The following is a 57671-nucleotide window of genomic DNA, read 5'->3' as shown; positions in this document are numbered from 1 at the left end:
TCACCGTACCGCGCCGTCGACCCCGTACGACCGAGGGTTTTCCCTTCTCCAACTCACCTAGGGGGTTCCCTCATTGGGTGGGTCCTTATCCGGCTCCTACCTTGTGGATGTGCCGCTCGCCGGGCATCGGGGCAGCACCACCGCCCCGTGCATCACCACCCCCCACACCCGCGCGTCCCCCCACCGGCAATCCCCACAAGAGGAGAACCCATGTTCGGGCTCGCCCGTGCCAAGAAGGCCGCCGCTGTTCTGGTGGCCACCGCTGCCGCCGCCTCGACCGCGCTGATCGCCGCCCCCGGGGCGATCGCAGCACCCCAGCCCATCGTGGGCGGTACGACGACCACCGCGGCCGCGTACCCCTACGTCATGCAGATCACGGACGCCTCGCAGAACCAGTTCTGCGGTGGCACCCTCGTCTCGGCCACCAAGGTCGTGACCGCGGCCCACTGTATGGTCGGCGAGACCACGAGCAGTGTGCGGGTCGTCGGCGGCCGTACCTACCTCAACGGCACCAACGGGACCGTCAGCAAGGTCTCCAAGATCTGGATCAACCCGAGCTACACCGACGCCACCAACGGCGACGACGTGGCCGTGCTGACCCTCGCGACCTCGATGCCGTACGCCACGGCGTCGTACGTCACCTCGTCCCAGACCGGCGTGTACGCGGCCGGCGCGACGGCCCGCATCATCGGCTGGGGCACCACCTCCGAGAACGGCAGCTCCTCCAACCAGCTGCGCACGGCGACGGTCCCGACCGTCTCCGACGCCAGCTGCACCAGCTCGTACGGCTCCAGCTACATCAAGAGCGACATGGTCTGCGCCGGCTACACCGCCGGCGGCGTTGACACCTGCCAGGGCGACAGCGGCGGCCCGCTGATCATCGGCGGCGTCCTGGCAGGTATTACTTCCTGGGGTGAGGGCTGTGCCGAGGCCGGCTACCCCGGGGTCTACACCCGGCTGACCACCTTCTCCAGCCTGGTGGCGACGCAGGTCGCGTCGTAACCAGCGGCGAAGCAGCCGGCACAGTCTCCCGAGTACCCCTCGGGTGAATGCCAGGGGGCGTTGCGGACCGGCCACGAGCGGTCCGCAGCGCCCCCTATCCACGTTCCCGTACGACGGTCCCGAGCCGGATGTCGTACGCCGCTCCCTCGTGCAGCACCGCGAGCATCCGCTCCCCCTCCTCGACGACCGACTTCCACTGGCCCTTGGTGAACCCGCCGAACGGCTCGACGGTGAGCGTGCTGTCCTCGACGCGCCACAGGCCGGCCAGTAAACCGTCGACGAGCAGGACGCGGTGCGCCTGATTGCCCGTCCAGCTACGGCCCTTGAGGTCGGCGGGGACGACCCGGGCGCGGTCGGCGTGCGAGAGGAGCAGGTTGTCGAACTCGGGCAGGAAACGCGGCGGCGCCGGGGTGTCCGGGTCGGGGCGGGGCGCGTCGGGGAGGTCGAAGAGTTCGGTGCCGTGCTCGTCCCGGAAGGTGAGCAGACGCGGCCGGAGGCGTTCGAAGGCGTCGCGCAGCCGGGTCAGTCCGGCCCAGGTCTGCATGTCCTTCACGGAGGCCGGGCCGAAGGCGGCGAGGTAGCGCAGGACGGTCGTGTCGAGGAGCGCGGCAGGGTCCTGGTCCGGCTTCGCCGCCCGGCCCAGCCAGTGCTCGGCGGTGGTGAGGGCGACCTGCCCGCTGCGGCCCCACAGTCCGCGCGGGGTGACCTGGACGAGCGGGAGCCGGCAGCGGGCGGCGACGGACAGGGACTGCGGGTCGGCGTCCGGCCACTCGACGAGAAGCGCCTCGCGCAACTGCTTCATGGTGCGCGGCTCGGCCTCGACGAGCTCCCGGGCGAGGGCGGCGAGCCGGTCGAGGTCGACGCCCACAAGTCCCTTGCGGAAGTAGGTGAGTTCGCGGTCCCGGGCGGGCTGGACGAGCGGGCGCAGGGTGAGGCAGTCGTCGGCGGTGTGGGTGTGGATGGTCGAGCGCATGGTGACGATACGGACGGCCTCCCGGTCGGCCATGAGCCGGGACAGGTCCTCGGGGGCGAAGCCGTCGAGGCGGGCGGCGAGGGCGTAGTACGGGGGCTTCACGTTCTGCGCCTGGAGCCCGAGGAGGTGCGCGAGGGCCTCCTGCGCGGACATCGGCGACCGGGTCAGCAGCGACTGCCGGGCCAGGGTGGCCCGGTTGAGGGCAAAGGGGCCGAGGACGGGGGCCGCGGCGGTGGAGGCCGACGCGGGGTTCCCCGCCGGGCCGGAGGTCGAGGTCGTCTTCGTCATGTTCCGCACGCTAGCCGCACTTGCGGACAGTTCCGGTCCGCAACCCCGCCCGGGATCCGGACCGGAGCCGATCGATCTTCAGCCGGTGTCAGCCCTCGCGTTCCGCGCCGACGAGGACGAAGGCCATCGTGACCGGTTGCCCGCTGAGGTTGCGCCAGCCGTGCCGGGTGCCGTTCTGGATCACGACGTCCCCTGCCGAGAGCCGGGTGCGCCGGCCGTCGTCGAGTTCGAGGACGATCTCGCCCCGCAGCACGATGCCGTAGTCCACGGTCGGCGTCGTGTGCATGCCGTCGGGTTCCATCAGGTCCGCGATGCCGGGCGAGTCGGCCCGCTGCTCGAGGTCGAAGGCGACGGGGTCGAACGCCGGGTCGGCCATCGCGGAGTCCGGCGGGAAGGTCAGGACGACGAACCGGGTGCCGCCGGGTGCCGGAAGCAGGCTGGTGAGCTTCGCCGTGGGGTCCTCGCCGGTCGGGTCGATCCGCTCGCCGGGTTCGGTGGCCCACGGCACCCGGGACACCCAGCCCGGCAGACTGGTGAACTCCCGGCTGCGCGGGACGGGGCCGTCGCTGACGACGACGGACCTGCCGTGCTCGTCATGGCCGGTGACAACTCTGCGCATGGGTCTCTCCGTGGTGTGACGATCGGCGCGGGCCGAGGATGCCGGTCGGGTCATCAGGCAGGCAGGTCGCTGCCGGGCCCGGGCCGCGCCCCCAGCGCGGTCGTCCAGGCGTCCAGGGCGTCGGCGACCGTGGGGGCGGGCGCCCGGAGCAGGGCCGACGCCACCGTCCGTACGAACAGCCGGTGCCGTTCGTCGGTGAGGTACTCGACCGGGGACTTGCCGTCGACGCGCGCGAGCAGCAGCGCCGGCAGGAGTGCCGCGGCCCGTGCTTCGAGGGCCGGCCGGGGCTCCCAGTCGACGCACCGGAGGTAGGCCTCGGCCAGCACCCCGGCGGACCGCAGGAGACCGTCGCGGCGCCCGGACACCACCAGGCTCTTGAGGAGCAGATGGGTCGCACAGAAGGCGAGGTCGAAGGCCGGGTCTCCGTACCAGGCGCACTCGGCGTCCAGCAGGACGGGACCGGACGGTCCGACCAGGATGTTCTTGGGGCTGACGTCACCGTGCACCAGGGCGAGGTGGGTGGTGGCCGTACGTTCGGCGAGGCCCTGGAGGGTGTCGCTCAGCGTGGGGTGCGCGACGGCGGTGGCCAGCAGGTACGGCTCGACGCGCAGCGCGTGGAAGTTGTCGTCGGTGGCGAACTCGACGGCAAGGGCGGCGTCACCCGCGCTCGCCGCGTGGAGGCTGCCGAGCAGCTCCCCCACGGCCGCCGCGGTCTCCACCCGCACCTCGCCGCCCAGCAGTTGGGCCTTCCACATGGGGTACCGCTCCGGCGGCAGGTACGCCATCGCGAAGAGGCCGGCCTCGGGGTCGTGGGCCAGCAGCCCGGGCACATTGTCCGGACGGTGCCGGGACGCGAACCGCATCCACGCCCATTCGTACGCGTTGCGCGAGACCGGTGCCTGCCAGTCGGCGGCGACCTTCAGTTTGGCGAGGGCACGTTTGACGCAGAGGGACCGTCCCGGCAGGTCCACTCGCCACAGGTCGGACGAGACACCGCCGGCCAGCGGCGTCCACCGCGCGGACTCGCCGGGTGCGGCGAGCTGGTGCGCGGTCAGGAAGTCAGTGAGGGCGGGTTCCGGCCGCGGTATCGCCTGCGTCGCGGAGGGCCGGTTCATCGCGCGGCTCCCGGTCCGGCGGGCAGATCGCGGGGCGTGTTGCAGGCGTGGGCCGGTGCCTCGCCCGCCAGGATCCGTACGACCTCCTCGGCGGCGCGGCGGCGCAGCTCGGTGACCGAGGCGTCGGAGGAGAAGGCGATGTGCGGGGTGAGGAGGGCACCCGGCTGGTCCAGCAGCGCTGCGGGTACGTGCGGCTCGCTCTCCAGGACGTCGAAGGCGGCGCCGTCCAGCTGCCCGCTGTCGAGCGCCTTGATCACCGCGTCGGTGTCCACCAGGCCGCCCCGGCTGACGTTGACGAGGAGACCGCCCGGTGGCATCAGCGCCAACTGCTCGGCTCCGATGATGTGGTGGGTGTCGGGCGTGAGCGGCACATGGAGGATCACCACGTCGCTGCGGCGCAGCAGCTCCTCCAGGCCGACCGGCTCCACCCCGGGGGCGTCCTTCGGCGGATACGGATCGTGGGCCAGGATCCGGCAGCCGAACGCGCCGAGCTTGCGCGCGGTGGCCCGCCCGATGCGTCCGTAGCCGACGACACCGCAGGTCAGCGTAGACAGCCGGCGCAGTCGGGCGCCGGCCGGGTTCCAGCGGCCCGCGCGGACCTCCCGGTCGGACACCGCCAGGCCCCGCGTCCAGGCCAGCACCATGCCGACGGCGTGATCGGAGACCTCCTCGACGCAGTAGTCCGGCACGTTCGTCACCCACACACCGCGCTCGGTGGCGGCGTCCACGGCGATGTTGTCGAGGCCGACCCCGAGCCGGGCCACGATCCGCAGCTCCGGCGAGGTGCCGATCGCCGTGGCGGAGACGGGTGCCCAGCAGGTCAGGATGGCGTCGGGCCGGTGCTCGGCCACCAGTTCCTCGATCTCCTCGGCGGAGACGGGATCGGCGGGGCCGGTCACCAGGGTGTGGCCGGCCTCCTCGACGACAGCTCGCTCGACGGAGTCGTCGGGCCAGGCGTAGTCCGTGAGCAGCACGGTGCCGGGGCGGTTCGGTGGTTTCATGGCGGGTCGTCCTCGCAGAATCGTGCGGCCGCGGCGGACCGGCGGGCGTAGCGGCCCGGTCGTGTCCGGTCAGCGGGTCGGATCGCCACCCGGGGTGGGTGGAGGGTGCTGGGCTCGGGGTCGGTGTCGTCGGCGCCCGCCGACTTGTGGTCGGCGCGGGTGCCGCGGTACGCCCCCTGGACCGGGTCACGAGACGCCGGGGCACGTCGAATCACTTTGTCACAGCCACGTGATGCTAACGATAGCACTGAGGGTCTTCATCGCGTCAAGAGTGGGACGCCCACCTGCGGGGGCAAAGAAATCCCGCGTTCACATCTTGACGCGCCGAAGACTTCCCCCTCATGGTTTCAGCCAGCGCCGACGGTGCGGCCGACAAATGCCGCACCGGGTCCGGCTGTCGAAGACGCCATGGCCACGGACGTCCCAACGGGCGATACACGGCTGAATTCCGTGTGCGGTGTCCGACCGCGCGGCAGCCGATCGCTCCTCATTCCGGAGTCGACGACGGGTATCACCGCCGTCCACTCGTCCGCGTTCCGATCGTCCGCGTTCTCCTCACCCGCGTTCTACTCATCCGCGTTCCGCTCGTCCGTGTTCCGCTCACCGATTTCCCGTCATCTCCCGGACGAATCCCTACGGCCGCATGCGGCCGAACACACCCTCGTACGGCAGATGGATCCGCCGCGGCCAGCCGCAGCCCATTCCTCCTCAGGAGCCGCCATGTCCCACACAGCGCAGGCAGACACCAGCACGGTGCCCGCGAGCGACACCCAGGAAAGGAACCGCACATCCATTTCCCGCCCGATGATCGGGGTGGGCTTTCTGCTGGTGGTCCTCTCCTACATGGTCAACGCGATGGACCGCCAGGTCTTTCCCCCGCTGCTGCCCAACATCCGTGCCGAGTACGGGTTCTCCCTGGAACAGGGCGGACTGCTGGCGACCAACTTCACCCTGGGCATGGCGCTGGCCGGCCTGCCCGCCGGCTACCTTCTGGACCGCTTCCGCCGCAAGACCGTGCTGCTGGTCAGCATCGTGATCTACTCCCTGGGCACGATGGCCACGCCGCTGGCGACCGGCTTCGCCGACATGACGCTGTACCGGGTCGTGTCCGGCTTCGGCGAGGGCATGCAGTCCGCCGCCATCTTCGCGGCGATCGGCGCCTTCTTCGCCCATCGGCGGGGCCTCGCCTTCGGCATCATCGGTGTGGGCTACTCCGTCGGCGTGTTCATCGCCCCGCTCATCGGCGTACGGCTGATGAGCGCGCACGGCACCTGGCACTCGCCCTTCTATCTGTTCGGCACGGCCGGGCTGCTGATCGCCGCCGCCGCCCTGTTCCTGGTGAAGACCGGCCTGACCGAACACTCCGTCGAGAAGTCCGCCTCCACCAGCACCTTCGAGCACATGCCGGCCTCCGCCTACAACCGCAACACCATCGCCCTGGCCGTCCACTCGGTCGTCAGCGGTGTGGCCATCTACGGGTTCCTCGGCCTCTACCCGACATACCTCATCACCTCGCTGCACTACACCGCCGAGCAGGCGGCGCTGGCCATGAGCCTCCTCGGCTTCGGCGGTATGTCGGCCGTGCTCGGCGGCTGGCTGGGCGACCGGGTGAACCAGCGCGGTCTGCTGATCGGGAGCATGCTGGCCGTCTCCGCCATCAGTGTGTGCATCTACCAGACGCAGGCCGGGGTCGGAACGCAGTGCGTGTTCGCGTTCCTCATGGGCGCCTTCGGGCTGGGCTTCGTCTATCCCAACACCAACAGCGCGATGCAGCGGTCGGTCCGCCCCGAGCAGATCGGGCGGGCCTCCGGACTCTTCGTCACCAGCTACTACGGGACGGCGGCGTTCTCGGGACTGCTCTTCGCCGCCCTGGTGGACGCCTTCGGCTGGAGCAGGGCGGGCCTGCTCCAGGTCACGGCCCTGCCGCTGCTGGGTGTACTGGCCCTGCTCTTCGTCCGCCCGGCACGGTTCAACAACGCGGTCCGCTGACCACTTCACCGACGGAACCTCACACGTCATAGGGGCCCTGGCCACCGCGTTCGTGCGGCGGCCAGGGCCCCTATGAGGTACGTGTCGTGTCGCGGCTCGGCGGGGAGGTCCGGGGCTCAGGAGCCCTCCGCGACCACCGGATTGCGCAGCACTCCGATGCCCTCGATCTCCACCTCGACCTCGTCGCCGGGGCGGATCGGTCCGACGCCGGCGGGCGTTCCGGTCATGATCGCGTCTCCGGGCAGCAGCGTCAGATAGCGGCTGAGGTAGCTGACGAGTTCGGGAACCGTGAGCAGCAGGTCGGCGGTGCTCGCCGACTGCACGACGGTGCCGTTCACCCGGGTCGTGAGGGAGAGCGCCGAGGGGTCGAGTCCGGTCACGACGGCCGGTCCGAGGGGAGCGAAGGTGTCCTGGCCCTTGCCGATGAGAAGGGTGCCGAAGGCGCTTTCCTTGCGCTGGACGATCCGATCGCTGACGTCGTTCCCGCATGTATAGCCGAGGATGTACTCATGGGCCTCGGAGGGCTTCACATGACGGGCCTCCTTTCCGATGACGACGACCAACTCGCCCTCGAAATGGATCAGTTCACCGTCGGATGGATAGACGATGGCGTCCTTTGGTCCAATCACCGCGGTACTCGGTTTCATGAAACAGACGGGGACCTCCGGAACCTCACGGTCCGTCTCGTCAATGTGTGAGGCGTAGTTGTAGGCGAATCCGAAGATGCGGGGCCGCTCCAGCGGCGCGAGAAGGACGACGCCGCCGCCCTCGTCGACTTTCCCCGAGGGAGACAGTCCGGTGAACGGGTCCCCCTCGAACCTCGCGATCCTGAAGCCACGGGATTCGCCACCGACTTCGCCACCGACTTCGTCGCCGACTTCACCCCCGGATTCGATTTCTCCGTAGTAACACCTACCACCCACGGAATACCTGACGATCCGCACGGACACCTCCGCAACTGGGCAGCCTCGGGCGACTGCACGGCCCATCCAACAGTGCTAACGTTAGCATAAATGCGGTGATCAACCCGGTGCCGCAGCCCGGCCGACCACTGAGCGCGACGAGAGCGCTATCGTTGGCACACGGAAAGTGACGGCACGGGATCAGTCAGCTCAAGGGGGCCTTACGTGATCACGACCAGGGACATCGCCGAGCGCCTCGGAATCTCCGTGTCGACGGTCGGCCGGGCGCTCTCCGACGATGCCCGCATCAGCGAGGAGACCAAGTTCCGGGTCCGCCAGGCCGCTTCCGAGATGGGGTACGTCGGCAACCGGGCGGCCCGGATGATGCGTGGCGCGTCCAGCAATGTGGTCGCGCTGGTGATCCCGGACATCCGTAACAGCTTCTACTCGACGATCGCGCACGAGCTGTCCAAGAACATGGAGGCCGAGGGCTTCCAGCTGATGCTCTCGGAGACCGACGACGACCGGATGGTGGAGCTGCGCCATCTGCGCGAGCTGTCCGCCAACCGCGTGGCCGGCGTGATCATCGTGCCCACCGCGCGTCCGCACGGGGAGTCGGTCAAGCTGCTCCAGGCCGTGCCGCATCTGCAGTTGCTGCGCCGCCATCCGTCGCTCGGCTCCCAGTGGTTCGGGGTGGACGACCACGAGGCGCTGCGCCGGGGCACGGCCCACCTCGTGGCGCAGGGCCACACGCGCATCGCGTACCTGGGCGGTCCCACCGAGCTGCCCACGGGCGCGGAGCGTCTGCGCGGTTTCCACACCGCTCTGAGCGAAGGGGGGTTGCCGGACGAGGCGGGGTGGACCGACCTGGGGCCGCCGGCGTCCGTGGACCACGGCCGCCAGGCGGTACGGCGACTGCTGAAGGGTCCGGATGCCCCGACCGCACTCGTACTGGGATCGATCCAGCTCACGCTGGGGGCGCTGGCGGAGTTGTCCGCGCAGGGCGTGAAGGTGCCCGGCGAGTTGTCCGTGGTCGGCTTCGGGGACGAACCAGGCTTCTCCTGGTGGGGCCCCGGCCTCACCACGGTGGGCCTGCCGATCCAGGAGATGGCCACGGGCTGTGCGCTGTGGCTACTGCGCCGCCTGAAAACCAAGCCGACCAACGACACGCCGTACACGTCGGTGTCCCCGGGATCACTGCTCGTACGGGGCAGCACGGCGCCACCGGCAGGAAAGGTCGGGGCTGAGGCTGGGGCGGTCTGACTCCTCCGGCGCACTGATCGCGTGCCGCGGCGCGAGGCCTCCGGCCGCCTCATCCGGCTCGCCGGTGACTCGATGCAGTACGGCACGACCGGCAGGAAAGGCTGCGCCTGGCTCCGCCCGACTCCCCGGCCCGCCGGTCGCGCGCGGCAGCACGACGCCTCCGGCCGCCAGAGCTGCGGCCGGAGCAGGCCGTTTCCCCCGGTTCGCCGGTCGCGCGGGCCAGGAGGGCGCCACCGGCCGCAAGGGCTGGGGCTGAGGCTGGGGCTGTCTGACTCCTCCGGCGCACTGGCCGCACACGGCGACACGACTCCTCCGGCGCACTGGCCGCACACGGCGACACGACGCCTCCGGCCCGCCACGGGTGCGGCCGGTGCCGGCCGACTCCCCCGGCCCGCCGGTCGCGCGGGTCAGGAGGGCGCCACCGGCCTTGCCACACCGCTGAGCCAGGGCCGAACCGAGCCGCCTGAGCCAGCGCCGCCCGACCCGGGCCGCGCGAGCCAGGCCCGCCCCAACCGCGTCCCCCATGCCAGGCCACGCCAGAGACAGGCCCACCCGAACCCCCGTCCCCCAAGGCAGGCCCGCCAGAGCCAGGCTCACCCGTTACGCCGGGGATACGGCCCGGCGGACCCGCGCCGCCTGTGCTGTCCGTCCAGAAGCGCGCGGGTCCGCCGGAGTTTGCTGCGAGGCATCCGAGCTGTGCGAACGATAGCATTAGCGCGTCGACCGAACCAATAGGGGTCGGTCGACTGCACCAGCGGCACATCCTGGCGCCTGGTGCCCCTTGACAGAGACACCACCACTCCGCACGATTGCGCTATCGATAGCACAGACCGAACAATCATGACTCGACTCCGAAAGGTCGCCCCGCAATGACAGACTCGCGGATCGCCAAGCTCTACGGCCGCAGGGTGTGGGACTCGCGCGGTCGGCCGACCGTCGAGGTCGAGGTCCGTCTCGCGGACGGTGCGACCGGTCGGGCCATCGCCCCGGCGGGTGCCTCGACCGGCGAGGGCGAGGCGCTCGACCTGCGGGACGGCGGCAACCGCTTCGGCGGGCTCGACGTCCGGCGTGCGGTGGGCTCGGTGAACCACGAGATCGCACCCGCCCTCCTGAACCGCGACGCGGCCGACCAGGAGACCATTGACCGGCTCCTGGTGGACCTCGACGGCACCCCCGACCGCGGCCGCCTCGGCGGCAACGCGCTCGTGGCGACGTCCATGGCGGTCCTGCACGCCGCCGCCGCGTCGGCCGGCGTACCCCTGTGGCAGCATCTGGCCGGCGGACGGCCGGTCCGTATCCCCCTCCCCGAGATCCAGATCTTCGGCGGCGGCGCCCACGCGGACCGCCGGGTCGACGTCCAGGACTTCATGGTGATGTGCCCGGCGGCACGCAGCTTCTCCGAGGCCCTGGACTGGACCGCGGAGATCTACCGGGCCGCCGGAAGCCTGATGCGTACGGCGGGCAAGGCCCAGGGCGTGGCCGACGAGGGCGGCTTCTGGCCGGCGTTCGACTCCAACGAGGAGGCGCTGGAGACGCTGACCCTGGCGATCGAGAGCGCGGGGTTCGCCCTGTCGACGCAGGTCGGTATCTCGCTGGACGTCGCCGCCTCGCAGTTCGGCGGCGGCGGCCGCTACACGCTGGCCCTGGACGACCGCACGCTGGACACCGCCGCGCTGATCGACATGCTGGGCGGCTGGATCGAGCAGTATCCGATCCTGTCCGTCGAGGACCCGGTCGGCGAGGACGACCACGACGGGATGCTGGAGTTCACCCGGCGCTACGGCGACCGCTGCCAGGTGATCGGCGACGACTACCTGGTCACGAACGCCAAGCGGGTCGAAGCGGCGGCGGTCGGCGGCGCGGCGAACGCCGTCCTCGTCAAGCCGAACCAGGCCGGCACGGTCACGGAGGCGTTCCAGGCGCTGCGGGCCGGCAAGGAAGCCGGCTTCGGCACGATCGTCTCGGCGCGTTCCGGCGAGACCGAGGACATCACCATCGCCCATCTGAGCGTCGGCTGGGACGCCGGCCAGCTGAAGGTGGGCTCGTTCACCCGCTCCGAGCGCATGGCCAAATGGAACGAGGTCCTGCGTATCGAGGAGTCCCTCGGGGATTCCGCGAAATTCAGCGGCTGGTCGGCCTTCACATTCGCCGGGGCGGGACCCTCGACGACCGAGCCGTAAAACGGCCGCGAACCATCCATATATTCGCGAACTGTTCCGTACTAAAGTCATCGAATTCCTGAGCCGATCCGAGCCCGGAGACCCGCATGCTGCCACCCGTCAATCTGCGCCCGAGTTTCAACATCACCCGCTCCAGTCATGTGCGTCTCACGGTCGCGGATCTGGCGGAGAGCCGGAACTTCTATGTGAACGTGCTGGGTCTGGTCGTCAGTGACGAGGACGAGCGCACCTGTTATCTCCGGGGCCTCGCCGAGGCCTGCCACCACAGCCTCGTCCTGGAGCTGGACGAGGAGGGCGCGGGCAGGTGCGCGCGGATCGGCTTCCGGGTGTTCTTCGACGAGGATCTGGACCTCGCGTACGACTGGTTCCGTGCGTGGGGGCTGCCCGCCGAGTGGGTCGACGTCCCGTACCAGGGCCGTACCCTGCACGTCAGCGACCCCATCGGCACACCGCTCGAGCTGTGCGCGCACATGGAGACCCGGCCGCGGCTGCACATCGACTTCGAGCGGCACAAGGGTGCCCACGCGCAGCGCCTGGACCACTTCCAGACCTTCGCGCCCGACACGTACGAGCTGTGCGCCTTCTACGGCGAGCTGGGCTTTCGCAACTCGGAGTACCTGGAGCACGGCGACAAGCTCCTGGGCGCGTTCATGTACCGCAAGGGCACCTGCCTGGACCTGGCGATCGTCGAGAACACCGGCCCCGCCCTGCATCACTTCGCCTACACCGTCTCCGAGAGCCACGACATCTTCACCGCCTGCGACTGGGCGGGCATCCAGGGCTACGGCGACGGTGTGGAGCGGGGTCCCGGACGGCACGGTCCGGGCGGGATGCTCTTCGCCTACCTCCGCGATCCCGACGGGCACCGGGTGGAGGTCTTCAACAGCCACTACCAGACGATCGACACCGAGATCGAGCCCGTGCGCTGGGACGCCGCCTCGCTGAGCACCAACGCCCGCTGGGGTCTCCCGGCCCTGGAGAAGTGGTACTTCGAGGCGTCGCCCTTCGTCGACGTGCCGCAGATCCCGCCGGCCGAGCCGCCGAAGCCGATGTCGCTGGAACGGTTCCTGCTCGAACAGTCCGCCCGCTGACCCACGTACTCCCGGGAGTCAAAATGGCACGAGTCCCCTATCTGCGCCGCGAAGACGCGGACGAGTCGCACAAGGCCCTGTACGACCGGCTGGAAGCCGAGCGCAAGGTGCCGACGGCCAATATCTTCCTCGCCCTGACCAACGCGCCGGCCCAGCTGGACGCCTTCCTGACCTACGCCAACTCGCTGCGCGCCGCCGATCTCAGCCCCAGGCTGCGGGAGCTGGCGATCCTGACCGTGGGACACGCGACCCGGTCGGCGTACGAGGTCGCGCACCACCAGTCGCACGGCCTCAAGGCCGGGCTCAGCGAGGAACAGCTCGCGGCGGTCGCCGAGTTCGAGTCGTCCGATCTGTTCGACGGGACGGAGAAGGCGGTGATGCGTCTCGCCAGGGAGTCCACTCTCGCGGTGGACGTCTCGAAGGAGACCTGGCGTGCCGCCGCCGCTCATCTGACGGACAAACAGATGGTCGAACTGTCGTTGTCCATCGCCTGGTACAACTCCGGCGTCCGCATCATGGGGCTGCTCGGCATCGACCTCGAAGACAATTACCCGCATCCTTTCCCGAATTCATAGGGAATTCTCAAAACCTCCGTCCCGGCCGCTGGGGCGGAGCAGTTCCAAGGAGTATTTCGATGGCGAAAATGCTCGCTGCACGACTGCACGCACTCGGTGAGCCGATGTCCGTGGACACGATCGACGTGCCCACCCCACGGCCGACCGATGTGCTGGTGCGGGTCAAGGCGTGCGGGATCGTGCCGAACATGGCCAATGTGATCAACAACTGGCCGACCTGGTTCCCGCACCAGCCGTTGCCGAAGTTCCCCGCCATCTTCGGCCTCGACGCCGCGGGTGTGGTCGAGCAGGTCGGCGAGGCGGTACTGCACACCAAGCCGGGCGACCGGGTGTATGTCAACCCCCTGCGTTCCTGCGGCAGTTGTCAGGTGTGCCGGGGCGGCGAACTGAGCCGCTGCCGCTACTTCACCCTGAACGGCTACTTCAGCACCTCCCGGGACGGCCAGCGGATCTTCGACCTGTACCCGTACGGCGGCTTCGCGGAGTTCATGACCGCCCCGCAGTACTCGATCGTCAACCTCCCGGACAACATGACGTTCGAGCAGGCCGGCAAGCTGGGCTACATCGGCACGTCCTACGGCGCCCTCAAGAACGCCGCCGCGGGCCCCGGCCAGGTCGCGCTCATCGACGGGATCACCGGCACCCTCGGTGTCGCCTCGACCGTGCTCGCGCTGGCCTCCGGCGCCTCCCGGATCCTCGGCACCGGCCGCAACGAGGAACTCCTCAAGCGCGTCAAGGAACTCGCTCCGGATCGCGTCGAGGTCTTCCGGCTGGGCGAGGGCTCCACCGGTGAGTGGGCGAAGTCCCGCACCGGCGGCGAGGGTGCGGACTATGTGATCAGCGCCCTGGGTGCCAAGGCGCCGGTGGAGACGATGCTCGACTCGATGCAGGGCGTCCGGCGGGGCGGCAGGGTGGTCAACGTCGGTGGCGTGGCGGACCGGCTGCCTGTGGACGTGAAGTGGCTCATGGACGAGCAGGTCCAGCTGATCGGCTCCAACTGGTTCAGCACCGCGCAGGGGCAGGAACTCGCCGACATGGTGGCCACGGGCACCCTGGACCTGTCCTATCTGCAGGCCAAGCCGTTCCCGCTCGCCAGGGTCAACGAAGCGATCTCCGGGCTCACGGACCGCGACGGCGGATTCAGCAACTACGTGGTCATTCCCTGACCCCACCCCCTACGCACCCCCTGCACACCCCACTACTCACCCCGCGGCGTACCTGTCCTGCCCTGACGGCGCCGCGGGGTGTCGTGCTAGTTCCAGGACGGAGGAGCCGGTGGAACTGCGCTGGTTGGCAACGTTCGTCACCGTCGCGGAGGAACTGCACTTCGCGCGCGCGGCGGACCGGCTGCATCTGGCCCCTTCGGCACTCAGCGCGCAGGTCAGGGCGCTGGAATCGCATCTGGGGGTCCGTCTGATCGACCGCGGGCGGCGCACCCGCCCGGCGCTCACCAACGCCGGACGGCTGTTCCTCGAGGAGGCACGGCTGACCCTCGCCCAGGTCGCCCGGGCGGAGGCGGTGGGCCGGCGTGCCGGGCGCGGTGAACTGGGGCACGCCGAGATCGCGTACGTGGCCTCCGCGGCCTTCTCCGGTGTGCTGACCGACGTCCTCACCCGGTGCTCGGCCCTGGACACCCATCTCACCGTCCAGGTACGCGAGTTGGAGACCCCGGCCCAGCTGGAGGCCCTGTCCTGCGGGGACATCGACGTCGGTTTCCTGCGGTGGCGGCCGGAATACCCGGCCGGCGTCACGGCCACCTGTCTGCTCACCGAGGGGGTCGTCCTGGCGCTGCCCGACGGCGCCCCGCTGGCGGCGTACGAGACGGTGCCGGCGGCGGAACTGCGTCACGAGCGGTTCGTGGCCCCGCACTTCGACGAGGAGTACGGCTGCCGCGACCAGATCCTGGAGGTGGCGCGGCAGGGCGGCTTCAGCCCCCAGTGCGCGCCTCCCGTGCGGGACTTCATCGCCGCTCTCACCCTGGTGGGCGGCGGTCTCGGCGTGGCCCTGGTGCCGGACTCACTGCGCCGCGTACGGATACCGGGTGTCGCCTACCGTCCGCTGGCCGACGTGGCGCTGACCACCCGGCTGGTGGGCGCGTACCGCGCGGGCGAGACCTCACCGGCGGTGCGCTGTGTGATCCGCCGGCTGCGGGAGGCCGCCGCGGCGACGACCGCCCACGGCTGAGGTGCCGTCCCGGCGACAGGACCGACGTACGACCGTGTCCGCATCCGTACGACCGTGTCCGCGTCGCCGGTCGGGCAACGCGGACACGGTAGGGCTTCAGGTCGCCGCGGTGATCAGCGGAACGCCGCCTGGCCGGTGAGGGCCTGGCCGACGACCAGGGTGTGCATCTCGCTGGTGCCCTCGTACGTGAGGACGGACTCCAGATTGTTGGCGTGGCGCAGCGGTGAGTACTCCAGGGAGATGCCGTTCGCGCCGAGGACGGTGCGGCACTCCCGGGCGATGGCGATCGCCTCCCGGACGTTGTTGAGCTTGCCGACGCTGATCTGCTCGGGCCTGATGCGGTGCCGGTCTTTGAGCCGGCCCAGGTGGACGGCGAGCAGGGCGGCGTTGCCCAGGGACACGCTCATGTCGGCGAGCTTCTTCTGGGTGAGCTGGAAGGCGCTGATCGGCTTGTCGAACTGGATGCGGGAGTCGGCGTACTCGATGGCCGACTGGATCGAGTCGCGGGCCGCGCCGACCGCCCCGAACAGGATGCCGAAGCGGGCTTCGTTCAGGCAGGACAGCGGGCCGCGCAGGCCCTCGGCGAGGGGGAGCCGCGCCGCGTCGGGCAGCCGTACGTCGTCGAAGGAGAGCTCCGAGGTGATCGAGGCGCGCAGCGACATCTTCTGCTTGATGTCGCGGGTGGTGAATCCGGGCGTGCCGCGCGGGACGAGGAAGCCGCGGACGCCTTCCTCGGTCTGTGCCCAGACGGTGGCCACGTCGGCGATGCCACCGTTGGTGATCCACATTTTGGAGCCATTGAGAACCCAGTCGGCGCCGTCACGGACAGCCCTGGTGCGCATCCCGGCGGGGTTGCTGCCGAAGTCGGGCTCGGTCAGGCCGAAGCAGCCGATGGCCTCACCGGCCGCGAGCCGGGGCAGCCACTCCTGCTTCTGCTCCTCCGAGCCCCACTTCCAGATGGAGAACATCGACAGCGAGCCCTGCACGGAGACGAAGCTGCGGAAGCCGGAGTCCGCCGCCTCCAGTTCCAGACAGGCCAGCCCGTAGCTGACGGCGTTGGTGCCAGCACAGCCGTACCCTTCGAGGTGCATGCCGAGCACCCCCAACTTACCGAGTTCCGGGGCGAGTTCACGGGCGAAGTGGGCGTTCTCGAACCACTCGCCGATGTGCGGGCGGACCCGGTCGGCGAGGAACTTGGCGACGGTGGCCTGGATCTCGCGTTCCTCGTCGGTGAGGGTGGAGGAGAAGTCGAGCAGATCGAGAGGGTCCTTCATGGGCTTGCGATTCATCGTGGGCTCCTGGTGGTTCTGGTCGTTGCGGTGGTCGCGGGTGTGGTGCTCAGGTGTGGTGGTCGTCGCGGACGCGGTCGAGGATCTCCGCGGTGTGCCCGCCCAGGCGTGGTGGCGGCAGCCGGTACTGCGCGGGGGTGGCGCTCAGCGTGATCGGGCTCGCGACCTGACGGGAGGGCCTGCCCTCGGCTCCGGCTGCGTCGGAGGGTGTGGCGGGCATGTCGACGATGCCGGGGAAACCGAGCTTGTGTGCGAAACCGAACGCCTCGTCGAGGCTGTTGACCGGTCCTGCGGGCACCCCCGCGGCCAGCAGGACCTCCGCCCAGTGGTCGGCGCCGGCGGCGCCCAGCCGTTCGGTCAGGATGTCCCGCAGGTCGGCGCGGTGGGCGACCCGGTCGCTGTTGGTGCGGAAGCGGTCGTCGGTGGCGAGGGCGGGGGCCCCGAGGGCCTCGGCGAGCGCCGCGAACTGCCGGTCGTTGCCCACCGCGATCGCGATCGGCCGATCGGCGGCCGGGAAGGTCTCGTACGGGGCGATGCTCGGGTGCGCGTTTCCCATCCGGCCCGGGACCACACCGGCGACGGCGTACGCGGAGGCCTGGTTGACCATGGCCGAGAGCAGTGAACCGAGCAGGTTCACCTCCACGTGCTGTCCCTCCCCGGTGGCGTCCCGGTGCCGGAGGGCCGCGAGGATCCCGAGCGAGGCGTGCAGGCCGGTGATCACATCGACCAGGGCCACGCCCGCCTTCACCGGCTCCCCCGACGCGTCGCCGGTCACGCTCATCAGCCCGCCGACGGCCTGGACGAGCAGGTCGTACCCGGGGATCGCCGCGCCCGCGCCGCTGCCGAAGCCGCTGATCGAGCAGTACACCAACTCCGGTTGCAGGGCGTGGAGTTCACGCGGGCCGAGCCCCAGGCGTTCCATCGTGCCGGGGCGGAAGTTCTCCACCAGGACATCGGACTCGGCGACCAGCGCGCGGGCCTGTCGCAGGCCGGTTTCCGTGGTGAGGTCCAGTACGACGGACCTCTTGTTGCGGTTGACGCTCAGGAAGTACGTCGACGTCCCGTCGTGATCCGCCGGGGGGTGCCAGGCCCGGGTGTCGTCGCCGGTGCCCGGCCGTTCGACCTTCACCACGTCGGCGCCGAGGTCGGCGAGGAGCATGGTGGCGTAGGGCCCCGCCAGTACCCGGGAGAAGTCGGCGATCCGCAGACCGTCCAGCGCGCCGGGCCGCACTCCTCCGGGAACGCTCTCCTGTGTCACCACCAGCGACCCGAACTCTCGGCGCGGTAGGCGAGTTCGACGAGGGGCATGCCCCGGCCGGGAGGGGTGACGGACCGTACGACGGTCACCCGCGCCCCCACCGCGACCGCCACCGGTGCCGTGCCGGTGACTTGGCAGAGCACGTAGAAGCCCTCGTCCATCGCGACGAACCAGGTGTTGTGCGGGACGTGGCCGTGGCGGCGCACGACGACACCGGAACCCTCGCTGCGCTCCCGGGTGAAGGCCGTGGACCCGCAGGCACGGCAGAAAGAGCGGCGGAAGGCCGGGGAGCCGCACCAGCGGCAGCGCTGGAAGAAGAGTTCGCGGCTGAGCGCCGACGCGTCGTCCTCCCCCGACTCTGTGTGTTCAAGGGCATCTGTCTGGAGCATCACGGGCCTCCTGCGAGCAGTCCGCCGACCGGAAACGACTGGTCGGGATCGAGTGGTCGGGATCCGATGGGGCTCCCTCACCCTCGCCCTGTCGCCAAGCGGCGGTCAACGACGTACTGACGCATCTTTGTGCGCGAGAAACGCTCCATTCGAGGAGGTCAGAGCGGGTTTCCCGGCGTTACGCTCCCCTGGGCGCACACTCCGCCCCGCGCCGCCCCTCGCACGGCCGCGCCGCCCGCTCCGTCCCGGCGCCGCCCCCGAGCCAACGGTGGAAAACTGGGTATGAGGCTTGTCCGGACCGGACGAGAATCGGAGGACGACGTGCACTGGGGACGGTTCGCACAGCAGATGGCGTCGATGGCGCGGGATCTCCTGGCGCAGGATTCGGTTGACACCACGCTCCGGCGGATCACGGCATCGGCCACCGAACTGGTGGAGGGCTGCGACGCGGCCGGCATCCTGGTGCTGCACGGCGAGCGGGTCGAGACCCTCGCCCCGACCGACCAGCTGGTCACCGACAGTGATCAGCTGCAGGAGCGGCTGCGTGAGGGGCCGTGCTTCGACGTGGCGCACACCTCCGAGGGCGAGCAGGTCTTCCGTATCGCCGACCTCACCGGCGAGCACTCGCGCTGGCCCGCCTACGCCCCTCAGGCCCACGAGCTCGGAGTGGGCAGCATGATGGGTTTCCTGCTGTTCACCGACGACGAGGACCTCGGCGCGCTGAACCTCTACTCGCGCAAGCCGGGCGCGTTCACCGAGGCCAGCGAACTCGCCGGCTGGCTGCTGGCCTCCCACGCGGCGGTCGCCTTCTCCAGCGCCCGCACCCATGCCCAGATGGAGCAGGCCGTCGCCACCCGCCATGCCATCGGCGAGGCGATGGGCATCCTCATGGGCCGCCACCATGTGACCGAGGAACAGGCGTTCGATGTGCTGCGCCGCTACTCACAGCAGCACAACATCAAACTCCGTGAGGTCGCCCGGCGGGTCTGCGAACAGGGCGACCTCACGTGACCCGAGGCGGGCGGCTCCCCCGGCACTACGTCTGAACCAGAGGAGCCTGAGCCGGCTCAGCCCCATGGGAACGCCGAACCTCACCTACGGACCAAGTCCCCCCTCTCGCCCCTTCCACACCAGGTTCTTCGCCGGAGAGTGCGGGGAGCGGTCGGGACCGGTGCGACTCAGGCTCGGCGTTCCCATGGGGCGGGTGCGGCTCAGGTCGGGGTGAAGGCGACGTTCAGTCGGGTGAGGCCGCGGAAATTGAGGCTGCGCTGCCACTGCGGGGGCTCGGATTCGTCGAGCCGCAGGCCGGGGAGGCGGGTGAGGAGCGCCTCCAGCACGATCGCGCCCTCCAGCCGGGCGAGCGCCGCGCCGAGGCAGAAGTGCGGACCGTGTCCGAACGCCATGTGCCGGCCGCCGGAGCCGGACCGCTCGAAGTCCAGCACATGGGGGTCGGGGAAGACGGCCGGATCCCGGTTGGCGGCGCCGCCCACCAGGAGCACCGTCTGCCCCTCGGCGATCTTGTGGCCCGCGAGGTCCAGATCGTGCCGCGCCCGGCGCAGCATCAGCTGCACCGGGGCGTCGTAGCGCAGGAGTTCCTCGACGGCCGCGGGCATCAGGTCGGGCCGGGCGCGCAGTTGGTCGGCCGCGGCCGGGTGGCGGAGCAGGGCGAGGGTGGCGTTGCCGATGAAGTGGGTGGTCGTCTCATGGCCGGCGATCAGCAACAGGGCGCAGTTGGCGAGGAGTTCGTCGAGATCCTGGTCGGCGTCACCGGCCTGGGCGGTCACCGTCGCGCGCAGGGTGCCGGGGGTGGGCGGGGTGTCCTGGCGGGTGAGGAGCTCGCGGAGGTAGGCGAGCATCTCCGTCATGCTCTGTGAGGCCTCGCGGTTGCGGTCCGCGTCGAGCCGGGAGTTGCCGATGGCCTCGGCGACCGGCTCGGACCAGGCGGCGACGGCGGCACGGTCCGCCTCCGGTACGTCGAGAAGGTCGCAGATGATCGTGAGCGGGAGGGGACGGGCGAGGTCGGCGACGATGTCCATCCGGCCGGTCGGCGCCACCCGGGTGATGATCCGGTCGACGGCTTCGACGACCCGGGCACGCAGCGTCGCCACCGCGCGGGGAGCGAACGCCTTGCTGATCAGGGCCCGCAGGCGCGGGTGGTCGGGGATGTCGTTGTAGAGCATCTGCCGGCTCAGGACCCGGGCGAGGGGCCGCAGCTCCTCCGGCACGGCCTCGATGTCCGGGTAGCGCACCGAGGACAGCCCCGGAGCACCCGCCGCGCTGCTGACCACGGCGTGCCCGGTCGCGATCCAGGCACCCGTGCGGCGGTCCCAGAAGAGGTCGTCGGCGCTTCGCAGTTCTTCGTAGAAGTCGTAGAGCCGCTCCTGGACTTGGGGCCGAAATGCCGACAGGAGCGATGAAGGGGTGCGCATCGGCCCATTCTTTCAGCGCTGCCGGCCCTCCAGTGACTCCCGCCGTGGCAGCGGCAGGGTGGGCGCGGATGATGGCGAACAGGGCCAAACACGGGCGAATCGATTTCGCTACAAGTTCCGAAATTATTCGTGACGGCTCCGCCACTCCGCCGAAATACCTCACTCGTAGCTTTTTCGCCATCAGCCCCGGCACGATCCCTGCACAGGAGCCCCGGATGTCCCACCCCTCCCGACGCGGCGCCCTCAGGCTGTCCGCGGGCCTGGTTCTCGGGGGCGCTTTCGCCCTCACGGGCTGCGGACGCAGCGACGAGACCGCCGCCGCGACAGCCTCCGCCGCACCCGTCGACGACTCCCCGGCCACCGGCACCGTCACCCTCTGGGCCGCCCAGGGCGATGCCGACGTGCTCGACAAGGTCATCAAGCCCTTCAAGGCCGCGAACCCCGATGTCACCGTGAAGGTGACGCTGATCCCGAACGGCGAGTACTACACCAAGCTGCAGTCGGCAATCGCGGCGGGCAAGGGGCCCGACCTCGCCCAGTTCTTCCCCGAGTCGCAGTCGCAGTTCCTCGACCCGTCGATCCTGCGGCCCGTCCCGGCGGGTCTCGTCGACAAGTCGAGCTTCTTCGAGAGTCTCTGGAGCGCCGGGGTGGCCGAAAACGTCGCCTACACGGTGCCCTGGTACGCCTACACCTACGCGCTCGTCTACCGCGCCGACCTCGCCAGGAAAGCAGGCGTGAAGGCGCCGGCCAAGTGGGACGAGACGGTGCCGTTCCTCAAGGCGCTCCAGGGCGCGGGCGCCGGGCACGGCCTCGGAGCCGACATCGGCTGGGACATCTTCAACGGCCAGGACGCCGCGATGTACGCCTGGCAGGCCGGCGGTTCGCTGCTCTCCCCCGCCGGGAAGTGGACCCTCGACACCCCGGCGATGGTCGACGCGCTCCAGTACAACGCGTCGTTCTTCACCTCGGGCACCGCCGACACCAGCGGGCCCACGTTCCTCGACGCCCAGCCGTACTTCGTGTCGGGCAAGACCGCCATGATGATCACGGGCCCCTGGGTGATCGGCCAGCTCGACACCGCCGCGAAGGAGAAGGGGTGGACGGCCGCCCATGTCGCCACCGCACCCCTGCCCGCCGGCGCCTCGGGCAGCAACTCCTTCTCCGCCGGGGGCAGTTGGGGCGTACTGGCGGGCGCGGGCAACGCGGACGCGGCGTGGAAGCTCGTCCGGTACCTCGCGAAGCCGAGCACGCAGGTCGCGCAGTACAAGGCGTACAGCTCACTGCCGGCCGTCATCTCCGCGTGGGACGACCCCGCCATCGCGAACCAGCCGCTCCTCGACGCCTTCCTCACCCAGCTGAAGAACACCCGGGCCTTCCCCCAGGTGAACACCTGGCAGCAGGTCGCGACCCGGCTGGGCAAGGAGATGGAGGCCGTGGCCAAGGGCACCGAGACCGCCGCGAAGGCCGCCGCGAACGTCCAGTCGTACGCCGAGAGCCTCGGCACCGGTGCGAAGTGAGCCGCCGATGACCACGATCAGGACCACGGGCCCGGGAGCGTCGCGCGGGATGCGCCGCTCCCGGGGGACGCGCGGCGGCCGGGGCACCCGCCGGACGGCGGTCGCCTGGCTGTTCCTCGCACCCTTCGCCGTCGTGTTCCTGCTCTACACGGCGATCCCCACCGTGGCCGCGCTCGGGTTCAGCTTCACCGACCTGCGCGGCGCGGACCTGCGGCACCCGTTCGCGGTCGACTTCACGGGCCTGGAGAACTATCTCCGGCTGTTCAAGGACTCGAGCTTCCGGCAGGACATCCTCAACACCGGTTTCTTCGTGGTCGTCGGGGTGCCGCTGACCATGGGCCTCGGATTCGCGCTGGCCCTCGCCCTGAACTCCGGTATCCGGCGGCTGCGCGGGGTGCTGCGTACGGTCTTCTTCGCGCCGGTCGTCACCAACGTCGTGGCGGTCGCCCTGATCTGGCAGTACGCCTTCAACGCGGACGGCACCGTCAACAAGGTGCTCGGCGCGGTCGGCCTCGCCGGGCCGAACTGGCTGGACGATCCGAACCTGGCGATGCCCGTCGTCATCCTGCTCGGCGTCTGGCGCAACTTCGGCACCGCGATGGTGCTGTTCCTGGCAGGCCTGCAGGCCATTCCGGAGGACGTGTACGAGGCCGCCGCGCTCGACGGGGCGGGCCGGTGGCGGCAGTTGAGGCACATCACCCTGCCGCTGCTGCTGCCGAGCACACTCATGGTCTCGGTCCTGCTGACCGTCTTCTACCTCCAGGTGTTCGACGAGCCGTATCTCCTCACCAACGGCGGCCCGTTGGGCTCCACCGAGTCCATGGCCCTGTACACCTACCGCCAGTTCGGCGCGGGCGAGTTCGGGGTCTCCTCGGCCGCGTCCTTCGTGATGCTGCTGCTCGTGGCCCTGGTGAGTGTCGTCCAGTTCCGACTGCTGAGGTCCCGCTCATGACCGTCCTCGCCGCCCCGGCGACCGCCCGCCCCACCGCCGACCAGGCCATCGCGCCCCGCCGGTCCGTCTCCCGGCCGCTGCTGTACGGCGCGCTGGTGCTGTGCGCGCTGCTCACCCTGCTGCCGTTCGTCTGGGTGGCGAGCGGTTCGCTGCGCGGCCTCGACGAGATCCGCTCCGACCCCGGCGCCTGGTTCCCGCACCACGTCACCCTGGACAACTTCACCCGGCTGTTCCGGACCGCCGGTTTCGGGCGGTTCCTGCTCAACAGTGTCGTGGTCGCGGGGATCGTGGTGGCCGGCAACATCGTGGCCGCGTCGGCCGCCGGGTACGCGCTCGCCAAGCTCGACTTCGCGGGCCGGCGGATCGCGTTCGGCGCGGTCATGGCGGCGATGATGGTGCCGTTCAGCACGGTGTTCGTCACCCAGTTCGTGCTCACCGTGGACCTGGGACTCGCGGACACCCTGACCGGCATCGCCCTGCCCGGGGTGGCGTTGCCGCTGTCGGTGTTCATCATGCGGCAGTACGCGATGTCCGTCCCCGACGAGCTGCTGGAAGCGGCGCGCATCGACGGCGCGGGCGAGTTCCGGATCTTCTTCCGCATCTTCCTGCCGCTGGCCGGACCGGCGGTCGCGACGATCACGATCATGTCGTTCCTGTCGTCGTGGAACAACTTCATCTGGCCGCTGATCGTCGCTCAGAGCATGGACACCTACACCCTGCCCGTGGGCCTCGCCGCGACCAGCCAGGCGGCCGCCCATGTCACCGACTACGGCCTGCTGCTCGCCGGCGCGATCGTGGTGATGCTGCCGGTCCTGGTCCTCTTCCTGTTCCTCCAGCGCTACTTCGTGCAGGGCATCTCCGGATCGGGAATGCGGTGACCCTCATGGACCACCTCGACGGCATCCCTGTCACCGTCCACGCCCCCGCCGGCCCGGTCGTCGGCCGTCGCACCGGCCCAGTCCAGCGCTTCCTCGGCATCCCGTACGCCCAACCACCCACCGGTGTACGGCGGTTCGCGGCGCCGGTCCGACGCGGGCGGTTCCCGGCGCCGTTCGACGCGTCCCGGCACGGAGCCACCTCGCAGCGCGTGCCCCTGTTCGCCTCGACCACGGTGCCGGAGCCCTCGGTGCCCGGCGACGACATCCTGAACCTCTCCGTCGTCGCTCCCGCCCCGAAGCCCGGTCACAGGGCGCCCTGCCCGGTCCTGGTGTGGATCCACGGCGGCGCCTTCCTCGCGGGCAGCCCGGCGAGTCCCTGGTACGACGGCCGTTCCTTCGCGCGTAACGGCGTCGTCTGCGTCACCGTCGGCTACCGGCTGGGCGTCGACGGTTTCGCCCCGCTGGACGACACCCCCGCCAATCTCGGTCTGCGCGACCTGCTGCTCGCGCTCGAGTGGGTGCGGGAGAACATCGGCGCGTTCGGCGGAGATCCGGGCCGGGTCACCCTCGCCGGTCAGTCGGCCGGGGGCGCGGCGGTGCTCGCCCTGCTCTCGTCGCCCGTCGCGGACGGCCTCTTCCAGCGGGCGGTGTGTCTGTCGGGCGGCCTCTTCGTGGGGGAGCGGGAACCGGCCCGCCGGTTCGTCGAACGGCTCGGGGAGCGGGTCGGGGTGGCGCCGACGCGGGCCGGGTTCGGCGGCCTCCCGGTGGAGGTGCTCCAGCGGGCAGTTCTCGGCCTGCGGGACGAACTCGACGACGGCACACTCCCGTTGGGCCCTGTCCTCGGCGACGACATCCTGCCGGCGCCGCCCGTCGAAGCGCTCGCCGGGTACGGACATGACGTACCCCTGCTGCTCGGCGCGACGGGCGACGAGTTCGACTGCGTCGCCGCGCCGGGGAACCCGGACCCGAGCCCGTACAGCGCCGCCGAACTCGCCGCCGCCCGCGCTGCGGGCACCCGGGTGACGGACACGCTGTTCCGTGCCGCCTGTGCACAGGTCGCGGCCTCGCGTCGCGGTGCCGGAGCCGGTACCTGGCTGTACTCCTTCGAGTGGCCGTCCCCCTCGCTCGGGGGCGCCGCGCACTGCGCCGACCTTCCGTTCTTCTTCGACCTGCTCGACGCGCCGGGCAGCGCGGAGGCTCTCGGGCCGTACCCGCCTGCGGAGTTGGCCGCCGCGATGCACGCCGACCTGGTCGGCTTCGTCCACGGCAGGGAGCCGGACTGGGCGCGGGCGAGCGGCGGCTTGGGTGATCCGGCGCGCGAGTACGGGCGGCCCGGCGCGGCCCTCGTCGCCGACACCACCGGCGTGTTCGACCCCGTCGTAAGGCCTCAGCCCTCCGTGCGGACGGCGTCCGGGGTGGTGGAGGCATGCTGACGACGTCCGGCGTGAACCGACTCAACGGGATGAACCAGAGTGCCGTCCGACGCGTCAACACCTCAGTGATTCTGCGGGCGTTGGCGGTGTCGTCCGGGCCGATGACGCTGACCGCGCTCGCCGAGCGGGCCGGTCTCTCGCGCCGCACCATCGAGATCGTCCTGGACTCGCTCGTCGACGCGGGCTGGGTCACGGAGTTGGCGCGTGTGCCGACCAGCGGCTGTGCGGGGCGTCCCGCGCGACGCTACGAACTGCGGGCCGAACACGCCCTGTTGGCGGCCGTGCACTTCACCACCTCGGACGCGTCCGCGGCCGTCGCCGACGTCCGGGGCCGTGTCCTCGGACGCGCGCACCGGCAGCTGCGCGCCTACCAGGATCCGTCGGCCACGCTGGACGACCTGGCGGCGCTGGTGCTCGAGGCGCTCGACGACGCGGGCGGGTCGGCGGACCGGCTGCGGGCCGGTGCGGTCGCGAGCGGCGGCGCGGTCGACGACGACGGGATCGTACGGCGCCTGGTGCACACGACCCGGTGGGAGGGCGTACGGCTGCCCGACGAGCTCACCCGGCGCGTCCGGGTGCCGTGGTTCGCGGACAACGACTCCAACCTCGGTGCGCTCGCGGAGCGTCGGCGGGGCGCGGCGGGCGACCACGACAACGTCGTATGGGCGGTGCTCGGGAACCGGACCGGGCTCGGCATCCTCATCCGGGGTGAGGTGCACCGGGGTCTCGACGGCGCCGCGGGCGAGATCGTCGAGGCGGACTCGATACCGGTCCACTCGGTCGAGAACCGTCCCGTGGCATGGCTCACCTCACCCGAGGCAGCCCGGCGCGCGGTCGCCCTCGGCCGGGTCGAGGCGGCCCGCGAGGGTGACAGCACGGCGCTCGCCGAGATCGACGAACTGGTGGAGCACATCGCGTCGATCCTCACCACCCTGTCGTGGACCATCGCGCCCTCCCTCATCGTGCTGGGCGGCGGTCTGGAGGACGCGGCCGACCTGCTGCTGCCCCGGGTGCACGCGGCGCTGCGCCGTGCCCGCACCCCGGCCGTCGAAGTGCGTACCACACTCCTGGGCCGCGACGCCCCTCTGGTCGGCGCCGTCAAGCTGGCCATCGACCGCATGGACACCGAGTTGTTCGGCCCCCTCATACCCAGCCTGTAACCCTCTCTCAGCACCAACAGCGGTACAAGACATGGAGTTTCACTGTGACCGACACCCCCCACACCGATGTCCTCGTCGTCGGCAGCGGCATCATGGGAGCCGTCGTGACGCGGCTGCTGCGGGACTCCGATCCGGCGCTGCGCATCACGATGGTCGACGGCGGTGAGGCCATCGGTACGGCGCCCGGGGTGCATCTGCACGATGTCGACGACCCCGTTCTGTGGGAGCGCTACAACGACAGGGTCACCACCGGCATCCAGGGCATGTACACGGGCGCCGAGGTGGTGCGCGAGGTCGCGGACGGCCTCGGCTCCCTGACGCCCGGCATGTTCCACGCGCTGGCCTTCGGCGAGGACGCCGAGGCGATGCCCGCGACGGCGCTCGCCTGGAACGCGGGCGGTATGGGTGTGCACTGGACCGCCGCGACGCCCTGGCCCGCCGGGGACGAGGTGTTCGACTTCGGCGACCCGGCCGGCTGGGCGGCCGACCTGGACACCGCGCGCCGGACACTCGCCGTCACCCCCGCCCCGATCGGCCCCACCGAGGTCGGCGAACTTATCCTCGACGTACTGCGCCGGCGCTACGCCGGTACCGGGCCCCGGGACCGGCAACCGCAGCCCATGCCCATGGCGGTCACCGCGAGAGACTCGGGCCCGCTGCCGCGCACGGCGCCGGGGACGATCTTCCCCGCGATCGCGGCGGGCGGCGACCCCGCGTTCACCCTGGTGACCGGCACCCTCGTGACCTCGCTCATCGTGTCCTCCGACGGCCGGGTGACCGGCGCCCGGCTGCGCCGAGTGGCCGACGGCGCCGAGTCCGAACTCCGCGCGGGCACGGTGGTGGTGTGCGCCGACGCCCTGCGCACCCCGCAGTTGCTGTTCGCGTCGGGCATCCGGCCCCACGCGCTGGGCCGGTACCTCAACGAGCACGCCTTCGTCACCGGCCGCGTACTGCTGGACCTCGAACGGTTCGGTATCCCCCTCGCCGCCCTGCCGCTCGCCCGGGTCGGCGAGTTCTGCACGGACTCCCTGTGGCTGCCGCGGAACGGGGCGGCGCAGCCGTTCCACGGTCAGATCATGAACAGGACGTACGTCGACGAAGCCGGCCGGCCCCTCGCTCATTCCGTGGGCCTCGCGCTGTACGTCCCCGTGTCATCGCGCCCCGAGAACCGGCTCGTGTTCTCCGAGTCGGACACCGACCTCGCCGGACTGCCCCGGATCGGCGTCGAGTTCGACTACTCCGACACCGACCGGGCACTCATCGGGCGCGCGCTGGACGAACTCCGTGCGGTGGCGGAGGAGTTCGGCCCGTTCGATCCGGAGACCGAGTCGGCGCTGCTGCCGCCCGGCTCGTCGCTGCATCTGACGGGCACCGTCCGCTGCGGTGCGGCCGACGACGGAACGAGTGTGTGCGGCCCGGACGGCAGGGTGTGGGGCTTCGACAACCTGTACCTCGCCGGGAACGGCGTGATCCCCACGACGATGGCCGCCAACGTCACGCTGACGGGCGCGGTGACGGCCGTTCGCGCGGCCCGTGCCGTCGCCGGACACCGTCTCGCGCTCACCGCGCGTTGATTTGAACATCCATATGGTGCAAGGGAGTTGGATCGTGATCGACATCGCGAAGGAATACCGGGTGGCCCTCCCGGCCTGGATCGACGACGAGTTGGCGCAGGTGCCGCCCGTCGTCCCCGACCGCGAGGACCGGATGCGTCTTGTGCACCGGCTGGCGGACCGCAACTGGCGTGAGGGCAACGGCGGTCCGTTCGCGGCGCTCGTCGCCGAGCAGGACACCGGCCGGATCGTCTCGGTCGGGGTGAACGTGGTCCTCGCCTCCGGGGTCTCCAGCGCGCACGCCGAGGTCGTCGCCCTCGGGCTCGCCCAGACGGCCGTCGGCGGCTGGGACCTGGGCGGCGACGGACTGCCTGCGCACGAGCTGGTCGTCAACTGGCGGCCGTGCGTGCAGTGTTACGGCGCGACCATGTGGTCCGGGGTACGTGGACTCGTGGTCGCGGGCGAGGGGCCGGAGCTGGAGGAGATCACCACCTTCGACGAGGGACCGCTCGGCGCGGACTGGGCCGAGCAGTTCGAGACCCGGGGCATCAAGGTCGTACACGACGTGCTGCGGGAGGAGGCGCTCGCCGTGTTCCGGAACTACCGGGACGCGGTCGACGCGGACGATGTCGTCGTCTACAACGCGCGCGGGGGCGCCGAGTGAAGGCGCCCACCGGTGAGACCGTCGAGCCGCGCTTCGCCACCGATGTCGTCACCTTCTACCACCCGGCGTTCTGGGGACTCCAATCCGCCCAGGACGTAAGGAAGTTGGCGCTCAACGACGCCGGCGGCTTCTGGAGCCGGACGCTGGACGCGCTGGCCGAGGCCGGCGTCATCGGTGTCGAGCTGACCTTCGCGCCCGGCGACATCGAGTCGGCCCTGCGCGCCTTCGGCAGCGCGCCCGCGTTCCGGCGGGCGCTGGAGGCTCGGGGCGTGAGCGTCGTGAGCGCCTTCGTCGCCGGGAGCGACGCCCCCGACTGGCGACAGGGCGACAACCTGCCCGCGATCGTCGCCGACGCCGAGCGGCGCGCGGCCTTCCTGGCCGACGTCGGGGCGGACCTGCTGGTGACCGGGCTGCCCATGCGGACGACGTACGGGACGCGGCCGCCCTTCTTCGTCGACGCCGCCTACATGTCCCGGATGGCCGACATCGCCCACGCGGTCGGGGACGCGGTCGCCCGGCTGGGGGTGCGGCTCGCCCTCCACACGGAGTCCAACAGCACGCTCTGGTACGAGCGGGACATCGATCTGTTCATGGCGCTGACCGACCCGCGTTATGTGTGGCTGTGTCCGGACTCCTGCCACATCGCGCTCGGCGGCGGGGACCCGGTGGCCGTCGCGCGCCGCCATGCCCAGCGGATCGCGCTGGCCCACTGGAAGGACGCGGTCGGGCCGATCGACGTCGAACTCACCATCGACGACACGGTCTTCGCCCAGCAGCAGCCCTATATGACCGAGCTGGGCACGGGCATCGTGGACTGGCGCGGCTGGGCCGACGCGATGTCCCGCACGCCCGGCGCCGGCACGGTCCTCATCGAACTGGACGAGGCGCCGGATCCGGTGGCGGCACTGCGGGCGGGGGTGGCCGTCGCACGGCGGGCTCGGGCGTGACGACCCGTCACTTCTGTCCGAAAATCGTCTGATTCCTCCGAACGGGCCGATTCGATCTTCTGCACGGTTCCTATACATAGCGAGATGGGGGTGTTCGCTCCACGAGACGAGGAATCAGTGTTCAGAGCAGAACCAGGCACCGCCGCCTCGCACCGGCGCGTGCACGCCGCTCCGCCCGGCCGACGCAGACGGCTGGCCGGCCTGACCGGCCTGAGTCTCGCGCTGGTCGCGACCGGTTCGCCCGCCCTCGCGGTCGCCGGGTTCGGCCCGCTCGCCCCGACCACGCGTGCCGCGGCTCCGGGCGACGGCACGGTGACCGTACGGGTCGTCACCGAGGTGGACGCGGACGGCGCCTACGACAGCGCGCTCGAGCCGGGCCTCGCCGGCGTCGAGGTCAGCCTGACGGACGACGCCGGCACCGTCCGGAACCTGACGACCGGGGCCGACGGCACCGTCACCTTCACCGCCACCGCCGAACTCACCGGCGGCAAGTACCGCGTCCAGGTCACCAACCCGGACCCCGGCAACCTCTCCCCCGCCGTCGCGGGCCCGGGCACGGGCGCCGACGTCATCCGTGGCAACGTCGGCTTCGTCGACGTGTCCGGCGGTACGGACGTCACGTACACCACCGGTTTCTGGGAGCCCGGCGTCTACTGCCAGGAGAACCCCGACCTCGTCAGCTGCAACCTCACCAAGGGCGACGCCCCGAACACCTACAAGGGCCTCGTGTCCTTCAACGGGAGCTTCACCGGCAGCACCCCCGACAGCGCCGTCACCCGGCTGACCGACAACACGAGGCAGCAGGCCGTGTTCGGCATCGGCGTCGACCGCACCGGCAACAAGTACATGGGCACGCTCGTCAAGCGGCACACCGCCTACGGACCGGCGGGCGCCACCAACACGATCTACCGCCAGTTCGGCACCGACCCCGCCGTGGACACCTTCATCACGCTGCCCGGCCGGCTCACCCCGCACGAGACCACCGACAACTGGCTGCACGACGACGCCGTCTACGGCAGGGTCGGCCGCGAGGGCATCGGCGACGTCGACGTGTCCGGTGACGGCAGGACGCTGTACGCGGTCCACATCGGCGACACCAAGCTGTACGGCGTGGCCATCGTCGGCTCCGGCGCGACGGCCAGAGCCGGCACGCAGACGGCGTACGACATCCCGAGGCCGAGCGCCTGCGTCGGCGAGTGGCACCCGTACGGCATCGGGGTGCGCGGCAAGCGGGTGCTGGTGGGCGGGGTGTGCGGCGCCGAGACGACGGTCTCCACGTCCGCCCCCTGGGGCGACCCGACCCAACTCAGCGCACATGTCTACGAGTTCGCCAACGGCACGTTCAGCGAGATCTTCACCCACGCGCTGAACTACCCGCGCGGGTGCGCCTACCGGTTCACCGGTCCGCCGGCCGACGCCTACCGCTGCACCCAGCCGTCCACGGTCGGCCAGGTGATGAGCGGCGCGTGGGAGGCCTGGAACGAGCGGGTGCCGGGCAGCGAGTCGCACTCCTTCGTCTCCGCGCCGCAGCCGATGCTGTCCGACATCGACATCGCCGACAACGGCGACCTGGTGCTCGGCTACCGCGACCGCTTCGGCGACATGACGGGCACGGCCACGTTCGCCCACAACTCCACGCAGCGACCGCTGGTCACCGGCGTCGCCGCAGGTGACGTACTGCGCGCCTGCAAGACGGGGACGACGTACACGCTGGAGAACGACGGCTCCTGCGGCGCGCTGTCCGGCGATCCGCGGGGCGACGGCAAGAGCCCGGGCGGCGGCCGGCTCCATGACGACTCCACGACACTCGGGGACGCGGTCCACGACCAGGTCGGCGAGGGCGCCACGGCACTCCAGCCGTACCGCGGCAAGCTGTTCGGCACGGCCCACGACCCGTACGGCGCCTTCCAGCAGGGCGTCCGCAGCTGGACCGCGAACAACGGCGCGGCCCAGGGCAACCTGCTCATCCAGGCGACCGGCGACGACGACCTCGCCCTGCGCCAGAACCTCTTCGGCAAGGCCAACGGTCTCGCCGACCTTGAACTCGTGTGCGACCAGGCGCCCGTCCAGATCGGCAACCGGGTCTGGTACGACTCGAACGGCAACGGCGTCCAGGACCCGTCCGAACCGCCCGTCCCTGGCGTCGTCGTCACGCTGACCCCGCCCACCGGACCGGCGCTGACCGCCACGACCGACGCGAACGGCGAGTACTACCTGGGCACGAAGGACGGCCTGACGCCGAACACCGTGTACGCGGCCGCCTTCGACTACCGGGGCGTCGACCCGTCGGCACTCCCCGGCTCACCGACCCTGGCGGAGCTGAAGTGGACCCAGCGGGGTCCCGGCCGCGACCGTTCCCTCGATTCGAACGTCGACTCGGCGGGCCGGACCACGGTGACCGTGGGCGACCCCGGCGACGTCAACCACAGGATCGAGGCGGGTCTTGTCGGCCCGGTCGACAGTCTGGGCGACCGCGTCTGGTACGACACCGACGGCAACGGCGTCCAGGACCCGGGCGAGCCCGGCGCGAAGGACGTCACCGCCGAGCTGATCGACCCCGCCACGGGTGACGTTCTCAGGACCGTCAGGACGGACGCGAACGGGCACTACCTGTTCAGCGCCCTGCCCGACGGACGCTACAAGGTCTGCTTCCGCGGCCCGCGGGGCTACCTCTGGACCAGGCAGAACACGGGCGCCACGGGTGACGACTCGGTCGTGGACCCGACCAGCGGCTGCTCCCCGGTGGTCACCCTCGGCCCGGGCGACCGGACCGACCTCACCCTCAGCGCGGGCCTGGTCGGGGAGTTGACACTGACGGTCGTCAACACCGACGGGAAGACCGGCGAGCCGCTGAGGGGCGCGGTCTTCCAGCTGTGGATCGACAGCAACGGCAACCCCGGCCTCCAGCGCCAGGGCGCGGGCAAGGACCGGATGGCCGGCGACTGCGTCACCGGCGGGACGGGCAGGTGCTCCCTCGACGAGAACCGGATCGGCACGTACTACCTCGTGGAGAAGAACGTCCCCGAGGGCTATGTCCTGCCGGCCGACCCGGTCTTCGGCCCGTACGGGCTGACCCTGGCGAACGGCACGGGCACCGACGGACTGCTCGTGCGGATCGCCAACGAACGAAACGGTTGATCCGCTCGGGGAAAGAGAATGGTCGGTGCGATCGCGGATGTATCGTCCCTTTCACTCCTATGACAGCACATGCCTCTTTCCCCACGCCCGACGGCGCGTCGGCCCCCGCACGCCGGGACGTCCTCAACCGCGCCGCAGCCCTCGGCGCCCTCGCCGCGACCGTCTCCGGGTGTGCCGGCGCCGCCCGCTCCCGTCCCCCGGCCGCCGCGGGCCCGCCGGCGTTCCGCTTCCGGGGCCCGCGCCAGGCCGGCGTGACGACCCACCAGCAGAACGCCGCGCTCGTCATCTCGTACGACCTCGCCCCGGCGGTACGGGGAGCGGGCGGTGTGCGTGCCCTGCGGAAGGTGTTCGGACGCTGGACGCGGGCGCTCGCGGAGGTCCTGGACGGTGAACTCGCGCCACCGACTCCCGTACAGGCCAAGGAGATCAAGGCGATCGGGGCCGCCGGACGGTCCCGGCTCACCGCGACCGTGGCGATCGGTCCCCGGCTCCCCGGGCTGCTGTGCGTCGCCGCGCCGCCCGCGCTGCGGGAGCTGCCGCCGTTCCCCGACGACCGGCTCGACCCCGCGTACGGCGGCGGCGATCTGCTGGTGCAGCTCTGCGCCGACGACCCGCGGGCCACCGTGGCGGCGGCCGGCGCGCTGACCCGGCTGGCGGGCGACACCCTGCGCCCGCGCCGGCGCCAGACCGGGTTCCTGCCGCCCGCACCGGCCGGGCGGACACCGCGCGACCTGCTCGGCTTCGAGGACGGCACGCAGAACCCGACGCCCGAGGAGTGCGAGCGCTGGGTGTGGGTCGACGACGCCACGTTCCTCGTCCTACGGCGCGTCCATATCGACGTCGCCGGGTTCGCGCGGCTCGCCGCGAGGCGTCAGGAGGAGATCATCGGGCGGCACCGGGAGAGCGGCGCGCCGCTGGGCGGGCGGCACGAGCACGACGACGTGGACATCTTCGCGAAGACCCCGCAGGGCCGGTACGTGATCCCGCCCGGGGCACATGTACGGGCGGCGAGCCCCCGGCTGGACGGGGGCGCCCGGATGCTGCGCCGGAGCTACAGCTACGACGCCGGTCCGGACGACCGGGGCCTGCTGTTCCTCGCCTTCATGCGTGACCCGGCGCTGTTCGCGCGCGTCCAGCACCGGATGGCGGCGACGGACGAGCTGGGCCGCTTCATCGAGCACCGGGGTTCGGCGGTGGCGTACGTCCTTCCGGGTGCCCTTCCGGGCGAGGACCTGGGCGCACGCCTGCTGGCCTGACCGGCTCAGGCCGCAACTTGCGTTCGACCGTCCCCTCATGGAGCCGCCGGGTTGCCTACGATCGTGCCGTGGTCGACTTCCTCCTCGAACGTACGGTGCCACTCCCCCTCGACGAGGCCTGGCGCCGCCTCACGGACTGGCCCCGCCACGCGTCCGTGGTCCCGCTCACCCGCGTGAAGGTGCTCACCGACCCGCCGACCCACGTCGGGACCGTCTTCGTCGCCCGCTCGGGAGTCGGTCCCCTCGCCGTCGACGACCCGATGGAGGTCACCGTCTGGCGGCCTCCGACGGACGACTCCCCGGGCCTGTGCCGCCTGGAGAAACGCGGCCGGGTCGTCCTGGGCTGGGCGGAGATCGAGGTGCGCCCGGGCCCGGGCGGCCGCTCGCGGGTCCTCTGGCGCGAGGAGTTGCGCGTACGCCTGCTGCCGTCCCTGTTCGACCGCCCGCTGGCGGGCGCGGCGCGCCATGTGTTCGGTCGAGCCGCGAACCGCCTGCTGAGGACGGCGTGACGGACGTTACGATCGACGCGGTGTGCCGGCGGTACGGAAGCCGGTCGGGGGAAGGGGAGAGCGTGCCCGAGGAGAGCGTGCGGCTGGAGCTTCGGATCGACTCGGGTCCCGGAGCCACCGCGGAGCAGACGGATCGTCAAGTCCGCAGTCTGTACAAGGATTTGCGCACCCTCGGCCTGCTGCGGGTCGAGCGCGGGACGGCCGCCGCGCCGGAGAAGTCGATGGCCGGTGTGGGGCACGACCTCGGGGTGCTGGTGGTCAGCGGGGCGTTCTCCGCCGCCGCGCTCAAGGCTCTCAGCAATGTCGTCGTGGCGTTCGTGCAGCGTTCGAAGGCTCGGTCGGTGGAGTGGGAGATCGACGGTAACAAGGGGTCGTTCGGCGCTCTGTCGGCCAAGGACCAGCAGGCGTTGGTCGAGGCGGTGACCGCGCGGATCGAGGCGGGGACGGCCGCGGCGGGTGCTGCCGCTACCGGCCCGAACACCAACAGCGAGCCGGGAGTTGGCGATGGCGGGACGCCGGATCGCACTGCTCGTCGCGACTGACGGCTACCAGGATCCGGGGCTCAGCAGACTCCGGGCGCCGGCCCGGGGTGCCGGCGAGCTGAAGAGGCTGCTGGAGAACCCCGCGATCGGCCGTTTCGACCCGGTGCTCGAACTGCTTAACAGGCCCAAGGAGGAGATCGAGTCCGCGGTCGAGGAGGTACTCAGCGATCGCGACCCCGACGATCTCGTACTGATCTACTTCGCCTGCCACGGCATCCGCAATGACGCCGACCGGCTGTTCTTCGCCACGCTCAGCACACGGTTGGCGCGTCCGCACACCACCGCGATCCCGGCCGCGCTGCTGCACGAGCTTCTGGACGAGTGCGAGGCCCGGACCAAGATCGTGCTGCTCGACTGCTGCTACAGCGGGCTCTTCCACCGGGGCAGGCCCATGTCGCCCACTCCCGTGGACGTGAAGTCGGCGCTCGCCGGGCGCGGCACGTTCGTCATCACGGCGTCGACGGAACTGGAGTACGCGTACGACGGCGAGCAGCTGACGATCGACAACCCGCTGTCCGCACCCCGGTTCACGGCGGCCGTGATCGAGGGGCTCAGCACCGGCCTCGCCGACCTGAACCGGGACGGGGTGGTCACCCCGGAGGAGCTGTACACGTACGTCCACGACACGGTCGTCAACCAGGCGGGGCCCGAGCAGACGCCGACCAAGTCGGGGCAGTGCGAGGGGAATGTCGCCCTCGCCTACGCGCCCCGGATCGACGCGGCGGCCGGGCCCGGCGCCCGGGCGGCCCTGGCCGACGAGCTCAGGCTCGGCACACTGCTGCCGCCGCCGGTGGAGACCGTCGACCGGGGTTTCAGCTGCGACGCGTGGGAGGGCACCTCGCGGCTGGTCGTGCCCGTCGGCAGGCTGGAGAACAGCACCGGGGGCGATCATCTGTGCGTCGACTTCTCCAACAGGGACGGGAACGCGGCGGTCGTCGGCAAGCTGGGCAGCGGCAAGACGACCCTGCTGCGGTCCCTGATCATGTCGCTGGCGCTGACCCACACCCCGAACGAGGCGGAGTTCTATCTGCTGGAGGGCGCGGTCAACCGGCTCGGAGTGCTGAGTTCGCTGCCGCATGTGCGCACGTTCGCGGCTCCGCACGAGCACAGCGCGGTCGAGGGCGCCCTCGCCGCGGTCAAGGCCGTGATCTCGACCCGGCGCACCCTGTTCCGCGACCTCGACATCGACTCCATCGAGGCGTTCCGCGCGCTGCGCAACACGGGCCGGATCGACGAGGGGGCGGCGAGTGACGTCTTCCTCGTGGTGGACGGCTGGCTCGACTTCACCTGGGAGCACCCGGAGTTCGCGGACACCGTCCACAAACTCGCCAACACCGGCCTGAACTACGGCGTCCATCTGCTGGTCACGGCCCGCCGCTGGAGCGACTTCACCACGGACCTGCGGGGGTTGCTGGGCACGCGGCTCGAACTGGCCCTGGACGACCCGGAGGAGTCCTTCTTCGACCCCGCGCTGGCGGCGGGGGTCTCGGTCGGCTGGGCGTTGTCCCGGCGCCGGCGTTTCCGGGTGGCGGTCCCGCGTTTCGACGACGGGACCGGGCCGGTGGCGGCGCGGGAGTCCCTGGTGGAGACGGCGGAGCGGGTGCGGGCGGGCTGGGCGGCGCTGCGCGCCGAGGACGACAGTGCCGGGGCGCTCGTCAAGTTTCCCTCCGGCCGCCAGGGAACCGTGTTCACCGGTCTGCTGGGCGTGGACAACCCGACGTCGTTGAATCTGCCGGCCCTGCGGGCCCGGTCGGCTCCCGAGGAGCGATTGCGGGTCCCGATCGGTGTCGGTGAGGGCGGCAGGCCGGTCTTCCTCGACCTCAAGGAGAGCGCGCACCACGGAATGGGCCCGCACGGCCTGTGTGTGGGCGCGACCGGCTCCGGCAAGTCCGAGTTGCTGCGCTCGATCGTGCTGGGACTCGCCGTCCGCCATTCGGCGGAGGAAGTGGCCTTCGTGCTGGCCGACTTCAAGGGCGCCGCGACGTTCGCTCCCCTGCGGGACCTGCCGCACACCTCGGCCGTCATCACCGGTCTGGAGAACGATCCGTCGCTCGTGACGCGGATGCACGACGCGATCAGCGGTGAACTGCAGCGGCGCCAGGCGCTGTTGCGGGCCGCGGGTGGTCTGGCGAGTGTCCACGAGTACACGAAGCTCCGTGCCTCCGGGAGGGATCTCGAACCCCTGCCGACGCTGCTGCTTGTGATCGACGAGTTCTCCGAACTCCTGGTCGCCCACGCGGACTTCGCCGAGCTGTTCGTGCAGATCGGCCGGGTCGGCCGGGCCCTGGGTGTGCACATGCTGCTGGCCTCGCAGCGGCTGGAGGAAGGCCGACTGCGCGGGCTGGACAGCTTCCTGTCGTACCGCATCGGACTGCGCACGTTCTCGGCGGCCGAGTCCCGTACGGTGCTGGGCTACCCGGACGCCTATCATCTGCCGCCGGACCCGGGCGCCGGGTTCCTCAAGTCCGACGAGGCGGACGTACTGGTCCGTTTCAAGGCCTCGTACGTGTCCGCCCCGCTCCCGGACGCCGTCGACGACTCCGCCTCGGTCCTGGACGTGCTGGTCGGCCAGGTGTCGGCGACGGAACCGAGTACGCGTCGGATCTGGCTGCCGCCGCTGGACGCGTCGCCCTCGCTGGAGTCGCTGCTGCCTCCGAAACCGGCCGCCGCCCGGCGGATACGGGGAGGACGGGCGTCGGGCCCGCCCGTCCCGCCGTTCAAGCGCCTGGAGCATGTCCCCTTCGCGGTGGTCGACGAGCCGTTCCGGCAGCGCAAGAGTGTGCTCGCGCTGGATCTTTCCGGGGCCGAGGGGCACGTCCTCGTGGTGGGCGCACCGCAGTCCGGCAAGTCGACCGCACTGGTCACGCTCATCGCGTCGCTGGCCCTCACCCACACACCGGTCGACGTGCAGTTCTACTGTCTCGACTTCGGCGGCGGGGCACTGGCGCCGCTGGCCGGGCTGCCGCACGTCGGGGGCGTGTTCTCCCGGCTCGACGCGGACCGGGTCCGGCGTACGGTCGCCGACTTCGCGAGGATTCTCGCGGAGCGCGAGGAGTTCTTCCGCACCCACGACATCGAGTCCGTCGGCGCGTACCGACGGCGTCGCGCCGCCGGGGAATGGCCGGACCAGACCCTGGGCGACATCTTCCTCGTCATCGACGGCTGGGCGACTCTCCGGGCGGACTACGAGGCGCTCGAACCGGTCGTCACGGACCTGGCCCTCCGCGGCCTGGCCTACGGTATGCATCTGCTGGTCAGCGCCTCACGGTACGGGGAGATCCGCCCCACGCTGCGCGAAGTCATGGGCAGCAGGGTCGAGTTGCGCCTCGGCGATCCGATGGATTCCGAGATCGACCGGAAGCAGGCCAGGAACGTCCCCGTGGGGAGCCCGGGACGCGGGCTGTCCCGCGAGCGGCTGCACTTCCTCACCGCGCTGCCCTGCCTGGAGGACGATGTCGACCCGGAACACACCCCGGGCGCGGCGGCGCGACTGGCCGCACGTGTGCGCAAGAACTGGTCGGGGCCGACCGCTCCCCCGGTGCGCACCCTGCCGGACCTCGTCCTGCTGGAGGAGCTGCCAGGCCCCGAAGAGGCGCCCGGCCAGGCCATCGCCGTCGGCATCGACGACGCGAGCCTCCTCCCGGTGTTTCTCGACCTGTCCAACGACCCCTTCTTCCTCGTCTACGGAGAGCCCGAGTCGGGCAAGAGTTCGTTCCTGCGGATGCTGGTGCGGCAGCTGTGCGCCCGTCTCTCGCCGGACCGGGCCCAGTTCCTCGTGGTCGACTACCGGCGGTCGCTCCTCGGTGAGGTGCCCGAGGAGTATCTGCTGAGCTACGGACCTTCGGGGCCCCGGGTCGCCGAGGTCGTCAAGGGCGTGGTCTCCGTGCTGGAGGCCCGGATGCCCGGCCCCGATGTCACGGCCGAGCAGCTGCGCGACCGCAGCTGGTACCGGGGCAAGGACGTGTATCTGCTGGTCGACGACTACGACCTGGTCGCCACCAGCACCGGCAACCCGCTCGCCCCGCTCATGGACTACCTGCCGTTCGCCCGTGACCTGGGCCTGCGGGTCGTCCTTGCCCGCAGGTCGGCAGGGGCGTCGAGGTCTCTGTACGAGCCCTTCGTGGCGCGGTTGAAGGAGCTCGGCGCACAGGGCCTCATGCTCTCCGGCGACCCCGGCGAAGGCTTCCTCCTGGGCACCGTCAAACCGAGTCACCAACCGCCGGGACGCGGCACCCTGGTGACCCGAAAGTCCACCCACGGAGTCCAACTCGGCTATCCGCAACCGAAGTTCGACTGACGCCGGTCAGGCCACCGACCCGATCCGTCCCGCCGGTTCCGGTGCCGAGGTGACGTCGTGGTGGATGGGCGTATGCGCCCCGGTCAGCGAGACCCCGCTGCCGCCGCGTCTGTCGGCGACGATCTCCGAGACGATGGACAGCGCCGTCTCCTCGGGCGTACGGGCGCCGAGGTCGAGCCCGATCGGCGACCTGAGCCGCGCCAGCTCCAGCTCGGTGACGCCGGCTTCACGCAGCCGCTCGTTGCGGTCCAGGTGGGTCCGGCGGGAGCCCATCGCGCCGACGTACGCCACCGGCAGCCGCAGTGCGAGCTGGAGCAGGGGTATGTCGAACTTGGCGTCGTGGGTGAGGACGCACAGGACCGTACGGGCGTCCACGGCCGTCCGCTCCAGGTACCGGTGCGGCCACTCGACGACGATCTCGTCCGCCTCGGGGAAACGGGCGGGGGTGGCGAAGACCGGGCGGGCGTCGCAGACCGTCACGTGGTAGCCGAGGAACTTGCCCATACGGGCCAGCGCCGACGCGAAGTCGATCGCACCGAACACGATCATGCGGGGCGGCGGGACGGACGATTCGACCAGAACCGTGAGCGGTGCTCCGCAACGAGAGCCCTGCTCACCGATCTCCAGGGTGCCGGTGCGGCCGGCGTCGAGGAAGGCGCGCGCCTCGGCGGCCACCGTGCGGTCCAGCTCGGGGTGCGCGCCGAAGCCACCCTCGTACGAGCCGTGCGGGCCGTCCGCTCCGACGAGCAGGGCGCGGCCCAGCAGCTCCGCCGGGCCGGCGACGATCCGGGCGACGGCCGCCGCCTCCCCGCTCGCGGCGGCGGCCAGGGCCGACGCGTACACCTCACGGGCGGGATCCGACGCCCGTACCGGCGTCACGAGGATGTCGATGACACCGCCGCAGGTCAGGCCCACGGCGAAGGCGTCGTCGTCGCTGTACCCGAAGCGTTCGAGGACGGGCTCGCCGTCAGTCAAGGCCTGCCGGCACAGCTCGTACACCGCGCCCTCCACACAGCCGCCGGAGACCGAGCCGATCGCCGTGCCGTCGGCGTCCACCGCGAGGGCGGCGCCGGGCTGGCGGGGCGCGCTGCCGCCGACGGCCACCACGGTGGCCACGGCGAAGTCACGTCCCTGCTCGACCCACCGGTGAAGTTCGTCGGCGATGTCCAGCATCTCGGTTCTCCTTGGTGACGGTTGTACGGAAGGGGACGGCCCGGTGGGGGTTTCTCGCGCAGTTCCCCGCGCCCCTGAAAAGCGGGGGCTGCGCCCCCTGCTTTTCGTCTTTCAGGGGCGCGGGGAACTGCGCGACCAGCCCCCACCGGACCCGCACCCACCAACGCGCCGCCTACACCGTACCCGTGAGATGTTCCGGCCTCACCGGCGTCTTCGTCAGCTCCAGGCCCGTCGCGTTCCGGATCGCCGCCAGCACAGCCGGAGTCGACGACAACGTCGGAGCCTCCCCCACCCCCCGCAACCCGTACGGGGCGTGCTCGTCGGCCAGTTCGAGGACGTCGACCGGAATCGTCGGGGTGTCCAGGATCGTGGGGATCAGATAGTCCGTGAAAGAAGGATTCCGCACCTTCGCCGTCTTCGGGTCGACGACGATCTCCTCCATCACCGCGATGCCCAGCCCCTGGGTCGTGCCGCCCTGGATCTGGCCGACCACCGACAGCGGGTTGAGCGCCTTGCCGACATCCTGTGCGCAGGCCAGTTCGATGACCTTCACCAGGCCCAGTTCGGTGTCGACCTCGACGACGGCTCGGTGCGCGGCGAACGAGTACTGGACGTGTCCGAAGCCCTGGCCGGTGCGCAGGTCGAAGGGTTCGGTCGGCCGGTGCCGCCACTCCGCCTCGACCTCGACGGACTCGTCCCCCAGGACGTCCACCAGGTCGGCGAGGACCTCGCCGGCGTCCGTGACGACCTTGCCGCCCTCCAGGAGCAGTTCCGCCGTCGCCCAGGCCGGGTGGTACGAGCCGAACTTGCGGCGCCCGACCTCCAGGACCTTCTCGCGGACCAGCTCGCACGAGTTCTTGACGGCGCCACCGGTGACGTACGTCTGCCGGGAGGCGGAGGTCGAACCGGCCGAGCCCACCTGGGTGTCGGCGGGGTGGATCGTCACCTGGGTGACACCCAGCTCGGTGCGGGCGATCTGGGCGTGGACGGTGACCCCGCCCTGGCCGACCTCGGCCATCGCCGTGTGCACGGTGGCCACCGGTTCTCCGCCGACGACCTCCATACGTACCCGGGCTGTCGAGTAGTCGTCGAAGCCCTCGGAGAAGCCGACGTTCTTGATGCCGACCGCGTAGCCGACGCCCCGGACGACGCCCTCGCCGTGGGTGGTGTTGGAGAGGCCGCCCGGCAGCTGGCGTACGTCCGCCGCCTCACCCGCAGTCAGCCACTGCTGCTCCGGCGGAAGGGGCATCGCCTTGACGCGGCGCAGGAGTTCGGCGACCGGGGCCGGGGAGTCGACGACCTGGCCGGTGGGCAGGAGCGAGCCCTGTTCCATGGCGTTGAGGCGGCGGAACTCGACCCGGTCCATGCCCACCGCGTCGGCGAGCTTGTCCATCTGGGCCTCGTAGGCGAAGCAGGCCTGGACCGCGCCGAAGCCGCGCATCGCACCGCAGGGCGGGTTGTTGGTGTAGAGGGCGACGCAGTCGATGTCGACGTCGTCGACCACGTACGGGCCGACGCCGAGCGAGGCGGCGTTGCCGACGACCGCCGGGGAGGCGGAGGCGTACGCGCCGCCGTCGAGGACGATCCGCGCCTTCAGATGGGTCAGCTTGCCGTCCTTGGTCGCCCCGTGCTCGTAGGTGAGCTTCGCGGGGTGGCGGTGGACGTGGCCGAAGAAGGACTCGAAGCGGTTGTAGACGATCTTTACCGGCTTGCCGGTGCGCAGGGCGAGCAGACAGGCGTGGATCTGCATCGACAGGTCCTCGCGCCCGCCGAAGGCGCCGCCGACACCGGACAGCGTCATCCGGACCTTGTCCTCGGGCAGGCCGAGCACGGGCGCGATCTGGCGCAGGTCGGAGTGCAGCCACTGGGTGGCGATGTAGAGGTCGACGCCGCCGTCCTCGGCGGGGACCGCGAGGCCCGACTCCGGGCCCAGGAACGCCTGGTCCTGCATGCCGAAGGTGTACTCGCCGGTGACGACGAAGTCCGCGCGGGCGCGGGCCGCTTCGACGTCGCCGCGGACGATCGGCTGGCGGTGGACGATGTTGGGGTGGTCGACGTGGGCGAAGTGGTGGTCGGTGCGGTCGTCGTGGACGAGGATCGCGTCCGGCGCGGTCGCGGAGGCCTCGTCGGTGATCACCGGCAGTTCGCGGTACTCGACCTTGATCTTGGCGGCGGCACGGCGCGCGGTCTCCGGGTGGTCGGCGGCGACGATGGCGACGGGTTCGCCGTGGTGGCGGACCCTGCCGTGGGCGAGGACCGGGGTGTCCTGGATCTCCAGGCCGTAGTTGCGCACGTCGGTCGGCAGGTCGTCGTACGTCATGACGGCGTACACGCCGGGCAGTGCGAGGGCCTCGGCCGTGTCGATGGAGACGATCTCGGCGTGGGCGACCGTGGAGCGCAGGATCTGGCCCCAGAGCATGTCCTCGTGCCACATGTCGGACGAGTACGCGAACTCGCCGGTGACCTTGAGGGTGCCGTCGGGGCGCAGAGTGGACTCGCCGATGCCGCCCTTGGTGTGCGAGCCCTGGGTGACCTTGGTGGGGGTCCCGAGGGGAGTGTTCCTGCCGGGCATGTCAGACCGCCTCTCCCTGTCGGGCCGCCGCCAGCCGGACCGCGTCCATGATCTTCTCGTAGCCCGTGCACCGGCACAGGTTGCCCGACAGCGCCTCGCGGATGTCCGCGTCGGTCGGGTTCGGGTTCTGCTCCAGCATCTCGTCGGCGGCGACCAGCAGACCGGGCGTGCAGAACCCGCACTGGACGGCGCCGGCGTCGATGAACGCCTGCTGGATGGGGGCCAGTTCAACGCCCTCGCCGGTCTGCGAGTCGGCGGAACCAGTGGGCTGCCAGCGCTTGGCGGCGTCAAGTGACGTACCGCAGGCGCCCGTTCCGCAACTCCCGTGTTCCGTACGCTGCTTGGCGTAGTCGGCGAGTCCCTCGACCGTGACGACCTCGCGCCCTTCGACCTGTCCCGCGGCGACGAGGCACGAGCACACCGGGACGCCGTCGAGGCGGACGGTGCACGATCCGCACTCGCCCTGTTCGCAGGCGTTCTTCGAACCCGGCAGGCCGAGCCGCTCCCGCAGCACGTACAGCAGGGACTCGCCCTCCCACACGTCGTCGGCCTCCTGCGGCCGGCCGTTGACCGTGAAATTGACGCGCATTACGCCACTCCCTCCGTGCGGGCGGCGGTGCCGCGGTACGACTCCCAGGTCCAGGTCAGTGTGCGCCGGGCCATCACGCCGACCGCGTGGCGGCGGTAGCTCGCGGTGCCCCGGACGTCGTCGATGGGATTGCAGGCGCCCGCGCACAGGTCCGCGAACTGCTTGGCGACCGACGGCGTGATGATCTTCCCGTTGTCCCAGAAGCCGCCCTCGTCGAGCGCCGCGTTCAGGAATTCCTCGGCCGCCTTGGCCCGTACGGGTGTGGGCGCCGCCGAACCGATCCCCGTACGGACGGTCCGGGACTCCGGGTGCAGCGCGAGCCCGAAGGCGCAGACCGCGATGACCATGGCGTTGCGGGTGCCGACCTTCGAGTACTGCTGGGGGCCGTCCGCCTTCCTGATGTGGACGGCGCGGATCAGCTCGTCGGGGGCGAGCGCGTTGCGCTTCACCCCGGTGTAGAAGTCGTCGATCGGGATCAGCCGGGTGCCCCGTACGGACTCGGCCTCGACCTCCGCGCCGGCGGCGAGCAGCGCCGGGTGGGCGTCACCGGCCGGAGAGGCGGTGCCGAGGTTGCCGCCGACGCCGCCCCGGTTGCGGATCTGCGGAGAGGCGACCGTGTGCGAGGCGAGGGCCAGACCCGGCAGCTCGCCTCGCAGGTGCTCCATGATCCGGGCGTACGGTACCGAGGCGCCGAGCCGCACGCTGCTCTCGCCGGTCTCCCACTCGTACAGGTCGCCGACACGGGTCAGGTCGAGGAGGTACTCGGGCCGGCGGTGGTCGAAGTTGATCTCGACCATCACATCGGTACCGCCCGCGATCGGCACAGCGGTGGGGTGCTCGGCCTTCGCGGCGAGCGCCTCCTCCCAGCTGGCGGGGCGAAGGAAATCCATGACCGGCTCTTTTCCTCTTCGTCGCGTACGTCGTGCCGATGGCTTGTTCATGTGCTGTTCACGGGGGATGAGATCAGTACACAGGGCTGTCCACCGCCTGGGTCAGTCACGGAAACCATGAAGGAGTTGGCTGGCCAGGACGATCGTCTTGTAGATTCGTATGAACAGAGGCCATCAGTAACCTCTCTGATTTTCCCCGGAAACAGTGATCGCCGCGCAGGCGGAAAAAGCGCGGCTCGCAAACAGAACGGCGGCGACGAGAATGCGGCTGCGCGCACTGCTGGACACCGATGCGCTGGGCCTGACGCTGCTCGGCGGCGAGGACGAGCTGGACCGCACCGTGCGCGGGGTGATGACCACCGACCTCAGGGACCCCAGCCGCTATCTCTCGGGCGGCGAGCTGGTGCTCACGGGTCTGGCCTGGCGCCGGGACCCCGGGGACTCGGAGCCCTTCGTACGGCTCCTGGCGGGGGCCGGGGTCGCGGCGCTGGGCGCCGGTGAGGCCGAACTGGGGAGCATCCCGGACGATCTGATCGCGGCGTGCGTCCGGCACCGGCTGCCGTTGTTCGCGGTGCACGAGTCGGTCGCGTTCGCGACGATCACCGAACATGTCGTACGGCAGGTGTCCGGCGAACGCGCCGGGGATCTGGCGGCCGTCGTGGACCGGCACCGCCGGATGATGACCTCGGGCCCGGCGGGCGGCGGCCCCGATGTGGTCCTGGACCTGCTCGGCACCGACCTCGACCTGCGCGCCTGGGTCCTCTCCCCCGCCGGACGCCTCATCGCGGACTCGAAGGTCTCCGGCCCCGCCCCGGCCCCCGAGGTGTGCGCGGCGCTGGCCGCCGAACACCTCATGGCGGCCCGCACCGGCAGACGCGGACCCCATCGCGTGGCGGTCGGCGGTACGACGTACTCCCTCTTCCCCGTCCGCGCGAGCGGCCGTACCGCACCGCAGGGGGGTTCTCGGGACGTACGCGAGACCCTGCTGTCCGACTGGCTGCTCGCCGTCGAGGCGGACGCCGGGGACTGGCCGGCGGAGCGGCTCGATCTGCTGCAGGGCGTCACCCAGCTGATCGCGGTCGAACGCGACCGGCGCGACGCGGCGCGCACGGTACGGCGGCGGCTCGCCGAGGAGGTCCTGGAGCTGGTGCAGTCGGGCGCCGCGCCGACCGAGATCGCGGCCCGGCTGAGGGTCGCCGCGCCGGTGCTGCTGCCCGGCCTCGGCGCGGCCCCGCACTGGCAGGTCGTCGTGGCGCGCGTGGACTGGGCGGGCGGCGAGGTCGAGGGCGGTCCGGTGGCGCAGGCGTTGCTGGAGGAAATTCTTGTCGACCCGCTTCTGACGGGCCCGGAGCACTCCGACCGGATCGCCGTGGCCCATACGGGGGACGAGGCGATCGCCCTCGTACCGTTGCCGGCGGTGTCGTCGGAGCACGACGGTTCGGAGACGGGAATTCTGGCCGAAAAGCTGCTCGCCGTTGTGCGGGACCCGCTGTCCGCCGGCCTGGACGACGACGGACGGCTCACCATCGGTGTCAGCGCGCCCGTGCACTCGGCCGAAGGGCTGCGCGGGGCGCTCGAGGAAGCCCGGCACGCCCGCCGGGTGGCCGCGGCGCGGCCCGGCCGGGTGTGCGCGGCGGGCCACCAGGAGCTGGCCTCGCACGTGCTGCTCCTCCCCTTCGTCCCGGACGACGTGCGCCGCGCCTTCACCGCCCGCCTCCTCGATCCCCTGCGGGACTACGACCGACGCCACCGCGCCGAGCTGATACCGACGCTGGAGGCGTTCCTGGAGTGCGACGGCTCATGGACGCGGTGCGCCACGCGACTGCATCTGCATGTCAACACGCTGCGCTACCGGGTGGGGCGGATCGAGCAGCTGACGGGCCGTGATCTGTCCCGGCTGGAGGACAAGCTGGACTTCTTCCTGGCGCTGCGCATGAGTTGAGCGCGACCGTCCCGGGACACGGGGAGGAGGTGCGGGCTGGGGGCACGGACTGAGGGTGCGGACTGGGGGGTGCGGGGCGTGCGGTGCTGGCGCGCGGACGCGGCGCGCGCCGGGGGGGGCCGGTCGCTCGGCAACCCCGGCGCTTATTCTTCCCCGACTTTGTGAATTCTTTCACCTACCCTCTTGGCCCGGCACCGGGATTCGTGCTGAGATGCCGCCACCACTCAACAAGCTCGATGGCGTGCTCGGGGAGGGCAACGTGGCGTACACCGCCATGTCTGGTTCCGGAACGACCTCTGGTGACGATCCACTCCAGACCGCGGTATGGCGGCTGCGCTCACGCGCCTGCTGGGCGGACGCGGCGGCCCTGCTCGACGCCGCCACCCCCGACGCCTCGCTCCAGCGGGCCGCGCTGCTGGTGGAACGCTGCCTCTACACCGAGCAGGGCTGGCAGGAGGCCGAGGACGCGCTCCGTGCGGCGGAGGCGCTCGCCCAGAGCGACGACGAGCGCGGCGCGGCGGCCTGCGAGCGCGGGCAGTTGGCGTACGCGGCCACCCTGCTCGGCGTACGGGACCGCGCCGACGAGGCGCGGGCCGCGCTGGGGCGGGCGGCGGCGCTGATCCCTCCGGGGGCTTCGGGGCGGGCGGTGCTGGACTTCCGGCGGGGGCTGCTGGCGGAGAACCTGGCGCGTTCGCCGCAGGCCGCGCGGGCCGCGTACCGGCGCGCCCACGCGGGGGCCACCGCGCATGCCGATCCGCTGCTGCTGTCGTTCACGTGGCGCCATCTGGCCGGGCTCGCCCTGCGGGACGGGGAGTTGGCGGAGGCGCGGCACGGGTTCGGTGAATCGCTGCGGATTCGGGAGGAGTTGGGGTATCTGGTGGGGACGGCGCCCGCGTTGGCCTCGCTGGCCGACGCGGAGTCCGAGCCGGAGGCCTCGCGGCTGCGGGCGGAGGCGGGGCGGTTGTTTCGGTTGCTCGGGGGTGTTCCTACGTGGCTGGCGCGGCAGTTGGCTCCGCCGGCGGCTTCGGCGTAGGTGCGGTTGCGGTTGCGCTGCGGGGTGGGGTGGTCCGGGTCGCATGGCGGGTGCGGGTGCGCTGTGGCTTGTCGCGCAGTTCCCCGCGCCCCTGAGGTCAGGTCAGTGAGCGCCTGTTACATGGTTCCGCGTCAGTGACTGAACCAGCTGTACGTCTCTGTCGATCAAGGCGTCCAGCAGGGTTGTGTGGGCTGCCGCGTCTTTCATGAGGGCTGCTCGGCCGGTGTCGGCCTTCGTGTCCACCAGGGGCCATTGGGCTCGGCGGTGGAGGTCGTCGGCTATCTGGACCAGTTGGGTGTTGCCGGAGAGGGACAGGACCGCGCGGTGGAAGGCCCGGTCGGTCTCCGCGTAGGTGGCCCGGCAGCCCGTGGACGCCGCGCGTGCCGTCGCCTCCGCCAGGGGGCGGAGTTCCGTCCAGCGTTCGGCGGGCACCGTACGGGCCAGCCGGAGCAGCACCGGGAGTTCGATCAGGGCCCGGATCTCGGCCAGCTCGGCCAGCTCGCGGGCGCCGCGTGCCACGACGCGGAAGCCCCGGTTGGGGACGACCTCGACGGCCCCCTCCAGCGCGAGCTGCTGCATCGCCTCGCGGACGGGCGTCGCGGACACCCCGAAGCGGTCGCCCAGGGCGGGGGCCGAGTACACCTCCCCGGGGGCCAGCTCGCCCCCGACCAGGGCGGTGCGCAGCGCGTCGAGGATCTGGCCGCGCACGGAGGAACGCTGGACGACGGGGCGTGCCCGCTCGGCGCGCGGCAGGGGGATCGGTGCCTCGCTGTGCGTGTGCTCGCCCCGGGCGCCGGCCACCGGCGTACCCGCTGCGGCGTCCGGACGGGCCGTCGGGCCGCTCGCGGCGGGGCGTCCCCGGTTCACGTCGGCGGCCCTGAGCTGCTGTGGGACGCGTGCGGCGGCCGGCTGTGAGACCGGGGCCCCGGTGTCGGGCGAGCCGTGCGCGCCCTGCGGGCCGGCGTGCTGCACGGGGGCCTCCTCCGGGCTAGATGGCACCTTGACGGCACATGGGGTCATTACGGCGGGTTGTTACTCGCCCGTCAAGCACCATAGGCGCACATTCCGTCAGTTCAAATCCCGATTCGAGTCCGGGTTCGGATTTGCGCCGCGCCCCGGCCGGATCCGGTGTTGGATCCGGATCACCCCACAGCCAGAATGGATAAGGTAAGGCTTACCTTTGATCTTCGAGTCATCCACGAGATTCGGTGGTCCCCGCATGTCCGCTCCCGCCCAGATCATGCCCGGCCGGCTCCGGTCCGCCGTCACGGATGCGTACGACCGGCTCGCCGCGGCCTACCCGGACGCGGCCGTCATCGAGCTGGGCCCCGGGCAGCCGCATCCGCGCGGCGCCGGATGGGTGCGGGCCGCCGGTCTCGCGGCCGGCGACGGCGACCTCGACTCCTTCCTCGCCTGGGACGACGAGCAGGTGCTGCGGGACTACGGGCAACGGGGCCGCCCGGACGTCGTCGCCGGTTTCGGCCTGCACCGGTACGCGTGGACGGCCTGTCTGCTGATCACCGTGCCGTGGCTCCTGCACCGCCGGGTGCCCAGACTGCCCGTCGAGAACGTCTCCTACCAGCGCACCGAGGGTCGCTTCGCCGTGCGCACGGGCACCTTCGCCTGCCTGCCGGACGATCCGGCGGCGGCCCTGCCCGGCGCCCGGGTCGTCGGCGACGAGGAGGCGCTGCGCGCGGAGGTACGTGAGGCGCTCACCGAGCATCTGGAGCCGCTGCTCGGCGGCTTCGGGCCGCGGATGCGGCGGCGCGGCCGGGCGCTGTGGGCCGTGGTGACCGACGACGTCGTGGAGGGCCTGCATTACATAGGACAGGTCGTCGGGGAGGGGGAGCGGGCGCAGCGGGAGCTGGAGCTGCTGCTGCCGGGTTCGACGCGGCCGTTCGTCGGGACGGCCGGGTTCAGGGAGGTGGCCGCGTCGGACGGGGCGGCCCTGCCCGTTCGAGACCGGGTCAGCTGCTGCTTCTTCTACACGATCCGGCCGGCCGAGATGTGCGACAACTGCCCGCGGACCTGCGGGAACGGCCGTATCGCCAAGCTGACGGGTGCCGCCGCGAGTTGAGACCCCCTCAGCAGGAGGACCCTCCCCCCGCGGTCCGGCATGGCGTGCCGTAGTATCGCCGCCGTAAGATCATGTTCGAATGAGGGTCCCAACGGTTACAGCCACTTCACAAGTTCCTCACTTGCCGCAGGAACTTTCCGTGGAACCACCCGTACGGGTAGTCTTATTCGAACTCAACTCCCGCCCCTCAAGCGGCAGTTCGAGCAGAATGTCGCCCTGAGCATCCCCTTGCACCTCCTTAGGCGGCCTCTTGCCCCGAAACCCCCTGAGGGCTGAGGGGATTGGGCCACTATGGCGGGCGTTACGCCCTATCCCAATGCAAGGGACCCCAGATGAGACTGACCGACATATCGCTTAACTGGCTGCTTCCGGGCGCCGTACTGCTCCTGGGCGTGCTGGCGGCGGTGGCGGTGCTGGCGCGCGGCAAGCGCTCCTCCGGGGCGAAAGCGAGCCAGGACGACTCGTGGGAGCGCACCGAGGAACGCCGTAGGCGCAAGGAAGCCGTTTTCGCCACCGCTTCCTATGTACTCCTCTTCTGCTGTGCGGCGGTCGCCGCGGCGCTCTCCTTCCACGGCCTCGTCGGCTTCGGCGAGCAGAACCTGAACCTCACCGACGGCTGGCAGTACCTCGTCCCGTTCGGTCTGGACGGAGCGGCGATGTTCTGCTCCGTGCTCGCGGTGCGCGAGGCCAGCCACGGTGACGCGGCCCTCGGCTCCCGGATACTCGTATGGCTGTTCGCGGCCGCGGCCGCCTGGTTCAACTGGGTCCACGCGCCCCGGGGTCTCGACAACGCGGGCGCCCCGCAGTTCTTCGCCGGCATGTCCCTGTCCGCCGCCGTCCTCTTCGACCGCGCGCTGAAGCAGACCCGCCGTGCCGCCCTGCGCGAGCAGGGTCTGGTGCCGCGTCCGCTGCCGCAGATCCGTATGGTCCGCTGGGCGCGGGCGCCCCGTGAGACGTACAAGGCCTGGTCGCTGATGCTCCTCGAGGGTGTCCGCAGCCTGGACGAGGCGGTCGACGAGGTGCGCGAGGACCGGCGCCAGAAGGAGCAGGCGCGACTGCGCCGGCGTGAGCAGGAGCGGGCCGAGCGCGCGCACCTCAAGGCGATCAGCCGGGGCCACCGCGGCCCGTTCGGCGGCGGTGGCGGCGGCGGTCAGTCCGTCGAGGTGGAGCGGGCGCCCGCCCAGGTCACCTCGGAGCCTGCCATATCCTCCGCGGAGCAGCTGCCCCTGCGCGCCCGTCCCTCCCTTCAGCCCGTTCGGGGCAGCAGTGACTCGATCACTGTCGACCTGACGGCGGAGGACGACACGATGGCCCTGCCCCGCCTGGACAGCCTGGAGCGCAAGCTCCGGGACCTCGAGCAGCAGTACGGCTGAGCAGGTGCGGCACTGCTGAACACGAGTTGAGCGCGAGTCGAGCGCGAACCGATATGGGGGCGTGGCCTGTTCAGGCCGCGCCCCCGTTCAGTTCGAACCACACCGCCTTGCCCACGCCGTGCGCCTGGACTCCCCACGCGTCGGCGAGGGAATCCACCAGCACCAGACCTCTGCCGTGCGTACCCTCGTCGGCGACCGGTGCGCACAGCCTCGGCCTGCGTCCCACGAAGTCCCTTACCTCCACGCGTAATCCGCGCGGTGAGACGGTGGCCGTCAGCACCGCGTCACGGTCGGTGTGGACCAGCGCGTTGGTCACCAGCTCGCTGGTGAGCAGTTCCGCTATCTCCGAACTGCCGGGCCTCCCCCAGTGCCGCAGCAGCTCACGCAGCGCTCTGCGGGCCTCCGGCACCTCCCGCAGATCCGAACAACCCAGCCTGCGCCTCAATTGCGACGCCTCCCCCCGGTCCGCGCCATCGCCCGCGCCATCGCCGCTGTCGAAGCCGATGCCGATGTCGTCGTCAATGCCGTCGTCGATGTCGTCGTCGATGTCGATGTCGTTCTCGGTCGTTTCCTCCGCCGTTTTCGCCGAGAAGGCCCCGATGGTTACGGGACCGCCCCCTCCTGCCTGCCTCTTCATGACCCCCGCCCGGACGCCGGTGTAGTCCCCTCCTGATCGAACGCGTTCACGGGATCCATGCCCGCGACCTGAACACGGCAGTCATGTCGAATTCTCAACGGCCGGATGTACGGGGCTGGTTGGACCGTCACCGATCGGATCAGGACATCGACGGCGCCCCTCGGACGCTGCGGGAGGGGCGTCTGGAGCGGACGCTGCGACAGTTCACGCGCCCGTCCAGCGTGGGACGGGCGCGTGAGGGCGGCGGATCGGCCGAACCGTCCAGTACGGGCTGCCGATCCGGCCGTAGGTCACTTCCCGCCGATTCCCTTCGTGCCGGTGTTGATGGTCCGCCGCGAGCTTTCCATGGCCGGTCAGTAGAGCTTCTTGACCCCTGGGGACGCTGGGCAGCCTGTCCGCCCTGTCCGCCGACCGTTCCCCGCCCACGGACGTCATCGCCAAGTCCCCGAAGCAGGTCCCTCCGCCGCCCGCCGCGCAGGACGCCGGGGTGTGGGCGGCGAGCCGGCACGCGGTGCACGGCGGTGACACCAACGTCGAGATCTCGGTGCAGGGCCGGACGTCGACCGCCGTGGTCCATGGACCAGGGCTGCGGCGGCTCCCTCACTCCCCGGTACTTCTCCGTCGACCTCGACAAGGACCGGCCCATCGCCCGTTCGACAGCCGGCGACGACGTGGGGACGCCGATCCCCGCGGTGCAATCGCCCGCTCCGGGCCAGCGGCATCAAGGGGCTGCCCCGCTACTGGTACTCGGAGCGCGAGCGGGCCCCGCGCACGGACTGAGCAGCCCCTCCCCCTTCAAGCGCGCCCGCTCACGCCTCCCAGACAGCGGCGGCCGTACGGTCGTCCGCGTACCCCTTGACCCGTACCTGGGTGTCCGCGAGGAACGCGGCGAGGCCGGGCGGGGTGGGGCCCGACCAGCGGTCCGTGAGGTACTCGCACAGCTCGGGCTCGCCGCGCAACGGGTCGGCGAGGCCCCCGGTGCACAGCAGGAGCGTGTCCCCGGGGCGGGCGACGGAGGCGCGGAAACGGAAGGGCTCCCGGGGTGGCTCGGGGGCGGGCTCGTACGGGCTCGGGGGCGTCGTGATCCCGAGGTCCATGGTGAGCCGGTCTCCGTCCGGGGTCTCGTGGGGCGGCGAGCCGAATCCGACGACCGGCTCACCGGCGGGGATTTCGGCGACCCTGGGTTCGATGTCGTGCCATTCGCCGTCCCGGAGCCGGAACAGTCCGCCGGCGCCGACGCCGAAGAAGACGCGGGTACGGCAGTCGGGGTCGGCGGGGAGCAGGAGGCAGCGCAGGCCCGCGGTGTACTCCTCGGGTTCGATGCCCTGTTCGGCGGCGCTCGCCCGGAGCTTGCCGAGGCTGCGGTCGGTGAGCCGGTGCAGCCCCGACTTGAGGTCGCCCCGCCGGGCGGCGCGGAGGTCCTCGGCGAGCCGCACATGGCTGCGCCCCACCGCCCGGCCGATCCAGTGGCACGCCTCGGCAGCGGCCCGGTGCGCGCCGGGCGTGGCTCGGGCGCCGGTCGCCATGGCGATCAGGACGAGCGCGTGGTCGCCCGATCCGAAGCGGGCGGTGAGGAGGGAGTCACGGCGGGGCTCGCCCCTGAAGCGCGCGGAGTCCCCGCGCAGGGAGACCGCGCGGAGTGTGCAGGCACCGTACTGCGCCCCGTCGAGCACGGTGTCCGCGACGAGGTCTTCCAGGCCGTCGGGGTCGGCGGGCGGAAGGGCGGTGGGTTCGGGCGCGTAGGTGGGCGGGCCCGAACCGACGTGGTCGACGGCGCCGGGAGGTGCGACGACGGCGATGCCGGAGGAGGCGTACCCGGGTGCGCCGGGGTCCTTCGGCGCGTGCGCCGGGACGGCGGGGAGGTCCCGGCGGGTGGGGGTACGGAGGGCGGCGGGCCCGTCCTGGGCGGGGGCGGCGTCACGCGGCGGCTCGCCGGGCGGGCTGCCCGCCCAGCCGGACCGCGGGGCCGCCTCCAGGCCGTCGTCCCCGGAGGGCGCCGCCGAAAACCCGTCCCGCGCGGGCGCGGACACGATGCCGGGCGGGACATCCGGCGGCGGAGCGTCCCATACGGCACGGGTGGCGTCGACCGGGCTCGATGCCTCGGGACCGGATGCCCCGCCACCTCCACGGGCCGGTGCCGGTGCCGCTTCCCCGCCGGGTCGTTCCGGGGCGCCCGTGGGGTTCTCCGAGGGCGGTGTTCGATCAGGGGCGGGCGGGGTCGGTGGGGGCGGCGGTGGGGGCGGTGGGTACGGGGTGCGGGTGTCGTCGGGTGGTGGGGAAGGGGTGGTGTTCCGGAAGCCCAGTGGGAAGGTCGTGGGGCCCGAGGGCATGGCGGGTGGCGGCTCCCAGGGGGCTCTGGGCCGGCCTGGGCCGGGCTCGCTGCCCCGCCCCGCGTCCCACGTCCCGTACGAGGCGGCGCCGCGCTGGGGCGGGACCCCTGGGCCGCCGGGTGCCTCGTACGGCAGCGGCGATGGTGGTGACGGGGATGGTGGTGACGGCGACGGCAGGGCCTCCCGCTCCAGGTCGTCCCATGTCTGCCCCGCCTCGGAGAGGCTCTCGCGCCCGAACACCGGGTCCGCCTTCGTCGCGTCGACCGTGCCCGACGCCGAGGCGAACCGGTCGTCCAGGGAGTCGCCCGCGGCCGTGGGCCCGGTGTCCTCGGTGGAGTCGTCGTACAACTGCCCCCACCAGTCGTCCTCATGACCGGTGGACCTCTCCCCCTGCTGGCTCATGCCGCCAATTGTCCACCGTATGGGCCGGTTGAAAACGGGGCATCCGGAAAATCCGGCGGGGCGTTCCGTCGGGAACGGCGTGTTCGACGGCGTGTCGGATGACATGGCGAACATGCGACCGAAACCAGTCGTCGGGCGGCCCTCCGATCCGCCGTACCGACGATGATGTACGGGACAGCGGGAGCGAGACGTTGGGGACGTGGGCGGAGGGCGGCACCCGGTGCTTTCGGCGATAGGCCTGGACGAGGCGCACGAGTCGGCGTACCGGGCCCTGTTGGCCGCCGGCGCCGCCGATGTGCCGGAGCTCGCGCGACGACTCGCACTCGGTGAGTACGTCACCGAGCGCGCCCTGCGCGGGCTGGAGCGGCACGGGCTCGCCGCTCGTTCGCCGTCCCGGCCCGGCCACTGGGTCGCCGCACCGCCCGGCGTCGCGCTGGGTGCCCTGCTCACTCGGCAGCGGCACGAACTGGAGAGGGCGGAACTGGCCGCCGCGCTGCTCGCCGAGGAGTACCGGGCGCGGTCCGCCCAACCCGCCGTACCCGACCTGGTCGAGGTGGTGACCGGCGCGGCGGCGGTCTCCCGGCGGTTGGCGCAGCTCCGGCTCGGTGCGGGCGGCGAGGTGTGCGCGCTGCTCGCCGGGAAGCCGGTGGACGTGATCGGCCCGGAGGTCGGGGCGGAGGAGCGGTCCAGCGCCCCCGGGCTCGATCACCGCGTGGTCGTCGAACGTGCCGTGCTGGAGCTGCCCACCGGCGTCACCGGCCTGACCGCCGCGCTGAGCCGGGGCGCGCGGGTCCGGGTCGTGGACCGGGTGCCGGCCGAGGTGGTGATCGCGGACCGCTCGCTCGCCGTCGTCCCCCTCACTTCCCGTACGACGGAGCCGGCGGCGTTCGTCGTCCATGCCGGTGAGCTGCTCGACCTGCTGTCGGCCCTGTTCGAGTCGGTGTGGCGGGACGCGCTGCCGCTGCGCCTCGGCGCCGCCGGGGGCATGGCGGACGACGACTTCACGGAGGGTACGCCGGACCGGCCCGACGCGGCGGACCTGGAGATCCTGTCCCTTCTCCTGGCCGGGCTGACCGACGCGAGCGTGGCCAGACAGCTGGACCTGGGGCTGCGGACCGTACAGCGCCGGGTGAAGCGGCTGATGGAGCTGACGGGCGTGACGACCCGGCTGCAGCTGGGCTGGCACGCGTACGAGCGGGGCTGGATCACCCGCGACGGACGGCCCTGACCCCGCCTGCTTCCTTCCCTGACCTGCGGTTTCCTTCGCTCTCCGGCAGGCTGGGCAGATGGGAGTGTGGGATCTCCTGCTGATCGGCCTGGTGATGCTGTTCGGGCTGTGCGGAGTTCTGTTGCCCGGGGTGCCGGGGTCGTGGCTCGTGTGGGCCGCGGTCTCGTGGTGGGCGCTGAAGGATCCGCGGGCGGTTTCGTGGTGGGTGCTCGTGGGCACGACCGTAGTCCTGTTCCTGTCCCAGGTGGTGCGCTGGCAACTCCCCCCGCGCCGACTGCGGGCGAGTGGCGCGACCCCCCGGATGGCGGTGTACGCGGGGACGGGCGCCCTGCTCGGCTTCTTTCTGCTGCCGGTGCTGGGCGCGGTCCCCGGGTTCGTGGGCGGTGTCTATCTCCACGAGCGGCTACGGCTGGGCCGGCACCGCGAGGCGGTCGCGGCCGTACGGAGGGTGATGCGGGCGGGCGGTACCAGCGTTCTGGTCGAACTGTTCACCTGCCTGCTGATCATGGGAGCGTGGCTGGGCGCCACGTTCTGGGGCTGACGCACCGGCTCACAGACCCCGGAGATCGGCCAGGTCGACCGAGTCGGCCATGGCCCGCATGCCGGCGGCGTTGAAGTGGAGATGGTCGCCGGAGTCGTAGGCGCCGCGCATCCGGTGCGGGAACGCGGGGTCGCGGACGGCGGCGTCGAAGTCGACGACCGCGTCGAAGAGACCGCCGCCACGGATGACGCTGTTCACCTGCCGACGGACGGACTCATGGGCCTGACTCCACCGGGCATGGCCGCCGTACGGGGTGATGGTGGCGCCGATGACGCGGATGCCGTGGGCGTGGGCGCGGGTCACGAGCGACTTGTAGGCCTGCTGGAAGGCGCTCGGGACGGTCTGCTCGGGGGTGCCGTTGATGTCGTTGACGCCCTCGAACACGATCAGCGCGCGCACCCGGGTCCGGGAGAGGACGTCGGCGTCGAAGCGGGCGAGGGCGCTCGGGCCGACGCCGTCGAGGAGGACGCGGTTGCCGGAGACACCCGCGTTGAGGACGCCGAGGCGGCGGCTCGGGGGCAGGGCGGCGAGCCGGTCGGCGAGACGGTCGGGCCAGCGGCGGTTGACGTCGGAGGCGGTGTTGCCGCCGTCGGTGAGGGAGTCGCCGAGCGCGACCACACTGCCGGCGGCGGGCGCGTCGAGGACGTCGACGCCGGTGACGTAGTACCAGGAGCCGAGGGTCTTGGTGTAGGCGTCACCGTCCTCCAAGGCGGCCCAATTACCTTTCGGCGCAAGGAAGTTGGTCTGCCTGGCCGCCCGGTGGTAGGTCATCGGGCCGGAGTCGCCCGGAGTGTGGACCGTGACGAGCAGATTGGCGCCGGCCGGTACGGCGAGCGCGACGGTGTCGGTGACCCGGTCCTGCCCCGCCGGGATCGTCACCGTACGGGCGCCCGCGAAGGTGGCCGTACGCATCGAGCCGGGTTGGGCGTCCGGACTCTTCGGCTCGCCGAGCGCCTGGAGAGCGACGGTGACGGCGCCGAGGCGCAGCGGCTTGGTGCCGAGACGGTTGCTGAGCCGGACACGCAGCGCGCTGCCGCCGACGCTGATGTGCAGGACGTTGCGGATGGAGGTGTCGGGTTTGGCCGGAACGGTGCCGGACGCGGCGGCCTCCCACGTCCCGGTCCATACCCGAGGGACGGGAGTCTCCCGACCGAGGGAAGGCCCGGGGGCCGGGGGCGGTACGGAGACACTCCCCGAGTCGGCTCTCGCCACGGGCGGGACGATCGCGAGGGCGGTCACAAGGGCCGCGAGGATGTGCCGAACCATGATCGCGCGGGTCATGTGCGCATGGTTGCCCGGCCGATCGGCCACCCCAACGCACCCATCACACCCATGGCGGCACGCACGTACGTTCGCCCGTACACCCACCGCAGCCCCCGGGCGGGGTCGGGGGCGCAGCCCCGGGCGGGGTCGGGGCGCAGCCCCGGGCGGGGTCGGGGCGCAGCCCCAGGCGGGGTCGGGGCGCAGCCCCAGGCGGGGTCGGGGCGCAGC

45 protein-coding genes and 2 pseudogenes are annotated in these 57671 nt (G+C 71.5%); 29 read left to right on the top strand and 18 right to left on the bottom strand.

Annotated features, from left to right (window positions below; genetic code table 11):
• Positions 1 to 210: 210 nt before the first annotated feature.
• A complete protein-coding gene (locus ABZ855_RS08060; RefSeq protein WP_360802778.1) occupies positions 211 to 1002 on the top strand; it encodes a serine protease in 792 nt (263 codons plus the stop codon).
• Between the two features lie 94 nt (positions 1003 to 1096).
• Here ABZ855_RS08060 and ABZ855_RS08055 read toward each other — a convergent pair whose 3' ends face one another.
• The 4 genes from ABZ855_RS08055 to ABZ855_RS08040 all read right to left on the bottom strand — a co-directional run bounded on the left by ABZ855_RS08055 (position 1097) and on the right by ABZ855_RS08040 (position 4998).
• Positions 1097 to 2263, bottom strand: a complete 1167-nt coding sequence (locus ABZ855_RS08055; protein ID WP_360802775.1) for a winged helix DNA-binding domain-containing protein — start codon at positions 2261 to 2263, stop codon at positions 1097 to 1099.
• An 88-nt stretch (positions 2264 to 2351) separates the two neighbouring features.
• Entirely contained in the window at positions 2352 to 2882 is a 531-nt protein-coding gene (locus tag ABZ855_RS08050) for a cupin domain-containing protein (RefSeq protein WP_360802772.1), read from the bottom strand.
• Positions 2883 to 2935: 53 nt separating this feature from the next.
• Entirely contained in the window at positions 2936 to 3997 is a 1062-nt protein-coding gene (locus ABZ855_RS08045) for an aminoglycoside phosphotransferase family protein (RefSeq protein ID WP_360802769.1), read from the bottom strand.
• Positions 3994 to 4998, bottom strand: a complete 1005-nt coding sequence (locus ABZ855_RS08040; RefSeq protein ID WP_360802766.1) for a C-terminal binding protein — start codon at positions 4996 to 4998, stop codon at positions 3994 to 3996. Before ABZ855_RS08040 ends, ABZ855_RS08045 begins: the two co-directional genes overlap by 4 nt.
• A 720-nt stretch (positions 4999 to 5718) precedes the next feature.
• Between ABZ855_RS08040 and ABZ855_RS08035 the strand changes: the two genes are divergently transcribed.
• Positions 5719 to 6987: an MFS transporter gene (locus ABZ855_RS08035; RefSeq protein ID WP_360802763.1), complete on the top strand. Its 1269-nt coding sequence runs from the start codon at positions 5719 to 5721 to the stop codon at positions 6985 to 6987.
• Between the two features lie 116 nt (positions 6988 to 7103).
• On the opposite strand, the gene ABZ855_RS08030 is transcribed toward ABZ855_RS08035, so the two are convergent.
• The gene (locus ABZ855_RS08030; RefSeq protein ID WP_360802760.1) at positions 7104 to 7976 is read right to left on the bottom strand and encodes a fumarylacetoacetate hydrolase family protein; all 873 of its coding nucleotides are present in this window, start codon (positions 7974 to 7976) and stop codon (positions 7104 to 7106) included.
• 138 nt (positions 7977 to 8114) lie between these two features.
• Here ABZ855_RS08030 and ABZ855_RS08025 point away from each other — a divergent pair, with 138 nt between their 5' ends.
• The 6 genes from ABZ855_RS08025 to ABZ855_RS08000 all read left to right on the top strand — a co-directional run bounded on the left by ABZ855_RS08025 (position 8115) and on the right by ABZ855_RS08000 (position 15182).
• Positions 8115 to 9152, top strand: coding sequence for a LacI family DNA-binding transcriptional regulator (locus tag ABZ855_RS08025; protein WP_360802757.1), 1038 nt, complete (start codon positions 8115 to 8117; stop codon positions 9150 to 9152).
• Positions 9153 to 10021: 869 nt separating this feature from the next.
• The gene (gene eno / locus ABZ855_RS08020) at positions 10022 to 11332 is read left to right on the top strand and encodes a phosphopyruvate hydratase (RefSeq protein WP_360802754.1); all 1311 of its coding nucleotides are present in this window, start codon (positions 10022 to 10024) and stop codon (positions 11330 to 11332) included.
• A gap of 86 nt (positions 11333 to 11418) precedes the next feature.
• The gene (locus ABZ855_RS08015; RefSeq protein ID WP_360802751.1) at positions 11419 to 12423 is read left to right on the top strand and encodes a VOC family protein; all 1005 of its coding nucleotides are present in this window, start codon (positions 11419 to 11421) and stop codon (positions 12421 to 12423) included.
• Between the two features lie 23 nt (positions 12424 to 12446).
• On the top strand, positions 12447 to 12998 hold the full coding sequence (locus ABZ855_RS08010; RefSeq protein WP_360802748.1) for a carboxymuconolactone decarboxylase family protein: 552 nt from the start codon (positions 12447 to 12449) through the stop codon (positions 12996 to 12998).
• 59 nt (positions 12999 to 13057) lie between these two features.
• On the top strand, positions 13058 to 14164 hold the full coding sequence (locus ABZ855_RS08005; protein WP_360802745.1) for an alcohol dehydrogenase catalytic domain-containing protein: 1107 nt from the start codon (positions 13058 to 13060) through the stop codon (positions 14162 to 14164).
• A gap of 109 nt (positions 14165 to 14273) precedes the next feature.
• Positions 14274 to 15182, top strand: a complete 909-nt coding sequence (locus ABZ855_RS08000) for a LysR substrate-binding domain-containing protein (protein WP_360802742.1) — start codon at positions 14274 to 14276, stop codon at positions 15180 to 15182.
• A 113-nt stretch (positions 15183 to 15295) separates the two neighbouring features.
• Here ABZ855_RS08000 and ABZ855_RS07995 read toward each other — a convergent pair whose 3' ends face one another.
• From ABZ855_RS07995 to ABZ855_RS07985, 3 genes are read right to left on the bottom strand one after another with little or no spacing between them, the layout of a single operon-like run.
• Positions 15296 to 16471 (bottom strand): acyl-CoA dehydrogenase family protein, encoded by a 1176-nt coding sequence (locus ABZ855_RS07995; protein WP_360802739.1) that lies wholly within the window; start codon positions 16469 to 16471, stop codon positions 15296 to 15298.
• A 49-nt stretch (positions 16472 to 16520) separates the two neighbouring features.
• A complete protein-coding gene (locus ABZ855_RS07990; RefSeq protein ID WP_360802736.1) occupies positions 16521 to 17729 on the bottom strand; it encodes a CoA transferase in 1209 nt (402 codons plus the stop codon).
• On the bottom strand, positions 17726 to 18118 hold the full coding sequence (locus ABZ855_RS07985) for a zinc ribbon domain-containing protein (protein WP_360802733.1): 393 nt from the start codon (positions 18116 to 18118) through the stop codon (positions 17726 to 17728). Before ABZ855_RS07985 ends, ABZ855_RS07990 begins: the two co-directional genes overlap by 4 nt.
• 282 nt (positions 18119 to 18400) lie before the next feature.
• On the opposite strand from ABZ855_RS07985, the gene ABZ855_RS07980 reads away from it, so the two are divergent.
• Positions 18401 to 19129 (top strand): GAF and ANTAR domain-containing protein, encoded by a 729-nt coding sequence (locus tag ABZ855_RS07980; protein ID WP_360802730.1) that lies wholly within the window; start codon positions 18401 to 18403, stop codon positions 19127 to 19129.
• 200 nt (positions 19130 to 19329) lie between these two features.
• Here the strand turns inward: ABZ855_RS07980 and ABZ855_RS07975 are convergent, their stop codons facing one another.
• Entirely contained in the window at positions 19330 to 20547 is a 1218-nt protein-coding gene (locus ABZ855_RS07975; RefSeq protein WP_360802727.1) for a cytochrome P450, read from the bottom strand.
• Positions 20548 to 20762: 215 nt separating this feature from the next.
• On the opposite strand from ABZ855_RS07975, the gene ABZ855_RS07970 reads away from it, so the two are divergent.
• The 13 genes from ABZ855_RS07970 to eccCb all read left to right on the top strand — a co-directional run bounded on the left by ABZ855_RS07970 (position 20763) and on the right by eccCb (position 39393).
• Complete coding sequence (locus ABZ855_RS07970) at positions 20763 to 22064, top strand: extracellular solute-binding protein (protein ID WP_360802724.1); 1302 nt, start codon at positions 20763 to 20765, stop codon at positions 22062 to 22064.
• A 49-nt stretch (positions 22065 to 22113) separates the two neighbouring features.
• Positions 22114 to 23016, top strand: coding sequence for a sugar ABC transporter permease (locus tag ABZ855_RS07965; RefSeq protein ID WP_360803413.1), 903 nt, complete (start codon positions 22114 to 22116; stop codon positions 23014 to 23016).
• Positions 23013 to 23894, top strand: coding sequence for a carbohydrate ABC transporter permease (locus ABZ855_RS07960; protein WP_360802721.1), 882 nt, complete (start codon positions 23013 to 23015; stop codon positions 23892 to 23894). Before ABZ855_RS07965 ends, ABZ855_RS07960 begins: the two co-directional genes overlap by 4 nt.
• A gap of 5 nt (positions 23895 to 23899) precedes the next feature.
• Entirely contained in the window at positions 23900 to 25327 is a 1428-nt protein-coding gene (locus tag ABZ855_RS07955; protein WP_360802718.1) for a carboxylesterase family protein, read from the top strand.
• Positions 25321 to 26487, top strand: a complete 1167-nt coding sequence (locus ABZ855_RS07950) for an ROK family protein (RefSeq protein ID WP_360802715.1) — start codon at positions 25321 to 25323, stop codon at positions 26485 to 26487. The genes ABZ855_RS07955 and ABZ855_RS07950 overlap by 7 nt, the downstream gene beginning before the upstream one ends.
• A gap of 44 nt (positions 26488 to 26531) precedes the next feature.
• Positions 26532 to 28061: a GMC oxidoreductase gene (locus tag ABZ855_RS07945; protein ID WP_360802712.1), complete on the top strand. Its 1530-nt coding sequence runs from the start codon at positions 26532 to 26534 to the stop codon at positions 28059 to 28061.
• A gap of 34 nt (positions 28062 to 28095) precedes the next feature.
• Positions 28096 to 28704, top strand: coding sequence for a nucleoside deaminase (locus ABZ855_RS07940; RefSeq protein ID WP_360802709.1), 609 nt, complete (start codon positions 28096 to 28098; stop codon positions 28702 to 28704).
• The gene (locus ABZ855_RS07935; protein WP_360802706.1) at positions 28701 to 29651 is read left to right on the top strand and encodes a sugar phosphate isomerase/epimerase; all 951 of its coding nucleotides are present in this window, start codon (positions 28701 to 28703) and stop codon (positions 29649 to 29651) included. The genes ABZ855_RS07940 and ABZ855_RS07935 overlap by 4 nt, the downstream gene beginning before the upstream one ends.
• 117 nt (positions 29652 to 29768) lie before the next feature.
• Positions 29769 to 32789 (top strand): SdrD B-like domain-containing protein, encoded by a 3021-nt coding sequence (locus tag ABZ855_RS07930; RefSeq protein ID WP_360802703.1) that lies wholly within the window; start codon positions 29769 to 29771, stop codon positions 32787 to 32789.
• Positions 32790 to 32848: 59 nt separating this feature from the next.
• A complete protein-coding gene (locus tag ABZ855_RS07925; protein ID WP_360802700.1) occupies positions 32849 to 34045 on the top strand; it encodes a Dyp-type peroxidase in 1197 nt (398 codons plus the stop codon).
• Positions 34046 to 34113: 68 nt separating this feature from the next.
• Positions 34114 to 34554, top strand: a complete 441-nt coding sequence (locus tag ABZ855_RS07920; RefSeq protein WP_360802697.1) for an SRPBCC family protein — start codon at positions 34114 to 34116, stop codon at positions 34552 to 34554.
• Complete coding sequence (locus ABZ855_RS07915) at positions 34551 to 35096, top strand: hypothetical protein (protein ID WP_360802694.1); 546 nt, start codon at positions 34551 to 34553, stop codon at positions 35094 to 35096. Before ABZ855_RS07920 ends, ABZ855_RS07915 begins: the two co-directional genes overlap by 4 nt.
• The gene (gene eccCb, locus ABZ855_RS07910) at positions 35059 to 39393 is read left to right on the top strand and encodes a type VII secretion protein EccCb (protein ID WP_360802691.1); all 4335 of its coding nucleotides are present in this window, start codon (positions 35059 to 35061) and stop codon (positions 39391 to 39393) included. Before ABZ855_RS07915 ends, eccCb begins: the two co-directional genes overlap by 38 nt.
• Before the next feature lie 6 nt (positions 39394 to 39399).
• On the opposite strand, the gene ABZ855_RS07905 is transcribed toward eccCb, so the two are convergent.
• The 4 genes from ABZ855_RS07905 to ABZ855_RS07890 form a co-directional block, all read right to left on the bottom strand.
• The gene (locus ABZ855_RS07905) at positions 39400 to 40566 is read right to left on the bottom strand and encodes an XdhC/CoxI family protein (RefSeq protein ID WP_360802688.1); all 1167 of its coding nucleotides are present in this window, start codon (positions 40564 to 40566) and stop codon (positions 39400 to 39402) included.
• A gap of 172 nt (positions 40567 to 40738) precedes the next feature.
• A complete protein-coding gene (locus ABZ855_RS07900) occupies positions 40739 to 43138 on the bottom strand; it encodes a molybdopterin cofactor-binding domain-containing protein (RefSeq protein WP_360802685.1) in 2400 nt (799 codons plus the stop codon).
• Position 43139: 1 nt separating this feature from the next.
• The gene (locus ABZ855_RS07895; RefSeq protein WP_360802682.1) at positions 43140 to 43727 is read right to left on the bottom strand and encodes a (2Fe-2S)-binding protein; all 588 of its coding nucleotides are present in this window, start codon (positions 43725 to 43727) and stop codon (positions 43140 to 43142) included.
• On the bottom strand, positions 43727 to 44617 hold the full coding sequence (locus ABZ855_RS07890; RefSeq protein WP_360802679.1) for a xanthine dehydrogenase family protein subunit M: 891 nt from the start codon (positions 44615 to 44617) through the stop codon (positions 43727 to 43729). The genes ABZ855_RS07895 and ABZ855_RS07890 overlap by 1 nt, the downstream gene beginning before the upstream one ends.
• Positions 44618 to 44879: 262 nt before the next feature.
• Here ABZ855_RS07890 and ABZ855_RS07885 point away from each other — a divergent pair, with 262 nt between their 5' ends.
• Together ABZ855_RS07885 and ABZ855_RS07880 are read left to right on the top strand one after the other, a co-directional pair.
• Positions 44880 to 46559, top strand: coding sequence for a PucR family transcriptional regulator ligand-binding domain-containing protein (locus ABZ855_RS07885; RefSeq protein ID WP_360802676.1), 1680 nt, complete (start codon positions 44880 to 44882; stop codon positions 46557 to 46559).
• Positions 46560 to 46818: 259 nt separating this feature from the next.
• Positions 46819 to 47592 carry a hypothetical protein gene (locus ABZ855_RS07880; RefSeq protein WP_360803410.1) on the top strand — a complete coding sequence of 258 codons (774 nt, stop codon included), beginning with the start codon at positions 46819 to 46821 and terminating at the stop codon, positions 47590 to 47592.
• 102 nt (positions 47593 to 47694) lie between these two features.
• Here the strand turns inward: ABZ855_RS07880 and ABZ855_RS07875 are convergent, their stop codons facing one another.
• Positions 47695 to 48564 carry a GntR family transcriptional regulator gene (locus tag ABZ855_RS07875; protein WP_360802673.1) on the bottom strand — a complete coding sequence of 290 codons (870 nt, stop codon included), beginning with the start codon at positions 48562 to 48564 and terminating at the stop codon, positions 47695 to 47697.
• A gap of 247 nt (positions 48565 to 48811) precedes the next feature.
• On the opposite strand from ABZ855_RS07875, the gene ABZ855_RS07870 reads away from it, so the two are divergent.
• Both ABZ855_RS07870 and ABZ855_RS07865 read left to right on the top strand, forming a co-directional pair.
• Positions 48812 to 49669, top strand: a complete 858-nt coding sequence (locus ABZ855_RS07870; protein WP_360802670.1) for a (2Fe-2S)-binding protein — start codon at positions 48812 to 48814, stop codon at positions 49667 to 49669.
• A gap of 332 nt (positions 49670 to 50001) precedes the next feature.
• Complete coding sequence (locus ABZ855_RS07865) at positions 50002 to 51042, top strand: DUF2637 domain-containing protein (protein WP_319200439.1); 1041 nt, start codon at positions 50002 to 50004, stop codon at positions 51040 to 51042.
• Positions 51043 to 51112: 70 nt separating this feature from the next.
• Here ABZ855_RS07865 and ABZ855_RS07860 read toward each other — a convergent pair whose 3' ends face one another.
• Positions 51113 to 51547, bottom strand: a complete 435-nt coding sequence (locus ABZ855_RS07860) for an ATP-binding protein (RefSeq protein ID WP_360803407.1) — start codon at positions 51545 to 51547, stop codon at positions 51113 to 51115.
• A 562-nt stretch (positions 51548 to 52109) separates the two neighbouring features.
• Between ABZ855_RS07860 and ABZ855_RS07855 the strand changes: the two are divergent.
• A pseudogene (locus tag ABZ855_RS07855) lies at positions 52110 to 52459 on the top strand (transcriptional regulator); the annotation flags it as partial.
• Between the two features lie 29 nt (positions 52460 to 52488).
• Here ABZ855_RS07855 and ABZ855_RS07850 read toward each other — a convergent pair.
• Positions 52489 to 54411 carry a protein phosphatase 2C domain-containing protein gene (locus tag ABZ855_RS07850; RefSeq protein ID WP_360802665.1) on the bottom strand — a complete coding sequence of 641 codons (1923 nt, stop codon included), beginning with the start codon at positions 54409 to 54411 and terminating at the stop codon, positions 52489 to 52491.
• A gap of 220 nt (positions 54412 to 54631) precedes the next feature.
• On the opposite strand from ABZ855_RS07850, the gene ABZ855_RS07845 reads away from it, so the two are divergent.
• Together ABZ855_RS07845 and ABZ855_RS07840 are read left to right on the top strand one after the other, a co-directional pair.
• Entirely contained in the window at positions 54632 to 55639 is a 1008-nt protein-coding gene (locus ABZ855_RS07845; RefSeq protein ID WP_360802662.1) for a helix-turn-helix domain-containing protein, read from the top strand.
• A 58-nt stretch (positions 55640 to 55697) separates the two neighbouring features.
• On the top strand, positions 55698 to 56180 hold the full coding sequence (locus tag ABZ855_RS07840; RefSeq protein WP_360802659.1) for a DUF456 domain-containing protein: 483 nt from the start codon (positions 55698 to 55700) through the stop codon (positions 56178 to 56180).
• A 9-nt stretch (positions 56181 to 56189) separates the two neighbouring features.
• Here the strand turns inward: ABZ855_RS07840 and ABZ855_RS07835 are convergent, their stop codons facing one another.
• Positions 56190 to 57461, bottom strand: coding sequence for an SGNH/GDSL hydrolase family protein (locus ABZ855_RS07835; RefSeq protein ID WP_360802656.1), 1272 nt, complete (start codon positions 57459 to 57461; stop codon positions 56190 to 56192).
• A pseudogene (locus ABZ855_RS07830) lies at positions 57458 to 57671 on the bottom strand (hypothetical protein); the annotation flags it as partial. The gene ABZ855_RS07835 and the pseudogene ABZ855_RS07830, both read right to left, overlap by 4 nt.

The sequence above is a fragment of the Streptomyces sp. NPDC047042 genome (assembly GCF_040644035.1).
Lineage (GTDB): Bacteria > Actinomycetota > Actinomycetes > Streptomycetales > Streptomycetaceae > Streptomyces.
The sequence above is the reverse complement of the archived record's forward strand: the minus strand, read 5'-3'. Positions and strand labels throughout refer to the sequence as shown.

Excerpts from the sequence above, each read along its gene's own strand:
- ABZ855_RS08060 (WP_360802778.1), top strand. The coding sequence starts at position 211 with ATGTTCGGGCTCGCCCGTGCCAAGAAGGCCGCCGCTGTTCTGGTGGCC.
- ABZ855_RS08055 (WP_360802775.1), bottom strand. The coding sequence starts at position 2,263 with ATGACGAAGACGACCTCGACCTCCGGCCCGGCGGGGAACCCCGCGTCG.
- ABZ855_RS08050 (WP_360802772.1), bottom strand. The coding sequence starts at position 2,882 with ATGCGCAGAGTTGTCACCGGCCATGACGAGCACGGCAGGTCCGTCGTC.
- ABZ855_RS08045 (WP_360802769.1), bottom strand. The coding sequence starts at position 3,997 with ATGAACCGGCCCTCCGCGACGCAGGCGATACCGCGGCCGGAACCCGCC.
- ABZ855_RS08040 (WP_360802766.1), bottom strand. The coding sequence starts at position 4,998 with ATGAAACCACCGAACCGCCCCGGCACCGTGCTGCTCACGGACTACGCC.
- ABZ855_RS08035 (WP_360802763.1), top strand. The coding sequence starts at position 5,719 with ATGTCCCACACAGCGCAGGCAGACACCAGCACGGTGCCCGCGAGCGAC.
- ABZ855_RS08030 (WP_360802760.1), bottom strand. The coding sequence starts at position 7,976 with ATGGGCCGTGCAGTCGCCCGAGGCTGCCCAGTTGCGGAGGTGTCCGTG.
- eno (WP_360802754.1), top strand. The coding sequence starts at position 10,022 with ATGACAGACTCGCGGATCGCCAAGCTCTACGGCCGCAGGGTGTGGGAC.
- ABZ855_RS08015 (WP_360802751.1), top strand. The coding sequence starts at position 11,419 with ATGCTGCCACCCGTCAATCTGCGCCCGAGTTTCAACATCACCCGCTCC.
- ABZ855_RS08010 (WP_360802748.1), top strand. The coding sequence starts at position 12,447 with ATGGCACGAGTCCCCTATCTGCGCCGCGAAGACGCGGACGAGTCGCAC.
- ABZ855_RS08005 (WP_360802745.1), top strand. The coding sequence starts at position 13,058 with ATGGCGAAAATGCTCGCTGCACGACTGCACGCACTCGGTGAGCCGATG.
- ABZ855_RS07995 (WP_360802739.1), bottom strand. The coding sequence starts at position 16,471 with ATGAATCGCAAGCCCATGAAGGACCCTCTCGATCTGCTCGACTTCTCC.
- ABZ855_RS07985 (WP_360802733.1), bottom strand. The coding sequence starts at position 18,118 with ATGCTCCAGACAGATGCCCTTGAACACACAGAGTCGGGGGAGGACGAC.
- ABZ855_RS07980 (WP_360802730.1), top strand. The coding sequence starts at position 18,401 with ATGAGGCTTGTCCGGACCGGACGAGAATCGGAGGACGACGTGCACTGG.
- ABZ855_RS07975 (WP_360802727.1), bottom strand. The coding sequence starts at position 20,547 with ATGCGCACCCCTTCATCGCTCCTGTCGGCATTTCGGCCCCAAGTCCAG.
- ABZ855_RS07970 (WP_360802724.1), top strand. The coding sequence starts at position 20,763 with ATGTCCCACCCCTCCCGACGCGGCGCCCTCAGGCTGTCCGCGGGCCTG.
- ABZ855_RS07965 (WP_360803413.1), top strand. The coding sequence starts at position 22,114 with ATGCGCCGCTCCCGGGGGACGCGCGGCGGCCGGGGCACCCGCCGGACG.
- ABZ855_RS07960 (WP_360802721.1), top strand. The coding sequence starts at position 23,013 with ATGACCGTCCTCGCCGCCCCGGCGACCGCCCGCCCCACCGCCGACCAG.
- ABZ855_RS07955 (WP_360802718.1), top strand. The coding sequence starts at position 23,900 with ATGGACCACCTCGACGGCATCCCTGTCACCGTCCACGCCCCCGCCGGC.
- ABZ855_RS07950 (WP_360802715.1), top strand. The coding sequence starts at position 25,321 with ATGCTGACGACGTCCGGCGTGAACCGACTCAACGGGATGAACCAGAGT.
- ABZ855_RS07925 (WP_360802700.1), top strand. The coding sequence starts at position 32,849 with ATGACAGCACATGCCTCTTTCCCCACGCCCGACGGCGCGTCGGCCCCC.
- eccCb (WP_360802691.1), top strand. The coding sequence starts at position 35,059 with ATGGCGGGACGCCGGATCGCACTGCTCGTCGCGACTGACGGCTACCAG.
- ABZ855_RS07905 (WP_360802688.1), bottom strand. The coding sequence starts at position 40,566 with ATGCTGGACATCGCCGACGAACTTCACCGGTGGGTCGAGCAGGGACGT.
- ABZ855_RS07900 (WP_360802685.1), bottom strand. The coding sequence starts at position 43,138 with ATGCCCGGCAGGAACACTCCCCTCGGGACCCCCACCAAGGTCACCCAG.
- ABZ855_RS07895 (WP_360802682.1), bottom strand. The coding sequence starts at position 43,727 with ATGCGCGTCAATTTCACGGTCAACGGCCGGCCGCAGGAGGCCGACGAC.
- ABZ855_RS07890 (WP_360802679.1), bottom strand. The coding sequence starts at position 44,617 with ATGGATTTCCTTCGCCCCGCCAGCTGGGAGGAGGCGCTCGCCGCGAAG.
- ABZ855_RS07885 (WP_360802676.1), top strand. The coding sequence starts at position 44,880 with ATGCGGCTGCGCGCACTGCTGGACACCGATGCGCTGGGCCTGACGCTG.
- ABZ855_RS07870 (WP_360802670.1), top strand. The coding sequence starts at position 48,812 with ATGTCCGCTCCCGCCCAGATCATGCCCGGCCGGCTCCGGTCCGCCGTC.
- ABZ855_RS07865 (WP_319200439.1), top strand. The coding sequence starts at position 50,002 with ATGAGACTGACCGACATATCGCTTAACTGGCTGCTTCCGGGCGCCGTA.
- ABZ855_RS07850 (WP_360802665.1), bottom strand. The coding sequence starts at position 54,411 with ATGAGCCAGCAGGGGGAGAGGTCCACCGGTCATGAGGACGACTGGTGG.
- ABZ855_RS07840 (WP_360802659.1), top strand. The coding sequence starts at position 55,698 with ATGGGAGTGTGGGATCTCCTGCTGATCGGCCTGGTGATGCTGTTCGGG.
- ABZ855_RS07835 (WP_360802656.1), bottom strand. The coding sequence starts at position 57,461 with ATGACCCGCGCGATCATGGTTCGGCACATCCTCGCGGCCCTTGTGACC.